This window comes from Georgenia halophila (assembly GCF_039541595.1).
Genome location: NZ_BAABGN010000007.1, coordinates 114,538 through 170,686 on the forward strand (window position 1 = coordinate 114,538; position 56,149 = coordinate 170,686).

Consider the following 56,149-nt stretch of genomic DNA (forward strand, 5'->3'; position numbering starts at 1 on the left):
GAGTCGAACGTACGTACGATGCTATGGGTGGGTACTGACACGAGAGGTCGATTGGGAGGCGGTCGCCCTACCGCGGCGGCCGGGCACGATGGTCGGGCACGCTTCCGCTGAAGCGCGTTCCGGACTCGTTCAGCCGAGCATCCGCGACAGGACAAGTCGTGCGCGTCGCACAGCGGTCAGGGGCCGGCCGTCCAGCTCGGCGAGCAGGGCCTCGATGACGTCCACGGAGGCCGCCGCCACTCTCCCGGGCAGCGGCGCGCGATCCAGTCCTCGTCCGGAGGTGCCGGCAAGAGGTCGTCCAGGTCGCCGTGGACCTGGACCCCGCGGGTGCGCAACCAGCGGATCCAGCTCTCGGTGCGTTCGACGACCCACGGATGGTCTTCCGGTCCGAGCGTGATCCGGGGTGACTTCCGTAGCTCGAGCGCACGGCTCACCACGATGTCGTTCACCAGCGTGGAGTACCTGCCGCCACGTCGAACGTCCTCACCGAGCCGACGATTGAGCCGACGTAAGAGCTGTGCCTCCGGGATGGATGCCCACCGACGCGTTCACGCGCACGGCCTCGTGCGGGGCCCACGAGGGCGGGACGTCGACAGCCCCCAGGAAGCGGTACCACAACTGCTCCGGTGAGCCGCCGGCCGCCGGGGCAGTCACGACGTGGATCTGCTCGGCGGGCAGATCGGCACCCCACACGCTGAGCACCCGGACCGGGTCGAAGCCCTTCATCAAGGACGAGTGACCTCGCGAACGCTTTCCAGGAATGCCGCGAAGGAACGCCTGGCGCCGAACTTCAGGGTCTCCTGCCACCCGCTCGTCAGCTCGCGCGCCAGGTCGCGTGCCGTCAGGATCAGGTGGACCTCCGCACCCGTGGACGCGAGATCCGCGAGCGCGCGCTCGGCCTGCTGGGGAGTCGCGGTGGCGAGCACCTCGTGGCTGAGGACGACCTCGCCGGTCGCCTTGCGGGTCTGAGCAGGAGCCGCGGCCAGGCTCCACGCACCCGCCGCGGGTCCACCCCGTGGTCGGTGTCGGTGAGGCTGAGCGCCGCCCAGTAGTGCAGATGGGGCTCCGCGAGCCGCCCGTACGGGTAGCTGATCCCGTGGCTGCGCAGCTCGCGCCGGTTCGCGTGCAGCCGCGACTGGACGTACGTCGTGCCGGACTTCGGGGCTCCGACGTGCAGGTGAACGCGCCTCGGCATGGCGCACACCATGGCACAGGCCGCTGTGACCGTCGCGGCACCGCAGGTCAGCCCTCCGGAGCCTCGATGCCCATCTCTCGCAGGTTCTCGGCCTCGGTGCTGCTCGCGTCGTACGGTTTCGCCGCCGTCATGGTCACCCGGGCGTTCTCCGGTGTGACGATCTCCAGCTCCACCGTGTTCCACGGCATGTGCTGAGGTCCGGTCGTGGAACCGGGCAGCAGCTCCTCGCACGCGGCCGCGGTCTCGTCGACCTGGCTCAGCACGCACGAGAAGTACACGTTCAGCGCCGGCGCCTCGACAGCACGGTCCCCGGTCACGAGGAGGACGTCCTGGAACGTCCAACGGCGCAGGTGCGTGATCTGACCGGGGATGGAGAAGATCTCGAAGAATCCGAGCCCCCGGATCCAGAAGTCGACCGACGCCGCCAGGTCCGCCGTCGGGATCCTGACGAACGTCGGCATCCCGTAGATGCCGCGGAACGGCTCCGGCGGCTCGGCGTGGGGTCCGGGGATCGGCACGGGGCCTGTGTCGAAGGCAGGGAAGGTGTCGGTCATGGTGTCATCGTGGCGGCCGGCGCCACGTCAGCCGCAACCTTTTTCGGTCCTCAGGCACGCTCCCTGCCTCGGGTCCGCCACAGCAGATACACGAAGTACGGCGCACCGACGAGCGCCGTGATGATGCCGGCCGGGATCTGCCCCGGGGAGATGACGGTGCGGCCGACGGTGTCGGCGACGCTGACGAGCAGGGCACCGAGCACGGGAGCCACGAGCAGGACGTGCGTGTGGCGGCCGCCGACCAGCGCCCGCGCGGCGTGCGGGGCGACGAGACCGACGAACCCGACGACGCCTACCGCACCGACCGCCGTCGACGTCAGCAGCGCCGCCGCGACGAGAAGCAACATCCGCGTGCGCTCGAGATGTACCCCGAGCACGCGCGGGACGTCGTCGTCCAGGGACAGCACGTCGAGGTCGCGGGTACGGCGGGCCACGAACGGGATCATGACGGTCAGCGCGACGACGACCGGGATCATCTGGGACCAGATCCGCCCGTAGGTCGAGCCCGAGAGCCAGGTCAGCGCGAACGCGACGTTCCAGGGGTCGGCGACGATGACGATCGCGGTGGTCAGGGCGCCGGCACCGGCCGCGAACCCGATGCCGACGAGGACCAGTCGGTCCGAGTTCAGGCCACGCCGGTACGAGGCGAGGTAGACGATGGCGAACGCGATCAGTGCGCCCGCCGCCCCGGCCAGGGTGACGCCCCACACGCCCGCGCCGGGCAGCAGGGTGAGGGTGCCGACGGCGCCGACCCCGGCGCCGGCCGTGATACCGAGAGTGCTCGGCTCGGCGAGCGGGTTGCGCGCGACCCCCTGGATGACCGTGCCCGCGAGGCCGAACGCAGCCCCGGCCAGGACCGCGCCGAAGACCCTGGGCGAACGCTCCGTGACGGACGCGGTCACGATCCTTCCGGCGTCGCCCATGACGTAGTTGACGAGGTCGCCGGTGAGCATCAGCCGGTCGCCGAGCAGCATCCCGGCCAGCGCGGCACCGGCGAGCAGCACCAGCAGCACGGTGGCGAGGACGACGGTCCAGCGCGTGGTGCGTGGCCGGCCGGACGCGGCGGCACCGGTGCGACGGGTCGCGCCCGAGTCACGCAGGCGACGGGCCAGCACGATGAGCACCACGGCCCCGAAGATCGAGGTGACCACGCCGGTGGGAACCTCGACACCGGCGGCGCCGCCGAGCACGGCTCGCAGCAGCACGTCGGCCCCGAGAACGACGATCACCCCGGCGAGGCCGGCGAGCGGCAGGAGGGCGCGGTGACGCTGCAGGCCAGGGACGAGCGGCGTGAGCAGGCGGACGATCGCCGGGGCGCACAGGCCGACGAAGCCCACCGGACCGGCGACCGTGACGGCCGCCGCCGACAGGAACACCGAGACCAGGACGGCGGCGACGCGGGTCTGCAGGACCGGTATGCCGAGCACCGACGCGGCGTCGTCGCCGAGGGCGAGCAGGTCGAGCCGGTGCGCGATGAGCAACGCGGCTATCAGGCCGAGCACGACGGCGGGCGTCACGCGAGCCACCGACTCCATGCCGGACTGGACGATGGAGCCGCTCCCCCACGCGTACAGCCCCGTGGTCTCCTCCTCCTTGAGGACGAGCAGCAGCATCGTCATGGCCTGTATCGCCAGGGAGATCGTCGCGCCGGCCAGGATCAGGCGGGTCGGTCCCGTGGCGCCGCCGCGGGCCAGCAGGAGCACCAGCGCGGCACCGCCGAGGCCGCCGACGAAGGCGAGCACGCCGCTGAGGGCCAGCGGGAGGGCGAGACCGGCGGCGGCCACGACGGTGATGGCGAAGTGGGCGCCGGCGTTGACGCCCATGGTGTCCGGCGACGCGAGGGGATTGCGCGCCACGGACTGCAGCACGGCGCCGGCGACGCCGAGGGCGAGCCCGACGAGGATGCCGGCCAGCAGCCGCGGGAGCCGTGAGGCGACCAGGATGGCGACCGCCTCGTCCTCGCCCTGGCCGAGCAGTGCTCGGGCGACCTCGCCGGCCGCCAGGCCCGCCGTGCCCTGGGACAGGTGGACGGCCCCGAGCACGAGGATGAGCACGCAGGCGGCCCCCGCGACGGCCAGCACGCCCACGCCGCGCACAGCCCGGCCCTGCGCGGCCGGCGGCGCCGGGGCCACCTCGGTGGTCACGCGGTGAGGGCCTCCACGACGGCGGTGACGTACTGCTCGGCGGACCGCGGGCCGCCGAACATCCAGATGCCGTCGGGCAGCCGGTGCACGTTCCCCGCCTCGACGAACGGCAGCCCGTTCCACACGGCGTTGCCGGCCAGCCCTTCGGTGAACGGGTCCGGCTGGGCAGAGTCGTTTGCGATGTAGAGGAAGTGCACGTCGCCGAGCTGGGTCAGCCCCTCGACGTCGGTGCTCTGCAGTCCGTAGACGGCGTCACCCTCACCCTCCCAGGCGTTGACGAGACCGAGCTCGCCGGCAAGCGCGCCGAGCAGCGAGCCCTGCGTGAACATGCGGATGCTGACCGCGCCGCCGTCCTGCCAGCCGTCGGCCATGGCGAACTTCGCGTCCTCGAGGCCGGCCTCGGCCAGCGCGGCGCGCCCGTCCTGGATGGTGGCGTCCAGATCTGCGAGCAGCTGCTCGCCCTTGTCCACGGTGCCGGTCGCCTCCGCGAGGACGTCGACGGTGCGCTCGAGGTGGCCGAGCGGGTCGTCCGCGTTGGAGCCCTTGAGCGCCACGACCGGCAGGCCGACGTCCTCGAGCTGGTTGATGATCGTCTCGGGCAGGTCCGTGGTGGTCACGACGAGCTCGGGGTCCAGGCCGATGATCGCGTCGACCGACGGCTCGCCGCGGGTGCCGACGTCGACGACGCCCTCGTCGAGCTCGACGGCGTCGTTCCACGTGCCGAAGCCCTCGACGTCGGCGACACCGACCGGCATGACACCGAGTGCGACGAGGTTCTCGGCCAGGCCCCACTCGAGCGCCACGACCTCCTCGGCCGGGGCGTCGAGCTCGACGGTCTCGCCGCGGTCGTCGACCACGCTGACGGCTTCACCCCCGCCGCTGCCGGCCTCCTCGCTCGCCGGGTCCGTGGCGGCGGGAGCGGTGGTTCCGCACGCGCCGGTGAGGCCCAGCAGGAGGGCCGCGGGCACAGCGAGAAGAGAGCGTCGCATGGGGGTCCTGTCGATCGTGGGCGGTTCAGGCGGTGGCGAGCGCCGGGTGCGTGGCGCGGGTGTGGTGGCGGCTGACCGGCCGGGTCATGAGCTTGCCGGTGACCGGGTCCTCGGCGACGGCGATGGCGATGCCGTAGGCGTCGGTGAGCAGGTCGGCGGTGAGCACTTCCTCCGGCGTGCCGACGGCGCGGATCCGGCCGTTGGCCAGCAGGGCGACGTGGTCCGCGACGGCGGCGGCGTGGTCGAGGTCGTGCAGGACGACGCCGATGGCGACACCCTCGTCCTCGGCCAGGTCCCGCAGGAGGTCCAGCAGCTCCCACTGGTAGCGCAGGTCGAGGTAGGTGGTCGGCTCGTCGAGGAGCAGGACTCCGGTGCGTTGCGCCAGGCAGGTGGCGAGCCAGACGCGCTGGAGCTCACCGCCGGAGAGCTCGTCGACGTTGCGGCCTGCCATCGAGGCGACGCCGGTGACGTCCATGGCCCAGTCGATGGTGGCCGGCCCGTCGGGGTCCGTCCGGCGCCAGCGGCTGGCGTACGGATGCCTCCCGTACCCGACGACGTCACGCACCCGCACGCCGCTGGGCGTGGGGTGGGACTGAGAGAGCAGGGTGACCCGGCGAGCGAAGGCCGTGGGGGTCATGGCGAGGGCGTCGTCGTGACCGTCGAGGACGACGGCGCCCGCGTCCGGCCGGTGGAGCCGGGCGAGCGAGCGCAGCAGCGTGGACTTGCCGCTCCCGTTCGGTCCGACGAGGGCGGTGATCGCGCCCGCGCCGAGGGTGATCCCGGCGTCGTGGACGACGGGCTCACCGTGGTAACCGAGGGTGAGACCGGCTCCTTCGAGCGGCGGTCCACCAGCCTGCTGATTCGTCACGAAGGTGAGGCTAGCCTTACCTCTGCCCCGATGGGAAGTTTTACGTCACAATCCCGTGCCGGAATTCTGCTGGGTGAGACGGCTGAAGCACAACTTCAGTCGTAGACTCCCTCGACGCACCAGGCGCCGCGCTCGAGGGCGAGCAGCAGGGCCGGCACCCCCTCGGGGACCACCTGGACGTAGGCACGCCGTCGGCCCTGCTCGGACCACCACCGCTCGGTGCCGTGCCACGGACCGGCCCAGGCCAGCAGCGGGTACTCCCCCGCCCGCACGACCGGAGCACTCTTCCCTGGCGGCGGCACGAGCACCCGGGTCGGTGTGGAGCTGGCCGTCCCGCGCGCGTCCACTCGCACGTCCCCGCCGCCGGCGTCGAGCAGCCGGACGGGCACCGGCTCGGTGGGCACGGTCGCCGGCCACGGGGCCGGCAGCTGCCCAGGCCACGGGGCGTCGGTGCGTCGCAGGGGTGCGGCGTCGTCGCCCCAGGCCACCATCCGGGCCGCACCGCGGGGGTCACGTCCGCCCTGCAGCACCGGCACGAGGATCCCGTCGGCCCCGAGCAGGCCCTGCACGCGCAGGGCGGCCCGGCCGGCCTGGGCCTCGCCGCGTCGGGCGCGTCCCCACAGCCCGTCCTGCACGACCCCGGCGGGACTGACCTCCTGGGCGAGGAGCTCGAGGCGGGTCAGCGGCGCGGAGGGTGGGCGGCCGCTGCGGCCGGACAGCCATCCCTCGAGCTGCCAGCGCACCCGGTCGGTCAGCTCGGCGGCGGTCGGCGTGCCGTCGATGCTCCAGGTGCGGACCAGCTCCGTGCCGTCCTCGGTGCGGGCCGCCACCCGCAGGCGGGCGCAGACGACGCCGCGTCGCAGCATCCGCTCGGCGAGCTGCTCGGCGAGCGAACGTGCCACGAAGGCGGCGACGTCGGAGCGCTCGGCGGGCGGGTCGAGCTCGGTGGCTGCCAGGACGTCGTCCTCCGGGCGGTGGGTGGAGGGCGGGAAGGTGTCCAGGCCCCGGGCGAGCCGGTGCGCGGCCAGCCCGTGGGCGCCGAACCGGGCTGCGACGTCGCCCGCCTCCAGGGCGGCGAACTCGCCCAGGGTCCGCAGACCCAGGCGGCGCAGCAGGTCCACCAGCTCGGCCGTCCGGGCAGCCGCCTGCCGGGTGCTGAAGGCGAGGGTGAGCGTGCCGACGTCCTGCCCGGCCAGGAACTCCGCGGAAGCCTCGGACGGCACGAGGACGCCGGCGCGGGCGGCGAGCATGGCGGTGAGCAGCCCGTCACCGATGCCGACCTGGCACTCGGCGCCGGTCTCGGTGGCCACCGTCCCGACCAGTGCCTCGGCCAGGGCGTCCTCGGACCCGACGTGCCGGGCGGGCCCGTGCGCGAGGAAGACCACCATGCCGGGGCGGACCACCGCCACCTCGGCGACGACGGTCTCCGCCGCCTGCACGAGCGGCTCGAAGGCGCGTGCGTCACGCACCTCGTCGGTGGGCAGCAGCACCAGCTCGGGGCAGATCTGCTGGGCGCTGCGCCGGCGCATGCCGCGGCGGACCCCGGCGGCGCGGGCGGGCGCCGAGGCGACGAGGACGCCCCGGGCGTCGTGCACGGCGACCGGCACCTGCGGATCGACGAGCCCCTCGGCGACGGCCGCGGTCACCGGCCAGTCGGGCATCCACAGGACGGCGCGTCGTGCGGCGGGGCCGGTCACCTCACACCGCCCTCAGCAGCGGCGGAGCCTCCGGATGGCTGGGGTGACTGGGGTGGCTGCCGGGCTCGCCGCGCAGGCCGTCCGCCCCCACGCGGACGCGGACCTCACGCAGGCCGGACGCCGCGGCCCGGCCGGTGGAGCGCACGGTGAGCCCTTGGTCGACGAGGTGCCCCCACCCCTGGCCGAGACCCTCCCACCCGGTCCTGGTGGCCCGGAGCACCAGGTGCGCGCCGGGCCACTCGTGGGTGCTCAGCAGCACGGCGCCCCGGGTCCGCACGCGGGTGGCGAGCGAGCGGCGGCCCCGTTCCCCCAGCGCCGGGCACCGCCCGACGACGAGCACGTCGAACCCGTCGGCGAGCGCCCCGGCCACCGCGGCGGCGTCCGGTCCGGGGTCGGGCACGACGGCGACCCGGTCCAGGGCGAGCCCGGCCCCGTGGGCGGCCCGCCAGCCGATGTGGGGCATGGCGGCGAGCGCGCACCAGCCACCGTCCGTGGCGGCGGCCGCGGCCAGGGAGAGCAGCACCGAGGTGGATCCCGACACCTGGACCACGGACCCGCCGGCCAGCGCACCGCCGGGGAACAGGGACGTCAGGACCGGCGGGACGGGCAGGCTCCGGTCGTCGGCGCCGGGAGCGGGATCGACCTGCCCGGGCGGAGCCTGATCGCCCGGGGACGTGAGTGTGGGGCTCGTGCTCAGCCCTGGCCCGCCCAGCCGGGTGCGCAGGCCGGTGGCGGCCTCTGCCTTGGCCAGGGCGGCGCGCGCGGCGGCCAGCCTGGCGTCGGGCCCCGGATCCGAGACGGCGGTGAGAGCGGTACCCAAGGCTCCTCCTCCCAAGCTGCATCGAACGCACGTTCGAGTTCGTCCAGTGAACGTCCGCCGGGACCCGATGTCAACCGGGCTGATCACCACCCTGAGTCTGCTGGCACCCGCCCACATCCGGGGGCCAGGACATGGGCTCATGCGTGCCTGCGAGCGTCACGGGTCGTAGGTTGGGACCCGCCACCAATCCACGACGGAAGGACCGCTGTGAACCTCGAGCGCCCACTCGCCCAGGACCCGTACGAGAAGCTCCCGACCGTGCCGTCGTTCACGCTCACGTCCACGGACCTGACGGATGGCGAACCACTGCCCGCCGTGCACGCGAAGGACGGCGGGAACGTGTCCCCGCAGCTGTCGTGGTCCGGCTTCCCGGAGGAGACCAAGGGCTTCGTCGTCACCTGCTTCGACCCGGACGCGCCCACGCCGTCGGGCTTCTGGCACTGGACCGTGGTCGACATCGCCCCCGACACCACCTCGATCGAGCAGGGCGAGGGCGAGTCTGACCTCATGCTCCCCGGCGCCGCCTTCCACCTGCGCAACGACGGCGGCACCCACGCCTACACCGGCGCCGCCCCGCCCCCCGGGGACCGGGCGCACCGGTACTACTTCGCGGTGCACGCCATCGACACCGAGACTCTCGAGCTGGGAGAGGACGACACCCCCACCAAGGCGGCCTTCCAGACCGTGTTCCACACCCTGGCCCGGGCGACCCTGACGGCCACCTACCAGCAGTGAGCACCGAGGTCGACGAGCCGCTGCCGGAGCCCACGCCCCTCGGCGAGGGCGGTGACGTCTCCTACGGCAGCCTCGTGTGGAGTCCCGTCCCGGCCCGCCGGGACCTCCTGGCCGAGTCCGTGCTCGCCGCCGTCGACGCCCTGCCGCCGGACGTCGCGAAGTGGATCCGCGTCGCCGAGATCGATCCCGACCTGGCGGACACGGCCGCGATGACGCAGGAGTACAACGTGCCGCTCGCGGCGTCGTCGAACTGCGTCGTCGTGGCCGGCAAGCGGGCCGGGGAGGAACGCGTCGCGGCGTGCGTGGTCCGTGCGACCACCCGCGCGGACGTCAACACGTCGGTCCGCAAGCTCCTCGACGTGCGCAAGGCCTCGTTCTGGCCCACCGACCGGGCGGTCGAGGCCTCCGGGATGGAGTACGGCGGCATCACGCCGATCGGCCTGCCGTCCGAGTGGCGGCTGCTGCTGGACGAGCGGGTGGTGAGCGGGCCGTCGATCATCGGCTCGGGCGTGCGGCGCTCGAAGCTGCTGCTGCCCGGCGGGGTGCTCACCGCGCTGCCCGGCGCCGAGGTCGTCGAGGGCCTGGGGCGCCCCGTCGGCTGACGCTCTGAGGCTCAGCGGCGGACGCGGCAGCGCAGGTGCAGCACCCGGTCGCCCTGGACCACCTGGTCCGGGTCCTCGAGGAGCACCGTGCCAGGGTGGCTGCCGAAGAACCGCTTGCCCTCGCCGAGGATCACCGGGGCGACGTCCATCGACACCTCGTCCACCAGACCGGCCGCGAACGCCTGCCCGCCGACGTCGCCCGCGGACACGCACACCAGGCCGTCACCGGCGCGCTCTCTGGCGACCGCGATGGCGGACTCGACGGAGTCGGCCGTGCAAAACGGCGCGTCCGGGTGCTGCTCGAGCCACTCGTCCGGCAGCGGCCGGTGCGTGACGACGACGAGCTCCTCACCGGCGGCGGGCACACCGTTCCACCCGTTCGTGAGGTCGAACAGGTGGCGGCCGACCACCTGGACCCTGACCGCGTCCCAGAACGGCTGGACGTAGTCCGCGGATGCGCGGCTGACGTGGAACGTCCAGCCCTCGGTCTCGTTGACGCTGACCGCCACGTCGCCGTTGCCGTACCAGTCGAAGAGCGGTCCGACCGTGTCGTCGGGGTAGGCGATGTAGCCGTCCATCGAGACGACTGCCTGCATGACGACTCGGGACATGCGACCTCCTTTGTAAACCGGTTGGTTGACTACCAGTATCCGCCGGTACGGCGCGTTGCCAACCAATCGGTTGACTGTCGTCGTGTCTGTGGCGTGCCCTACCGTCCATGACGTGCTCTCCACCGTCGCCGTCCGCGGCTACCGCTCGCTGCGGGACGTCGTGATCCCGCTCGGGGCGCTGACCGTGGTGACCGGCTCGAACGGGTCCGGGAAGTCGAACCTCTACCGCGCGCTGCGGCTGCTCGCGGCCACGGCCCGGGAAGGCGCCCCGGCGGCCCTGGCGTTGGAGGGCGGACTGTCCTCGGCGCTGTGGGCGGGCCCGGAGCAGGGCGGTGGCGGCGAGGGCACGGTGCGCAGGCGGCCGGTGCGGGTCGAGCTCGGCTTCACCGGAGAGGACACCGGCTATGCCGTGGCGCTCGGCCTCCCGCAGCGGCCGGACCCGACGGACCGGATCGCGATGCTCTTCGCCCGCGACCCGGAGGTGAAGGAGGAGTCGGTCTGGGCCGGGCAACTGCCTCGACCGGCATCGATGCTCACCGAGCGTCGCGGCCCGCACGTGCGCACCCGCGGGGACGGCTGGGAGACGTTGACCGCCTCGGCCCGCCCGCACGAGTCCATGCTCGAGGCCGGCGCCGATCCCGAACGCGCGCCGGAGCTGGTCCGCCTGCGGGAGGAGCTGCGCTCCTGGCGGCTCTACGACCACCTGCGCACCGACCCCGGCGCGCCCGCGCGGGCACCGCGTCCGGGTTCGCGCACATCCGCGCTGGCCGACGACGGAGCGGACCTGGCCGCTGCCCTCGCCACGATCATGGACATGGGCAGGTCGGCCGAGCTTCAGGACGCCGTCGAGCACGCTTTTCCCGGCTCCCGGCTCGACGTCGCCGCCGGCGACGGCCTCTTCGAGGTGCTGCTGCACCAGCCCGGGCTGCTCCGGCCGCTGCGTGCGGCCGAGCTCTCCGACGGGACGTTGCGCTACCTCATGGTCACGGCCGCTCTGCTCACCCCGCGGCCGCCCCAGCTCATCGTGCTCAACGAGCCGGAGCAGTCGATGCACGTCTCGTTGCTGCCCGCCCTGGCCCGGATGACCGCACGGGCGGCGCGCGGCGCGCAGGTGATGGTCGTGACCCACTCGACCGAGCTGTCCGAGGAGCTCGAGCGGGCGGCCGCCGACGAGGACGGTGACGGTGACGGTGACGGTGACGGTGAAGGCGACGACGACCGCCGAGTGGTCACGATCGAGCTGACGAAGGAGCACGGCGAGACGGTCGTCGTCGGGCGGGAGGGGCCGCTCGACGGACCGGCGTGGCGCTGGCCGTAGCCCCGGCAGTGAGACGATAGCCGGCGTGTTCCACGTCGTCTTCTACGAGCCCCGGATCCCACCGAACTCCGGCAACGCCATTCGCATGACGGCGTGCACCGGTACGTCCCTGCACCTGGTCGAGCCGCTGGGCTTCGAGATGACGGACGCCCATCTGCGGCGGGCCGGCCTCGACTACCACGACCTGGCCCACGTCGTCGTGCACCCGGACCTCGACGCCGCCCTCGCCGCGCTGCCCGGACGAGTGTTCGCGTTCACCGGGAAGGCGTCCCGCAGCTTCGCGGACGTGGCCTACGAGGAGGGTGACGTCCTGCTCTTCGGCCCGGAACCGTCGGGCCTGCCGGATGAGGTGCTCGCCGACGAGCGTCTGACGGACCGCCTGCGCATCCCGATGGTGGCGGGAGTCCGTTCCCTCAACCTGGCGAACGCCGCCGCCGTCGCCGTCTTCGAGGCGTGGCGGCAGCACGACTACGCCGGCTCGGCGTAGCGCTTGCGGGCCCGCTCGCGTGCCTTCTCGGCCTCGGTCTCGCGGTCCTTGGGCGGCGCGTTCGTCACCAGGGAGTCCAGCAGGTGCTCGGTGATGTGGGCGACCTCGTGGACGGCCTTGTCGAAGGCCTCCTGGTTGGCCTGCGACGGCTTGGTCATCCCGGAGACCTTGCGGACGTACTGCAGGGCGGCCGCCTGCACCTCGTCGGAGGTGGCCGCGGGCGCGAAGTTGTGCAGGGTTCGGATGTTTCGGCACATGGCGACAGGATCCCACGCAGCGTGACGCCGGGAAAGGGCCCCGTATCGGCTCCCGGTGTATTGACCTCACGGACGGCCGCCGGTAGTGTCTACCTCCCCCTAGAGACGACCTCGGTCGAGCTAGTGGGTGGGGAAACCCATCCAGGCTCGAAAGGTCGTCATGTCGCACGAACCACTCCTCGCACACCGCGACTTCCGCTTGCTGCTGCTCGGGCAGACGACGGCACAGCTCGGCACGCAGGTCAGCGCCGTCGCGATCCCGCTGCTCGCAGTCGTCACGCTGCACGCGTCCAGCCTCGAGGTCGGCATCATCAACGCCGCCTCCACGGTCGCGTTCGCCCTCATCGGCTTGCAGGCTGGTGCCTGGCTCGACCGGGTCCCGCGCCGCGGCGTCCTCATCGTGAGCGACGTACTTCGCGCAGTGCTGCTCGCTACGATCCCGGTCGCCTGGTGGCTCGACATGCTCACGATCGCCCAGCTGGTGATCGTGTCCTTCCTGGTCGGGTTCGCCCGCGTCTTCTTCGACGTCGGATACCAGAGCTACATCCCCTCGGTGATCGGCAAGGACCGCGTGCTCGCCGGCAACTCGGCCATGGAGTTCCTCCGCGCCTCCGGACAAGTCGCAGGCCCCGGGCTCGGCGGTGCCCTCGTATCCGTGTTCGGCGCGGCGCTCGTGGTGCTCGTGCAGGCCGTGACGTTCGCCGTCTCCGCGGTCACGTTGCTCGCGATCCGCACGCGTGAGTCCTCCGACCCGGCGCCCGGGCCGCGGCCGAGGATGCGATCCCGGATCGCAGAGGGACTGCGGTTCGTCCTGCGCAACCGTGTCCTTCGTGCCACGGCGATCGTGAGCGCCACCGGCAACTTCTCGTTCGCCATGGCCTCCGCGGTGACCATGATCTTCATGGCGCGCGAGCTCGGCCTGTCGGCGACCGTGATCGGCCTCGTCATCGCAGGCGGTTCACTCGCCGTGATGCTTGGCTCGGCGCTTACGCCACGGTTGGCCAAGGCCATCGGCTCGGCTCGCGTCATCTGGGTCGCGCTCGCTCTGACCGCGCCGCTCACGCTGCTCACACCGCTGGCTCGGCCCGGGTGGGGCGTGATCTTGGTCGTGCTCGGCATGGCCGCCGGTGAGCTCGGGCAGATCGTCTACGCGATCACGAACATCAGTCTGCGCCAACGGCTCACACCGGACCGGCTGCTCGGCCGGGTCAATGCCACGATGCGGTTCCTCATCATGGGGCTCTTCCCGCTCGGAGCGATCATCGGCGGGACACTTGGCCAGCTGATCGGCGCGCGCGCCACCCTCGTCGTCGTCGGCGTGCTCGTCGTGCTGAGCCCCATCCCGCTCTGGCTTGCGCTGCGCGGCATGCGCGACGTCGAGGAGCTGCCGGCGTGGGACTCATGATCCGCTCAGGGTCGAGGTTCGCCAGAGTGCGCGGACCATCCAGCCAGCCGGCGCATTAGATTGCTCTCCCCGGCGTGGCCACCCACATCGCTTCGTCATACCTCACCGTGCCTCAGTTGCAGACGGGTCTGCCCTGCCACCCCTGGGGGTCGGTGGCAGGGCAGCCCGCTATTGCCTCACCTGGTCTGCCGTCGGCGGATGGCGAGGATCACTGTGCCGGCGATGATCAGCAGGACAGCGGCGCTGGCGTAGATCCAGGCGTCGGTTCCTGTTTCCGGGAGCGACGGTGGTGGCGGCGGGTCGTCCGGGTCGTCCGGGTCGGCGGGCGGGTCCTCGGCCACGGGTGGGGCGCAGGCCTCATCGGTGGCGGTGAGGCCGTTGTGCCCGATCCCGGCGGTGTTGGCGAACCCGCCCGGCTGGTCGGTGCCCGGCTCCGGGCAGGTGAACGTCGAGGCGTCCGTGTCGTCGGTGTCGACGGTGGCGGTGACCTGGACCCGGTAGGTGTGGGTCTCACCCGCGGGCAGGGCCACGTCTTCGGCGACCACGTTGGCGGCATCGCTCTCGGCGCCCTGCCCGGTCCAGTCCTCGAGGGCGCTCACCCCGCCGGGGGTGGCGACCACCTGGGCGTCGGTGACGGTGATGCCGGTGCCGTACCGCAGCCGGTCGGTCAGGTCGTACACGCCCTCGACCGCGCCGGTGTTGACGGCGTCGATCTCGTAGGTGATCGACCAAGCCCCGTCACCGTCCTGGGTGGGCTCATCGACGATGGACTTGTCGATCTCGATCGAGGGGATCTCGGCGCAGGCCTGGTCCTCCTCGACCTCACCGGTCGCCTCCGTCATCACCGAGGTGTTGTTGAACGCCGTGTCACTGTCGCCACCGTCGGGGCACCGGGTCGGGTCGGAGTCATCGCCCGAGCCCGCGCCGGTCAGCTGCAGCGGCACGTCCGCGACCACGGTCAGTTCATACACGTGCGGCGCGTAGCCCTGGTCGTCGCTGCCGGGCAGCGGTACACCCGTCGCGATGGTCGGGTTGTCCTGGCCGTCCCATTCCGGGTCCTCCAGCGTCACTGCGTCCGGTGCGTCTGTCACCGTGGCCGAGTCGATCGTGGCCTGGTCGGTGAAGTGCAGGGTGTCGTCCAGGCTGTAGGACGTCGGGTGCGTGGAGGTGTTGGTCACCTCGATGCCGTACACGACCTCCCACTGCCCGCCACCAACCGGAGTAGCCGAGACCAGGGTCTTGTCGTGGGTGGGGTCCCCGTCGACCTCGAACCCGGCCGGGTCGCAGTTGATCTGGACCGGCGTCTCGACGTCATTGGGCTGGTTCTCCGGCGCGATGGTGGCGCACGCCTCGTTGATGACCGTCTCCGGACCGTCCTGACCCAGGACGATCTCAAACTCGCGGAACTCGGTCTCGCCGACGGCAAGCTCATCGATGACGAACGAGCCGAGCTGTGGCTGCTGGTCGTCCGAGACCTCGACATCGGTCAACACGCCCTGCCCGGTGTTCTCCACCCCGATCCGGTACCGGACCGTGTCCCCGTCCCGGAACAGCGGATAGTCCGCGACGTCGTTCGCGTCGCGCCACACACCCTCGGCGTCCTGCACATACTTCTTCAGCGACGCCGAATAGTAGGTGCCCATCGTCAACGGCTCGGACGTGCGCATCACCAGCTCGGTGTGCTCCGCGATCGCCTGCGCCCGGTTGACCCACACATCACCCGGCGCCGCGCCGTCCGGCTGGATGTTCACCTGGAAAGTAGACGTCGCGCCCGGGGCGAGCTCGCCACCGATCACCCGGATGGCCGTCGGGTTGGCCACGGGCGTGGTCGACCAGCCGACCGTGTTACCGGTCGGGTCTCCGGCCGCACCGTTGGAGGCGTCGGCCGGGTCGTCCGAGAGGTCCGCCACCGCGGCGGTCGTGTAGTACACCGTCGCACCGGCCGGCGCGTCGACACTCGTCACGTCGTAGCTGCCCGAGTAGTCCGTCCCGCGGCCGTCACCGTTGTACGGGAGGATGTCGATCGTGTCCGTGAACGCCTGCGGCAACGGATCCTGCGACCGCAGCGTCACCGTCCATGACCCGGCTTCATCGCTCCCGTCACCGTCCGGGTTCGCGATGAACCACTGATCCGTCGTCTTCGCGATCAGCGTCGACCCCGTCGTCGAGACCGTCACCTGGGCGTCGTCGCTGCGTGCCAGTCCGCCGTAGGACGCCTCGGCCGTGTTGGTCAGGACGTCGCCCGGTGTGACGGAATCGTCCGCCTCGGCCTGGTACGTCAACGTGTTCTCGGTGTTGGTGGGCACACCGTCGATGGTCCAGGTGAGGACCTCGCGGCCCTGGTTATCGGTCGAAACCGTCGGGGCCGGATCCGCGGAGCCGTCCACGTAGCTCATTCCCAGCGGGAGGGTGTCCACGAGCTCGTAGCCGTCCACGGTCGGCGGGACGCCGCCGGCACCGTTGGCCGAGTACGTCAGCGTGTACGTCGCAGGCACTCCGGGCCGGACGACGGACCGGTCCACTGCCTTGTCGACCGCCGGGGTCGCCGACACCACGTGCAGGACGTCACGCGACACGTGGGTGTGCGGGTAGCGGGCATCCGGGATGGTCTGGCGCGGCCTGTGTACCTGCGAGACCCAGACGCCGTCGCCGCGCAACGGCGTGCCCCAGGACCAGATGTCCTGACCGATCGGCGCGGTGTCCTTGATTGTGACGACCGCGTTCATCCGCTCCCGGCCAGGGCTCGCGATGACTTGGGAGGCCGGGTACACCGCACGGACTGCCTTCACGGTCGACAGATCGTCCGGCGGGCTTGTCACCCAGCCACCACCGCCGGTCGTGCTGTTGCCGCCGATCCCGCAGTCGAACGCGTTCGGGTCGTAGGCCGTGTTGCCCGGCGCCGGGTCGACCGTCGGGTCAGTTCCGACGTAGTACTGCACCGGGTAGGAACCGAATCCGGACCCGTACGCATCGACGAGGGTCACGTACCGCGAATCGAGGATCTCGCACACGCCGAAGAGGCCGTCGGGAGCGGCGTCCGCGTAAGCCCGAGCGTCGACGCTCATGCCCTGGCGCACCTCGGTGCCCCGGGAAACCTGGTAGCTGTTGTCCCAGGACGTTCCCCCTGCCCCGGTGTACGCGCGATCCCAGGCGCTGCTGAACCCACCGGGAAAGCTGATGTGCTTGCTGGAGACGTTGTTGGACCCGTCGTCGGTGTCGGTCGCATCGCTGCCGGGTGCGTCGTAGTCGGGTGCGTCGGTGGTCAGGGTGGTCCCGGTCTGCGTCGTGGTGGCGATGCGGAAGGTCACCGAGCCGCTGGCCACCGCCAGCCGGTCGGCCGGCAGCACCGCATTGGTCGAGTCTCGGGTGGGTACATCGGTCAGGGAGTAGTCGATGTCGGTCAGCGTCAGCGTGAACTGCCCCGCCGTTCCGGTGGATGTCAGCGAGCACGTGCCGACAAACGGCGCCGTGTTCTCGTCCGGGTGAGCACCACCGGACCACGGGTGACCGGGAGCGTTGCCCTCGCTGAACGCCGAGCAGGCGTCCGGCGCGACGGTCACCGCGGAGTCGTTCTCCGTGTCCACGTCGACGATGTACGAGACCGAGTTCGGACCGGCCTCCGAGCCACTGTCCAGGAACAGCGTCCACTGGTAGTCCACGTCGACGTACCCGTCGCCGAAGACCAGATTCGACGTCGGTGTCTCCCACGCCATGTCCATACCGAACTCGTTGACGATCTCGATCGGGTCCAGGTCCGCGGTCGCACCGTCGATCGTCCCGGTCCCGGTGATGGAGGACCCGGTCGGACCCTCGGCGAGTATCGGGGTCTGCAGCACGTGGGCGCTTCCCTGGTCCTGCGTGCCGAGGTTGCAGACCAGCGTCCTGCCGTCGTCGGAGATGCTCGACGGCGGTGTGACGTCTGAGGTCAGGCAGCTGTCGGGCAAGGCCTGGAAGGTGCCGTTGTCGATCGTCAGGGTGAAGTTGACGTTGTCGACCGGGTCGTTCGACGGCGCCTCCGCGTCATCGTTGACGTTGACCCGCCACTCGGCGTTGACCACGTCACCGGAGGCGACAGTGGCGGGTGTGTCGTCCACCCACCGCGCCGTGATCTCGTACACCGGCGCGGCGACGGCTGGCGCGGCCAGGGCTGCTCCTGCGCCGAGCACACCGACCAGCAAGGCCGTCACCATGCTGACCCACCGGCGCAGCGCAGTTGAACTGGTAGGGCGCCGCCGCGCAGATGCGCTCACAGTCGACCGCTCAGGTGTTTTAGCCACGACGCCCCCCATGCGGACTGCGCCACCGCAGTCCGAAAGATTTCACTCGACCGTGTACCGGTTTAGCGCAAAGAGCATCTGGCTGGCCGCGCATGACCTGGTGGGCGGTGAATTTCACCCTCCGTTTCACCCTCGACATGGTGCGATATCGAGGCTGCCGGCTCATGGGTAACGAAACGCGGCATAAAGGATCGGTTCGTCGCGGTCGTTGGTGTCCTTGACGCCGTGGAAGATGCCGTCGGGCTCCATCAGGGCGGGCATGTGGTGGTCGGCGTGGTCTCGCCACCACACGCTGGCGCCGGTGGCCAGGTCGAGAGGTCAGGCAGGGCTGAGCCCACGGGCCGCGGGACCGCCGTCGGCGTCGAGGCGGGCGACCCGGCTTCGGCCGGCGACCTGCCGGTAGGAGGCGTCGAGCAGCTCGGCGATCTCCTGCCAGTCCACGTCCTCCGGCGCCGTCCCGCCGTCGGCGAGGTCGATGCCGATCCAGCCGGACGGCACGTAGTACGCGGGCACGAACACGCGCGGGTCCGCGGCGAGGGCCAAGCGGTCGTCCTCGTCGGGCAGCAGGACCAGCCCGTGCGGGTACATCACGCGGGTGGCGGCCGGGCCCTTCGTGCCCGAGCCGTACACCGCGAAGACCTTGCCGGAAGCACCGGCCCGGAACTGCGGGCGCCCGTGCCCGACCTGCTCCTCGGCGTCCGGGAACTCCAGCGCCACCCGGCGTAGCCGGACCAGGTACGGATCGTCGTCGTCGAACATGATCGGGTGTGGCATGGATGTCAGCGTAGAGGCGAGCGAGTAGCGCGTCTCAGAAGATGCGGAAATGGACGCCGGGGAGCTGGTCGGCGCCTTCGCTGAGCAGTAGGAAGCCCAGGATGCCGACGATCCACGGCATCCAGTCCCCGGCCGATCTGGTCAGCCAGTCGTTGATCCGCACCAGCAGCGGCTGCACGACCCGGTGGGCGACGAGGCGTAGCGCCAGCAGCATCAGGGCGGGCACGATCATCACCAGGCAGTACGCGGCCAGCACGCCGAGGTGCGCGGCGGGCGGCAGGTCGGCGTCGGTCATGACCCCGATGGCGACGAGGTAGGGCAGCATCGACGCGACCTCGGCCGCTGTTGCCGTCAGCGCCAGGGCCATCAGCGGCCGCGCCGAACCCGACTCGGCGCTCATCACCCGGTCGCGCCAGCGCAGCAGTCGTCCGCCGCCCTCCTTGTTCCTTCCCACCTTGCGGCGCCGGTCGATCAGGAACGCCGCCACGATGAGCGCGGCACCCGTCACCACGAGCACTGCGGCGCCGGCGTCGGTCTCCGTCCACGCCTGGATGTCGGTCAGGAACAGGCCGGCGCCCACCGAGAGCAGCAGGCCCACCACGAAGTAGAAGCCAGCGACGGTGCCGAGGTAGACGAGCAGCCGTCCCGGTCGTGGCCGACCGCTGACCAGGAGCAGCCAGATGGGGATGAGCAGGGTGCCGAAGCTGGTCGAGTCCGCCAGGGCGAGCAGACCCAGCAGGCCCACGGTAGAGAGGTCCATAGCGTGACCCTCTCGCGTCCTGCCACGTCCGTGTGTCCGGCCGACGATGCAGGTCGCGGGCGAATCCGTACATCGTTCGGACTACTCGCCGGCACGCCGGGTGTGCTGGGATCTCGTCATGACCCCGAGCCGGAATGCGGATAGACCGGACGCCGAGCACGTCCCGTCCGCGATCGACGACTGGGTCCTCCCCCGCCTGCCGTACCGGTCCTTCCGGGGCGACGTGGCGATGAGCGTCGGCATCGTGCTGCTCGGTGTCCTGGTGGCGTTCACTGTGTTCGGCCGTTGGGCTCCGGAGGACGACCGCTCGGTCATCGTAATGGTGGCGGCACTGGTCTCTGCCGGTGCGCTGCTGCTCAAGCGGCGCCTGCCGGTCCTCGCGGTGGGCGTGATCGCAGGCATGCTGATCGGAGAGGCGGCGCTGACCGGCCGAGGCACGAACCTGGCCGTGCTCATCGCACTCTTCGACGCGCTCTACGCGACGGCACTGGTGGGGTCTCGGCGCGAGCGGACGATTGTGACCCTGGCATGTGCCGTCGCCTCCGTGGCGGTGCTGGTGCTCAGCACCGGTTCGGTGGCGGAACGGGTCCAGTACGCGCTCTCCGCGGTGGCCCTCCTCGGCACTCCGCTGTTCATCGCTACGGCGAGCCGGCAGCGGGACGCGCTGGTGCAGGCGGAGAAGGCTCGCGCCGGGGCCGAGGCCGCCCGGGCGGACGCCGTGGTCCGGGCCGCCGTGGCGGAACGTGAGCAGGCGGTGCGCGCCGAGCGCGCGACCCTGGCCCGGGACCTGCACGACGCCGTGGCGGCGCACCTGTCCGCCATCGCGCTGCAGTCGGGCGCAGCGGTCGCGCAGGCCGGTGCGGGCGGCAGCTCCATGCGGGCGGTGCGCGAGTCCAGCCTCGAGGCGCTCAGCGAGCTGCGTCAGCTCATCGACGTGCTCAGCGCCGACGATCCCGGTGAGCTGCCGCTGAGGGTGCCGCCCGGGCTCGGGGAGACGGAGATCCTGCGGGCCGATGCGCAGCGGCTCGGCATCGACCTCGTCCTCGACGTCGACGTGCCGCGCGAGGCGCTGACGACAGCGACCTCCCGCGTCCTCATGCGGATCGCCAAGGAAGCGCTGGTCAACGCCGCTCGTCACGCTCCCGGGAGCGCGGTGACGGTGACGGCCCGGGCGGGTCTACGCGAGGTCGTCCTGAGGGCCGTCAACCGCCTGACCGACCCAGGTACGGGCGGAGGCGCCGGGCTCGGCACCGGGTTGGGGACCGTGATCATGGCCGAGCAGGCCTCCGCCGTCGGCGGCGTCTGCCGTGCCGGGCCCGGCGACGACGGCACGTGGGTCGTGCGGGCCGAGGTGCCCAGGCACGTCCCGGCCCAGGCGGTGGTCTCGTGAACGAGGACGAGAACGGCGTTAGGGTCGTGCTGGCCGACGACCACGCGGCGGTGCGGGCCGGCCTCGGCGCGGTGCTGGCGGCCGATCCCGGCATCAGCGTGGTCGGCGAGGCCGCCGACGGCCGCGCCGCCGTCATCCAAGCCCGGGCACTGCGGCCGGACGTGGTGCTGATGGACCTGCGCATGCCGGGTGTCTCCGGGGTGGAGGCGACGGCGGAGATCGTCGGTGCGGGCCTCGCCACCGTCCTGGTGCTGACGACGTTCGACATCGAGGAGTACGTCGACGGTGCCCTGGAGGCGGGCGCCGCCGGCTATCTGCTCAAGACCGTCGAGCCGGCCGACCTCGTGTCGGCCGTCCGGCGGGTCGCCGCGGGCGACGGCGTCCTCGCCCCGGAGGTGACGCGCCGCGTGCTGCAGCGGTTCCGCGAGCGCCGGGCGGCGCCGCCGCCCGTCCCGCCCGCGGCCCTGGAGGAACTGACGGCGCGCGAGCGCGAGGTCCTGGCGGGGCTCGGCCATGGGCTCTCGAACGCCCAGCTCGCCGACCAGCTGGGCATCTCGGAGGCCACCGCCAAGACGCACGTCTCCCGGGTCCTGACCAAGCTGGACCTGCCCACCCGGATGCGTGCCGCCGTCGTCGCGCGGGACGCGGGGCTGTGAGCAGGTCCAGCGACTGTTGTGTTTTTGGTGTTTGCGCCTATCATGGAGTCCATGCACGACGACTGGCTCAGCACCGGAGACGTGGCCGCGATTCTCGGAGTCTCGCGTCAGCACGTCGTCGATCTCTGCGACCGTGGTGAACTGATCTGCACCAAGGTTGGGGCTCACCGCCGGATCCGCCGTCGTGATGTTGCGCGCATGACGAAGCCGAGCGTCACGCGTGAGCAGGAGAAGTCGCTCTGGCTCCACCGCGCGCTCCTCGGCGCGCTCATGGTCGACCCCCGTGGCGTGCTGCAGGCGGCGAAGGACAACATCGCCACTTGGAAGACCATGCATCGTCCGGACGGCATGACCGTGCGCTATCTCGACCAGTGGCAGGGCGTGATCGAGGATGGCGTTCACGAGGTCGTCGAGGTCCTGACGGGTATGGACGAGCAGTCGTCGGAGCTGCGGCAGAACAGCCCATTTGCGGGCGTTCTTCCGGATGAGGAGCGCCGACAGGTCCTGCGCGCCTTTCGCGAGCACTGGGAGAGGGAACACGGCCCGGTCGGTACGGCGGCATGAATCGCCAGCAACTCGCGCACATCCTCAGAGCATCGTGCGATATCACGGGCGACAAAGATGTCCTCGTCATCGGTTCGCAGTCGATCCTGGGCTCGCACGACGAGGATGAGCTCCCTGTCGAGGCGACGGCCTCGATAGAGGCCGACATCGCCTTCCTCGACGATCTCGATCGGGGTAAGGCCGACGACGTCGAAGGTGCGATCGGCGAGTTCTCTACATTTCAGGCAACCCACGGCATCTACGCTGAGGGCGTTCACCTCGAGACCGCTGTTCTCCCGGACGGCTGGCGGAACCGACTGGTCAGCTGGGACCTCGTCTCCTCGGCTCCTGCAGAGCCGCACTTCCTCGAGGCGCACGATCTCGCCGTTTCTAAACTGGCGGCAGGCCGCGATAAGGACAAGGCGTTCGTCGATGCTCTGATCAGGCACGCCCTGCTCGATGTGCAAACGCTGCGCGAACGCAACGATTTGCTGGCTGGCGATCATCAGGTCCATAAAAACCGGATACGCACCTTCCTCGACCTCTACAGCGACTCCGTCGGATGAGTTCATCCAATTCCCGGAGAGAGGCCTCCATGCGGCAGGTACAGCGGCTGGCCAGCCGCGGAGCCGACGACAGCCGCTATCGCGTGGCCCAAAACGCGACGGCAGAAGCAGCTGCGACGTTGAGCGAGTCCACTGCGCCCGAGCGCACGACGACGTCGGCGGCCTCGACCGTGGCCCGACCCAGGCCGTCGCCGTCGGCGCCGAGCACCGTCGCGATCCTCGAGCCCGGCGGCGGAGCGGATCATGGCACCGACATTGGAGAGTCGAAGGGCCGCGCTGGATTCCGTAGCAGGGACTGGTCAGTGCAACAGCCCGGCTTCTCCACGCATCCGGTTCACAGCTTCCAGCGCTCGGTCGAGCGGGATCCGCTCCTGCTCGATGCGTCGATGCCCGATGTGCTCCTCGTCGAGGATGCGCAGGTACATGGACCGCTCGTCGTCACGGAGGCGTTCGACCGGCCTCGGGTCACCAACCGAGAGCGGGCGTCCGTGCTGATCGAGGTCGGTGCCGAACTCCTCATAGGCCTCGTACGTCATCGGATCCATGAGGACCGAGTCGATGTCGCGGTCGAAATCGTTGCGATAGCCGTCCAGGATCTCGTAGCCGTCGCGGTCGATGTCGCCCCAGTACACGAGGATCGGGGCGTCGCGGATCCACGGGAAAGCCGCGGGCGTCTTGCCGCCCTTGCCGACGCCTTCGACGCAGATGCCACCGGCCAGCGGCGGGAAGTGGATCGCCGTGTCCTTGTTCTCCGAGATGGCGACCACGCCTGGAAGGTAAGCGGGCTCGAACGCGTCGCCGACGGTGGCCGAGTCGTGGACACGCTCTCCCGAGGCCCGGTGACCGGGGTCGAGGTAGGTGAAGTGGATGCGCGGCGGGTGCGCGGGCAGGAGGCCCAGGTCGTCGAGGCCGGTGAGCGCCTGCACGCCGGCGCGATGGCTCTGCAGCCATTTCGCGTGGACGCCGGGGACGGGGACCTGGCGGGGCGTGATGCCGAGCGTGGCGCGGGAGGAATCCTCCAGGAACCAGTCGGCGACGTCGACGAGCAGCTCGAAGTCGACCATCGAGTACATGTCGACCAGTCGCAGGACTCGGTCGACGTCGGCGACGTGCGGATACCGCTCGCGCATCACGGCGAGCCGCTCGCGGCTGCGCGCCAGACGCTCCGGCCACTCCCCCGCGACGATCGCGGCCGCGTGGTCGATGCTCTCGACCTTGACGTGAGTGGGCAGCACCTGAGTGCTCCCTCCCTTGGCGACGCGGTTCACGTAGACCAGTTCGACCTCCCGGCTGCGAGCCCAGTCCTGCCACTCGATCGTGCGGGCGTGGACGGCGGCGTAGTCGGCTTTCAGCTCGGCCGCCGTGGGACGTCCGAGCGGGAAGGCGTGCGGGAAGGATTCGTCCGTGTCGGCCAGGTGGCTGTGCCAGCGGCCCTGCAGTCGGCGCTGGATGTCCGCGGTCACCTCGCTCGGCGTCTTCATGCGATGACCCGATCAGGATCAAGGATGTCGGTGACGTAGGAGTAGCCGTGAGAGCTCTTTGTGACGAGCAGATGCAGGTCCATGGGCTCCTCCAGCGAAGTCACCTTGTCCAGCGGCGCGCCGACGATCAGCTGGAACCCGAGGCTCTGCCAGGCCCTGACCGCTCGACCCGCGAACTCGCTGTCGGCCTTGATGAACGCCTCGTCGAGGAACACCGGTGCGAACCGGGGCCTGGACCGGTCCTCGTCCCCGAGCTGGTACCGCAGGGCCGACCCGACGATGAAAGCGACGAGCTCCTGCATCTCACCACCAGACTTGCCCGCGATGTGGTCGTAGGTCGCGATCTCGCTGCCGTGCTCGTCGAGGCACCGAGCGGTGATGACGACGTGCTGGCGGACATCGAGGTAGCGATCGCGCTCGGCCGTGGATCCCTCCCGGACGCTGATCTGGTCCATGAACTCGCTGAGCCGCTGGAACCGTGTCTCGATCTGCTGCTCGGTGAGGTCGAGGGCGAGCCCCGAGGACAGCTGGCGCAGACTCCGCCGGAACCTGGTGAGGTTCTCCTTGGGGAGCCGCCGCAGATCGATCTGGAGGTACCCCTTGCCGCCGAACGGGAGGCCGGCGAGGATCCGGTTGACCGGCCGGAGCCGCTCTTCGATGTCTTCCAGGGCGATGCCGAAGGCCTCGTTGAGCCGGAGCAGATCGTCGCTCGACCACGCGGTGAACTCGCGACGCCACTGGTCGCGTCGCTCGTGGAGGCCCTCGGACTGGATCCGGTCGAGGATCTCGCGGTACTCGTCGGCGGACTCGACGGACGTGCCGAGATTGTTCTCGGTCCAGCGGGCCTTGTACTGCTCGAACATGGCTTCCATCGCCTGCTGGGTGCTGCGGATGGTCCGCTGGGCCGAAGAGGCCTCCTCGCGCAGCTTCTTCTTCATCGCCGTCATGTTGTGGTTGAACGTGCGCAGGTCCGAGGAGTCCCAGTTGCTCGTGTAGAGCTCGTCGAGGTAGGTCTGCTGGTCCTCGGTCACCGCCGCCGTCTGCCGGGTATCGATCTCGTCGATCGCGTCCTGCACGGAGTCCTGCCAGTCGACGAGCTTCACGTGCGCCTTCTCCAGCTCCTCCAGGCGATTCTCGGCCAAGACCCGGGCGCTGTTCGCCTTCTTGAGGAGCGGCCTGATGTCCGCCTCCTCCTGCTCGAGCACGTCGAGGATCTCGTTCGCCTCGCGGAGCTGGCGGATCTCGTCCTCGAGCTCGCCGATGCGCCGGTCGATGCCGAGATGGTCGATGGAGGCCCACTCGGTGTCCTGGACGTAGACATGGGCGTCCCTCTGCCTACGCAGGCCGGAGAGGCGCTGCTGGACCTCGGAGATCCGCTTTCGAACCGCCTCGATCTGGGGGTCCAAGTCGGCCAGCTGCTCTTCGATGTCGGCGAGACGTCTCCCGTTGGTGAAGCCAACGATGTCGCCGTCGCCCGACTCCCCGTGCGCACCGCGGTCGCCGTCGCGGGTCTGACCTGCCGGGGTGACACGCGGTCCCCTGCCGTTCAGTGATGCCGCGTCGGGCACGCAGAGATGGTCGGTGCCGTCGTCGCTCACGCGATCCTGGACCCACCGGGAGAAGGGAGAATCCTTGAACGCCACCTTGCCGGAGACGTAGTCCGGATCGCCCCGCCAGTCCTCGTGCTCGGCGAGAGTGACCGCCTGGAACCGTATGCGCGGCTTGATCACCACACCGTCGATCGCCGCCGAGAGCCGATCGCGCGTGCGGCGGTCGACCAGGACGGTCCGGGCGATGCCTCCCAGCGTGTTCTCGACGGCCTTGCGCCAGTGACCCTCGTCGGGCAGGACGTCGATGAGCTCGGCCACGAACGGGAGGTCCTCCGTCGGATCGAGACCGGCGGCCTCGCCCATCCGCACCCGCGCCTCATGCAGCCGCCTCGGGACAGCACCGGTACGGCCCTGCAGGGAGCGCTTCTCGTCGAGCAGGTCGCGCTGCTTGGTGGTCAGCGGAGACAGCTGTTCTTCCCGGATCGACTCCTCCTCGACCTGGAGCATCTGCTCGCGCTCGTCGAAGCCTGCCAGGAAGTCTGCCGCCTGGGCCCGCGCCTCGGCGAACTGCTCAGTGGTCTCGGGGACGACGAGATTGATGGCCTCGGTCCGTGCCTGGAACTTGAGGTTGGCGGCATAGACGCCGTCACGGCTCCGCTGGAGCTCGGCGATCCTCCGTCGGCGCTCGTCGATCACGTCGCCGCCGTGGGCGCGCTTCTCCTCGGCGATCTCGCCGAGACGAAGCTCATAGTCTGCCTCGGCCTTCCGGGCCTGATCATGCGTCGACGTCGTCTCCGCGTGCTCGCGTCGATTGACCGTCACGGTCTCGTCGAGCAGAGCGCGCTCGGTCCGGAGCCGCCACAGCTGAAAGGGCGTCGGACCCTCCTGGTCGGCACCGAAGCGGCTGATGAGCTCCGCTCGCGCTAGCGCATCGGCGAGCTCCTGCTGCAGGTCGGGCAGACGCCGCAGGGCCTTCTCCTTGTCCGCCTCGTCGACCATCTTCAGGTACGCGGCCTTTAGGTCGGCGAAGTGCGCCAGGGCGTCGTCGGCGGCCTGATAGGTGATCGGCTTCTCGAGCACCATGGTCTTGTAGAGGTCGTCGACACGGTTGATCTGCATCCCGGCCTGCACCCTGGCCAGGAGCCGCATCGCCTTCCGACCGCCGTCGCCGCCCCCGATGCCCAGTCGGGCATGCAGGTTCTCCTCGAACTCCCGGAAGGTGTTGAAGACGACGAGTCCGGGCAGGGCGTTCCTCAGAGCGCGCTTGTCGAACCGGGTCGCCGCCAGCGGCTCGAGCCGGTTCAGGTCGACGAAGCCATCCGTCGTGGCGAACGTCGTGGTGACGTCGCTGTTGACGGTACCCCCGGCCCGGACGAAGAAGGCTCGCAGCACGGTGTACTTACGACCGTTGTCGTTGGCGAAGGTGCACGCCAGTGCGCCCCAGACGGGCTCGCCTTCCTTGCCGCGCAGGACCAGCTCCTGAGTCCAACCGGACCCGTCGCCCTTCTTGTCCTGCTTGCCCCGCAAGTAGCTGAGCAGGTTGCGCTTCTCTGCGGACCGCGCACGTCCGCTGCCGGTGTCGTTCGAGGCCCCGTTGAAGTCGACGTTGGACGGCATCGTCAGGGCGATCCAAGCGTCGAGCAGGGTGGACTTGCCGGTGCCCGACGCGCCGGTCAGCAGAGTGGAGCCGGGCGAGACGGTGATGCTCTTGTACCCGTGGAAGCCGCCCCAGTTCACCAGCTGCATCGTCTCCAGACGCCACTGCGCGTGATCGGGTTCGGTGGTCTCGACCGGGAAGGTCATCTGGTCCAAAGTCATGCGTCGTCCCCCTGTTCGACCGCGAGCCCGTCGAGCTCGAGCTCGTCGTCGGCCTCTTCGTCAGCTGGTGCCGTCCCGTTCTGCGTCATGAGCCAGGTCAACAGCTCATGTAGCTTCTCCACCGGCAGCAGGACCTCGATGATCGGCGAAATCTGGAACCGGTCCGGGTCGACGGTCTTGAGCAGCACGCCCGCCCTTGCCAGACCCTCGATGCCCGTCTCGGCCTTCTTGGCCGCCGCGGATCGATTCGTCAGGTGCTCGGGCCAGCGCTCGGAGATCTCCTCGAGCATCGCCTGACGGTCGATGAACACCGCCTCGTCGCCCTCCTGACGCTGCGCGAAATACCGCTGCCGCAGTGCCAGCATCACGATCGTCTCCTCCTTGGTGTGGGAGACGTCGCGCAGCAGCGAGGGCAGGGGCTCGCCGGTCTCGCTGATCGCCCGCCGCTTGAACGCGATCCGCTGCTCCCACTCCACCTGCAGGTCCAGGAATATGTCGTGGAGACGGCTCTTGATCACGCCCTCGTCGTCCTTGAGCAGGACCTCCCAATGGTCGGGGTGACGGTCGGCGGAGATGTAGCGGTGCTTCAGCAGCGCGTGCAGGCACCGTCGCTGCTCGGGGTAGAGGGTGCCCTCGTCGCCCTCGAACAGCCCCGAACGGAGGTCGTCCTCGGGCACCGGGGCATCGGTCTCGTCAGCGCGGTCCTCGTCGTGGAAGAAATCAGTCATGCCCATCCCCTGTTTTCTCGGAGGCATCGTCCAGCGTCACGGTCGGCAGGAGCAGTCGGCGGGTGCTGCCGTCGGCCCGGATCGCGGAGACCAGTTCGCGGACGTCCAGGTCCACTGGGGCGTCGATCCGCGCGAGCAGGTGCAGAAGGCCGAGGACCTCCACCGGCCGACGGAGGTCGTCGGGCAGCTCGTTGAACAGCGCAGCCGCTGTGGCGATGTCACCGGCGACCAGCCGAGCGTCGATCTCCTCCTGGAGCTGGCGCAGCGACGGGCCGCCCATTTTGCGGATCTCATCGAGCGACAGCGCGGGCGGGGCCTCGGTCGACACGTCCTCGAGCGACTCGGGCACACGCTCGCTGTCCGGGTCGAAGACGCGCAGCTTCAGACCCGCGATGTCAAGCTCCGGCGGCATCAGCTCGACGTCGACGTGGTCGCGTGGACGCGCCGACTGCATCCACGTCCGCATCTCGCGGTCGATGTCCTTGAGGGCCCGGTCGAGCTCGCGGTTCTTGATGTGGTCGTAGTTCTCGATGTGCTCACGCAGAGTCGCCGAAAGGCGCTGCCGCCGATCGAGCACGCTGTCACGGCCGCGACGGATCACGTCGACCGCCGAGCGGAGCTGGCGCTGCTCTTCCGGAAGGAGGCCATCGGCCCACTGATTTGCAAGGATGCTCTCCAGATCGGCCCGCAGCCGAGAGAGCAGGTCCCGATCGCGCAGCAGCTCCTGAGCACCCGCGAACGCGCGGCCCTCCGGCGTGGTCGTGAGCAGGGTCTTCGCCTGGCTGAGGTAGTCGTCCAGCACCTGGCCCACCGGATGCGCCTCCTCGCGGAACCGCCGGGTGATGACCTTGTGCATGTCCCGGACGGCTTCCTCGACACGGCGGAAGTCCGACGGCAGTCCCTCGATCTCCCGCAGCACGTTCGCGAACTGCTCGACCAGCTCGGCCTCGGAGGCCTGCGGCATCTCGCCGCCCGCCTCGAGGTGCTCCAGATCGGCCTGCAGCGCCGCGATCTCCTCGACCAGCCGGCGCTTTCGCTCGTCCCGGTCGGGGTTCGCGGCCAGGGCAGTCTCGGAGATGACCCGCCGCATCGTCTCGATGCGGGAGGCGGAGACGTTCAGCTGCGTCCTGGTCGTCCGCGCCACGTACTCCATGGCCGCTCTCGCGTCGCCGGTGAGCTGATAGGTCTCCTCACCGCGGCCGGGGTCGCGGTACAGCCACCGCTCACGCACCCACTGCATCGCAAGCGACTTCCCGTCGCCGGACGGCACCGGGTAGCCCGCGATGCTGAGCTCGGCCAGGAGCGCCTCGACCCTGGTGTGGAACCGCTCGACGGGCACCGGCTGTGCGTCATCGGGGAACACCGCCGCGAAGACGGGCATGGCGACGGCGGCCGACTTGCGGTCGAGCAGCCGCAGAGTCGGAGAGTCCAGTGCCGCCTCGATGCGGACGTATTCGTTCTCGATGTCGCTCGCCATGTTCATCTCGCCCCGGACCCGGCCGAACCGTTAGCTGCTCGCCGTCTTGCGTGCCGACTCCAGCTCGGTCAGCAGGCGATCGCGCTCGGCGGTCACGGCCTCGAGAGTGCCCTCAGCCTTCGCGGCACGGGCCTGGGCCTCGGCCAGCTCGCCCGCCGCGGTCCTCTGCGCCTGATGCGCCTCCTCACGCTCCTGCGCGAGCTGCTCTTCGAGCTCGGCGACGGCCTTGGTCAGCGCAGCGGCGTCCTTCTGAGCAGTCTCGACCCGGCTGACCCAGCCCGCACGCACCTCGTCGAACTCCTGACGGGCAGCCACGTAGGCCGCGCGCCAGATCCCGTCGAAACGTGCGCGCACGTCGTCCGGGAAGTCGGGCACGCTCTCCTGCTCGGCCGCTAGCTCGTTCCACACGCGCGCCGCTTCGGCGGCCACCGCCATGGACACTCGGGCGCGCTCACGCACAGCTCGGTTGGTGACCGGGTTGCCTTCGGCGGCGAGCTCCTCGGCCGCGCGAGCAGCCTTCCCTTCCGGACTCGAGGCCGTGGTGGGCTCGGGCATGCTGCTCCCTTCAGGATCTTGAGTATCGCTGATACTGGCTACTATTGATACTCGAATGTCCAATGCACCTGGACGGCATTCCAGCAGCCACCACCGACATTTCATACGCGAACCCGGCGACGACGAGGTTTCCAAGCAGCGCGATCGGTCTACCGCAAGCAGTCGAAGGCTGACAGGCGTTAGTGAGGCCGTACCCGCCCACCCCTGGCGACGTGCCTGGGTGAGCCTTGCTGGCGCAGGAGCGAAAGCAGAACCGCCCGACGGCGCGCGCTTCGATGAGGGACCGCGGCACCGCACCAATTGCAGACCCCAACGGTGTCGAGTCGGGCCAGGCCTGGTCGCGACAGGCTGGCCACCAGACGCTCTGGTGAGAAGGAGGCACCGCGCTCGAGCCGCGCGGCGCTGGCGGCGGCAGGGTGGCGCGCTCTTGCGGAAGCCCGCTTGGCGTCGAAGTGCTGGCTCGCGCTATCGGCGATCCTCTCGCGGGTGTCGCTGGCGACGAGTCCGTGGCTGTGAGTAAGGCCGTGCGCCTCTCTGCAGTCGGCGGCGGTCAGGCCGTTCCGTTTCCAGACGTGCAACCCGAGGTGAGTGACGGGGTGGCCGCGCTTTAGATTTAGGGCAGGCCGACGCCCGAGGACGCCCGGTCACACGGGTTAGGCGGTCAAGGGCAGTGCCTTGGGTTGTTCAGAGAGGAAAGGCGCACGGGTGATGTTCTCTGCGGCTTGCGGAAGTCAACCCTGCCTCTTCGTGGATCCGGGATCCATAGCACCCAACAGCGGACTCGTCAGCCAGCGACCGAAGTTGGACCCATCAGTTCCCTTCAACTTCAGACAGCATCCTGCTCGACGTCACCGGCATCGATCGGCAGAATCCGCGGCCAAGAGTTCAACCTCCCGACCTGGGGCGACACAACCCCGTGCGTTACCTCGTGGCATAGAACGTCACCGCCGACGCCGCCGCCACGTTGAGGGAGTCCACCCCGTGCATCATCGGGATCGTCACGCGCCGATCCAGCACCTGATCCGTCTGGTCCGAGAGGCCGTGGCCCTCACTGCCGAGCACAAGAGCGAGGTTCCGGTGGTCCTCCGCGACGAGCTCGTCGAGCGTGACCGCGCCCTCCCCGAGGGTCATCCCGGCCACCACGTAGCCGGCGTCCTTGAGTTCCTGGACACTCGCGGGCCAGCTCTCGATGCGGGTCCACGGCACTTGGAAGACGGCGCCCATGGAGACGCGCACGCTGCGTCGGTAAAATGGGTCGGCACACGTCGGGGTTACGAGGATCGCGTCGACGCCCATCGCCGCGGCTGACCTGAAGCAGGCTCCGACATTCGTATGGTCGACCAAGCCTTCGAGGATCGCGATCCTGGAGCGTCGCTTGGGCTCATCGCTCACCTGCGGAATGTTGCGACCTCCGACGTTCGTGTGATCGACGATGTCCTCGAGGATCGCGACGCGGCGCGCGCCCTGGCCCCCACGGGCGGCGGCCAGCAGCTCGTCCACGGGCAGCAGCGGCGGCCGGTGCATCGCGGCCAGGGCACCGCGGTGCAGGTGGAAGCCCGTGATTTCCCGCAGCAGCGGCTCCTCGGCCACGAAGACGGGCACGTCCCCGCCGTCGGGCTGCCCGCACGCCTCGGCGATGACGGGCTCCATGGACGGCAGCCATTTCTCGGCCATGAGGAACGAGCGTGGCCGGTGGCCGGCGGCGACTGCCCGGCGGATCACCTGCGAGCTTTCGGCGATGTACAGCCCCTTCTCGGGCTCCTGCTTGGACCGCAGCTTGACGTCGGTGAGGTTGGTGTAGTCGGTGAGCCGCTCGTCGTCGGCGTCCGTGATGGTGATCAGCATCGTGTCCCTCGAGCTCAGGCTTCCGCGGTCATGGGGGCCGCGAACTGGGCCTGGTACAGCCGCGCGTAGGCGCCGTCGGCCTCGAGCAGGGACGCGTGGTCACCCTGCTCGACGATCTGCCCGTGCTCCATGACGAGGATGACGTCCGCGTCCCGGATCGTGGAGAGCCGGTGGGCGATGACGAAGCTCGTGCGTCCCTGGCGCAGGGTCGACATGGCCTGCTGGACGAGGAGCTCGGTGCGGGTGTCCACCGAGCTGGTCGCCTCGTCGAGGATGAGGATCTGCGGGTCGGACAGGAACGCGCGCGCGATGGTGATGAGCTGCTTCTCGCCGGCGGAGACGCCGCCACCCTCGTCGTCGATGACCGTGTCGTAGCCGTCGGGCAGGGAGTGGACGAACCGCTCCACGCTGGTGGCGCGGGCCGCCTCGTGGACCTCCTCGTCGGTGGCGCCGTCACGCCCGAAGGCGATGTTCTCGGCGATGGTGCCCCGGAAGAGCCAGGTGTCCTGCAGGACCATGCCGATCGGCTCACGCAGGTCGGCCCTGGTCATGGCGGAGGTGTCGGCCCCGTCGAGGAGGATGCGGCCGCCGTCGATCTCGTAGAACCGCATGATGAGGTTGACCAGCGTGGTCTTCCCAGCGCCCGTCGGCCCGACGACCGCGACGGTCTGGCCGGGTTCGACGACGAGGGAGAGGTCCTCGATGAGCGGCGCGGCCTCGGTGTAGCTGAAGCTGACGCCGTCGAACTCCACCCGGCCGCGCGGGGCCAGGTCGTCGGGGTCACGGCCGGCGGCGGGCTCGGGGTCCGGGCTCTCCTCGTCGGCGTCCATGAGCTCGAAGATCCGCTCGGCCGACGCGACGCCCGACTGGACCAGGTTGGCCATCGAGGCGAGCTGAGCCAGCGGCTGGGTGAACTGCCGCGAGTACTGGATGAAGGCCTGCACCTCGCCCAGGGTCAGGGCGCCGGAGGCCACCCGGAGCCCGCCGACGACGGCGATGAGCACGTAGTTGAGGTTCGCGACGAAGCCCATCGAGGGCATGATGGTCCCGGAGATGAACTGGGCCTTGAAGCTCGCTTGGTAGAGCCGCTCGTTCTCCTCGGTGAAGCTCGACGTGAAGATGTCCTGGCTGTTGAACGCCGTGACGACCTCGTGCCCGGTGAACGCCTCCTCGACCTGGCCGCCAAGCGCACCGGTGGAGCGCCACTGGGCCACGAACTGCGGCTGCGACCGCTTGGCGATGGACATCGTCAGCAGGGCCGACAGCGGGACGGTCACCACCGCGATGAGCGCCAGCTGCCAGGACAGGTAGAACATCATCCCGAGCACGCCGAGGACCGTCAGCAGCGAGGTGATCACCTGGGAAAGGGTCTGCTGCAGCGTCTGCGTCACGTTGTCGATGTCATTGGTGACCCGCGAGAGGGTGTCGCCGCGGGCCTTGCTGTCCAGGTGCGACAGCGGCAACCGGTCGATCTTGGCCTGGACGTCGCGGCGCAGCCGGTAGCCCGCGCGCTGGACCACGTGGGCGAGGATCAGGCCCTGCAGCCACAGCAGGACCGCGGCGCCGAGGTAGACCGCGAGCACGGTCAGCAGCGTCCGGCCCAGGGCCGTGAAGTCGATGCCCTCGCCGGGCGTGACCGCCATCCCGGAGACCATGTCGGCGACCTGGCCCTGGCCGGACTCCCGGAGGCCTTCGACGGCCTGCTCCTTCGTGGCGCCGGCCGGGAGCATCCGGCCGACGACGCCGTTGAAGACCACGTTGGTGGCGTCACCGAGCAGCTTGGGCCCCAGCACCTGCAGGAGGACGGAGCCCGCACCGAGGGGCGACGGTGAGCGTCAGCAGGGCGCGCTCCGGCCGGAGGTGGCGGAGCAGGCGGCGCAGCGAGGCGCCGAAGTTCGCCGAGCGCTGGACGGGAGGCAGGCCGGGACCGCGAGGCGCGCTCATGCCGCCTCCTCGACGCTCAGCTGGGACAGCACGATCTCCCGGTAGGTCTCCGAGCTTTCCATCAGCTCGGTGTGGGTGCCGAGGCCGACCACCGCGCCGTCCTCGAGGACGACGATCTGGTCGGCGTCCTTGATGGAGGCGACCCGCTGACCGACCACGAGCACGCTCGCCGCACCGACGGCCTGCGGCAGCGCCGCCCGCAGCCGGGCGTCGGTGGTGAAGTCCAAGGCCGAGAAGGAGTCGTCGAAGAGATACACGTCCGCGCGCCGCAGCAGTGCCCGGGCGATGGCGAGGCGCTGGCGCTGGCCGCCGGAGAGGTTCCCGCCGGCCTGCTCGATCGGCGCCTCGAGACCGTCCGGCAGGGCCTCGACGAAGTCGCGGGCCTGCGCCACCTCGAGCGCCTCCCACAGCTGCGCGTCCGTGGCGTCGCGCTTCCCGTGCCGCAGCGTCGAGGCGACGGTCCCGGAGAACAGGTACGCCTTCTGCGGCACCAGGGCGACCCGCTCCCGCAGCTCTCCCGGGTCGAGGTCGCGCACGTCGTGCCCGGCGACGCGGACGACGCCCGCGGTGACGTCGACGAGCCGCGGGACCAGGTTGACCAACGCGGTCTTGCCGGAACCGGTCGAGCCGATGACCGCCGTCGTCCTGCCGGGCTCCAGACGGATGGTGACGTCCCGCAGGACCGGCTCGTCGGCGCCCGGGTAACCGAAGGTGGCGCCGTCGAGCTCGACGGGGAGGCCGCCGCCCGGCCGTCGTGGCGGCAGGCGCACCGGCCGGGCCGGCGCGACGATCTCCGGCTCGACGGCGAGGACCTCCGAGACGCGCTCGGCGCTGACCTCGGCGCGCGGCACCATCATGAAGATCATGACCGCCATCAGCACCGCCATCAGGATCTGCATGAGGTAGTTCAGGAACGCCACTAGCGCGCCGACCTGCATCTCTCCGGCGTCGATACGGCCTGCGCCGAACCAGATCACGCCGACGGACGAGACGCCGATGATGAGCTGGACGAGCGGGAACACGAGCGCCATGACCTTGCCGACCCCGAGGGCGGTGTCCCGCAGCTCGACGTTGGCCCGGTCGAAGCGATCCCGTTCGGTGGGCTGGCGGTTGAACGACCGCACCACCCGGACGCCGGTGATCTGCTCGCGCAGGACGAGGTTGATCCGGTCGATGCGCTGCTGCATCTGCTTGAAGAGCGGCCCCATCCGCCGCACCGCGAAGGCGAGCACGGCGCCCAGGGCGGGCACGGCGACCAGCAGCAGCGCGGAGAGCACGACGTCCTGCTGCAACGCCATGACGACGCCGCCGACCATGGTGATCGGTGCCATCACGATCACGGTCAGGCTCATCAGCGTGACCATCTGGATCTGCTGGACGTCGTTGGTGTTGCGCGTGATCAGCGTCGGTGCGCCGAACCTGCCCATCTCGGCGGCGGAGAAGCGCTGGACCCGATCGAAGACGGCGGCGCGGATGTCTCGTCCGGCCGACATGGCGGTTCGGGCACCGAGATAGACGGCGCCGACGGCGCAGGTCACCTGGACCGCCGAGACGGCGAGCATGACCCCACCGACGCGCACGATGTACGTCAGGTCGCCGACGACGACACCGTTGTCGATGATCGCGGCGTTGAGCGTGGGCAGGGCGAGCGCGGCGGCGGTCTGGACCAGCTGGAGCAGGACCACGGCGACGACGACACCCGCGTACGGGCGCAGGAAGCGCCGCAGCAGGGAGACGAGCATCAAACCTCTTCGCAGTGAGGCCGCGCAGCGCGGCCTCGCCACTCTAACGCCGGCATCGGCCCAGATGAACGCGTTTTTCCCCGTCCGCGGACGGGGAACATCCTCGGTGGACCGGCTGGCGTGCGGCTACTGGAGCGGGCGCCGGCCCTCACCTTCGTCGCCGTCGTCCGTGCGTGGCGGCGGGGCGAACCGGGACGTGTCGTCCGCCTCCGCGCCGGCCTCGGACCCGCCCTGGGCCTGGTCCGAACCGGTCGAGCGGGTGGGCGCCTGCCCCGCCTCTTCCCGCCGGGAGAACCGGCGGCCGGTCTGCTCGCCCGCGGTCGAGGCCTCCGACGTCGCCTGCTGGGCCTCGCCGCGGGCCTGGGCCAACGCCTCGTCGGGATCCTGCAGCACCGTCTCCTGAAGCGCGCTCGCGACGCCGTACTGGTCGTCACCGAAGTCGACCGTCGGGTGCTCGCCCTCCGGCTCGCTGCCCCAGTCACCGTCACCGGCGCCTCCGCCGCCACCGAAGCCGCGGGCGACGCCGTGCAACGCCGCGGTGAACTCGGTCGGCACGATCCACATCTTGGAAGAGGAGCCGTTGGCGATCTCGGGCAGCTTCTGCAGGTACTGGTACGCCAGCAGGCGGCTGTCGGGCTTCCCGCGGTGGATCGCGTCGAAGACCTGCAGGATCGCGCGGGACTCACCCTGCGCCTGGAGGATCGCCGACTGCGCCTGGCCCTCGGCACGCAGGATCGCCGACTGCTTCTCGCCCTCGGCCGTGAGGATCGCCGACTGCTTGACACCCTCGGCGGTGAGGATCGCCGCGCGGCGGTCACGCTCGGCGCGCATCTGCTGCTCCATCGCGCCCTGCACGGACTGCGGCGGGTCGATGGCCTTGAGCTCGACCCGGTTGACCCGGATGCCCCAGCGGCCGGTCGCCTCGTCGAGCACGCCACGGAGCTGTCCGTTGATCTGGTCGCGACTCGTCAGCGTCTGCTCGAGGTCCATCGAACCGATGACGTTACGCAGCGTGGTGACGGTCAGCTGCTCGATGCCGGTGACGTAGTTCGCGATCTCGTAGGTCGCGGCCTTGGGGTCGGTGACCTGGAAGTAGATCACCGTGTCGATGTTGACCGTCAAGTTATCGGAGGTGATCACCGGCTGCGGCGGGAAGGAGACGACCTGCTCGCGAAGGTCCACGCCCGCGCGCACCTTGTCCACGAACGGGATGAGCAGGTGCAGCCCGGCGTACATCGTGGACTGGTACTTGCCCAGCCTCTCGACGATCAGCCCCACGGCCTGCGGCACGATCCGCACGGCGCGCCAGACGGCGACCACCGCGAAGATGACGACGACGATCGCGACGATCGTCCAGACGGTGCTGCCGAGGGTGTCTCCCATGGTGTTCCTGACTCTAGGCGGTTGCGGCTCAGCCGTCGTAACGGGGGTAGAAGCTCTGGTCGACGATCGGCTCGACGATGGCGGTCGCGCCCTCGATGCGTACGACCCGGACGGCGGCGTCGGTCGGCAGGACGTCACCGGGCCGCGCGGCACGCGCCGACCACACCTCGCCGGTCAGCTTGACCAGTCCCGCCCGCTCGGTGACGTCCGAGACGACGATCGCCTCACGACCGACGTGCGCGGCGACGTTCGTCTTCGTGTTCGGTGTCGACCGCTCGAGGAGATCCTTCGCCCACGGGCGGACCCCGAAGAGCAGGACGACGGAGACGATGCCGACGACGATCAGCTGCACCCAGAACGGGCCACCCAGCAGCGCGACGACGACTCCGGCCAGCGCCCCGCCGGCGAGCATGAGGAAGATCAGGTCAACCGTGAGCATCTCGATGACGCCGAGAACCAGTGCGGCGCCGAGCCACCAGAGCCAAGCCATGCTCATGCTCTCCTCTCGCACCGTTGCCCCGTCGCCAGTGCGACGACGACCTGTGTCGATCCTATCGAGCCGCCGGGCTACCGTAAGGGACGTCCGGCTCGTGGCTCGCTCGTGGCTCAGTGCGCGGCGCCGGCGGCGCGCGCGCTGTAGCGGTCGCGGTGCCGCTCCACCTCGAGCTCGAGACCGAAGGCGGCCGACAGGTGCTGCGGCGTCATGACGTCCTCGAGCGGGCCGGCGGCGACCACGCCGCCCTCACGCAGCAGGAGCGCATGGGTGAATCCCGCCGGGATCTCCTCGACGTGGTGGGTGACGAGCACCATGACGGGCGAACGGCCGTCCGCCGCGAGCTCGGACAGCGCGCTCATCAGCTCCTCGCGTCCGCCGAGGTCGAGGCCAGCGGCCGGCTCGTCCAGCAGCAGCACCTCCGGGTCCGGCATGAGCGCGCGGGCGATCTGGACGCGCTTGCGCTCGCCGGAGCTCAGCGTGCCGTAGGTCCGTCCGCCGAGGTGCCCGACACCGAAGACGTCGAGGAGCGACTGGGCCCGCTGGAGGTCGATGTCCTCGTACTCCTCGCGCCAGCGTCCGGTGATGCCGTACGAGGCGGTGACGACGACGTCGACCGCGCGCTCCCCGGCAGGGAGACGCTGGTCCAGCGCGGCCGAGCTGAGCCCGACGAGGGGGCGCAGCTCCGCGAGATCGGTGCGACCCACCTGCTCGCCGATGATGCTGACGCTGCCCGACGTGGGGTGGAGCCGGCCGGCGACCAGCTGGATGACGGTGGTCTTACCCGCACCGTTGGGGCCGAGCACCACCCACCGTTGGCCCTCGTCCACGGACCAGTCCACGTGGTCGAGGATCATCTTGGACCCCCGGCGGACGGCCACGTCGTTCAGCTCGAGCACATCACCCATGCCCCGACCTTATGGCAGATCGAGGGCACGCCGTACGGCCCGCGCCGGGCGCCGGACGGTTCGCTGCTAGGTCCCGGGCCCGGCGGTCTCTACGCTGGTCCTCGTGTCCGAACGACCGCTCCTGTCGCTGCCTGCTTCGGTGACGCTCGCCCTGTGGCTGCCCGCGGTCGACGGCCCACGGACGGCACGCCAGGCGGCGCGCGCGGTGGCGGGCGACGAGGTGCACCACGTCCACGAGCGGGGACCGCTGCCGGGCGGTTCCGAGACGCTCCACGACGTGCTGACCGAGCTGACGCCGGTCGAGGAGGTCGGCGCGATCCTCCCCCGGGCCGGCGACCCGATGGGGGCACCAGCCGTCCGGTCGGCCGACCTGCTGGACGCGGGCGAGGGCGTGCTCCTGCGCCGGCCGGGCAAACCGTCCCAGCGGTGCTCGGTCCTCGTGCCGGAGCGGGAGGTGTACGGCAGCGTGCTGGAGCCCGGCGAGATGGTGACCTGGCACGTCGACCACGACGTCAGCGAGCACCTCGCCGCACCGAGCCTGCTGCTCGCCGGGGTGGAGTCGCTCTCCCACGCCCGCCGGCAGATTCAGCTGGCGCTGTCGGACACCGTCGAGGCGTTGGAGGACCTCGACGTCGCCCGGGACCGGCCGGATCTCGCCGATCAGCTCCTCGACCTGTCGCTCGCGTCTCTGCCGGCGCACGTGCTGCCGCCGAACCTGGACCCGCGCCGCCTCGACGTGCTCGAACGGGCGGCCCGGGTGCTGGCGATCGTCGAGCTGGCCACGGGCGACGACGGCGCGGCGGTCACCGCCGCGCAGGCCGGCGCTCGTGCCGCCGCCCTTGCCCAGGTCTCCGCGGCGGCGCGGCACGCGCTGGCCGCCGCGAGCGCCACCCGCCAGGCCGTCTGAACGGCGAGCACCCTGCGGGCAGCGCCGGGCCCTCAGCCCAGGACCTGCCGGTAGACCGCGAGGGTGCGGTCGGCGACGGCGTCCCAGGAGAAGTAGTCCTCGACCCGCCGTCGGGCCGCGACGCCCATCCGCGACGCTCGGGCGTCGTCGCTGACGACGGCGGTCAGGGCCTCGGCCAGGTCGTGCTCGAAACGCTGGGGGTCCAGCGGCGTGCCGGTGCCGTCGTCGGCCTGCTCGAGGGGGACGAGGGTCCCGGTGAGGCCGTGGTCGATGACCTCGGGGATGCCTCCCGTTGCGGACCCGACGACGGGCAGGCCGACGGCCATGGCCTCGAGGTTGACGATGCCGAGCGGCTCGTAGACCGAGGGGCAGACGAAGACCGTGCCGGCGGCGAGCACGGCGATGAGCTCGGGCCGTGGCAGCATCTCGGAGATCCACACCACGCCGGCGCGCCGGGCCTGCAGGCCCTCGACGAGCTCGGTGACCTCGGCGGCGATCTCCGGTGTGTCCGGCGCGCCCGCGCACAGCACCAGCTGGACGTCGTCGGGGAGGTGCTCGGCGGCCCGCAGCAGGTGCGGCAGGCCCTTCTGCCTGGTGATCCGGCCGACGAAGACCACCGACGGCCGCTCGGGGTCGATGCCGAGGCGGGCGACGGTCGCGGCGGCTTGCTCGAGCTCCTCGGCGGTGGTGGGCCGGCGCCATCCGTCGAGATCGATCCCGTTGTGGACCACGTGGACCTTCGCGGGGTCGACCTGCGGGTAGGCCCGCAGGATGTCTTCCCGCATGCCGGCGGAGACGGCGATGACTGCGGCGGCGCCCTCGTAGGCGGTGCGCTCGGCCCAGCTCGAGAGCGCGTAGCCGCCGCCGAGCTGCTCGGCCTTCCACGGCCGCAGCGGCTCGAGCGAGTGGGCCGTGAGGACGTGCGGCGCCCCGTTGAGCAGGCCGCCGAGCGTGCCGGCCAGGTTGGCGTACCAGGTGTGGGAGTGCACCAGGTCGGTGCCGGCCAGGTCGGCGGCGATCGCGAGGTCGACGCCGAAGGTGCGCAGGGCGGCGTTCGCGCCCGCCAGCTCGGGAAGGCCCGCGTAGCCGCTGACGGGCACGTCACCGTCGACGTCGCCGCGTGGCCCGTCGAAGGCGTGCACGCGCACGTCGACCTGGCGGCTCAGCACCCGCGCCAGCTCGGTGACGTGCACCCCGGCACCGCCGTAGACGTGCGGCGGGTACTCGCGGGTGAGATGGTCGACCCTCATCGGTTTCCTGCTTCCGTCGTCGGGCACGAAGTGGGTGCAGCGAGGTCCAGCATGCCCGCTCTCCGCAAGACACGCGAAGAGGCTCTCGTGCCGCCGAGGCGCGCTCGGAGCCCGCTGAGGCCTAGGGTCTGGGGCATGGCAGCGCCACGGGTACTCGCGATCGTCCTGGCCGGCGGCGAGGGAAAACGGCTGATGCCGTTGACGGCGGACCGGGCGAAGCCCGCCGTGCCCTTCGGCGGCATCTACCGGCTGATCGACTTCGCCCTGTCGAACATCGTCAACTCGGGCTATCTGCGGGTCGTCGTGCTGACGCAGTACAAGTCGCACAGCCTGGACCGGCACATCTCGACCACCTGGCGCATGTCGACGTTGCTGGGCAACTACGTCACGCCGGTGCCGGCGCAGCAACGGGTGGGCAAGAACTGGTTCCTCGGCAGCGCCGACGCGATCTACCAGTCGCTGAACCTCCTCGACGACGAGCGGCCGGACATCGTCGTCATCGTGGGCGCCGACAACATCTACCGCATGGACTTCTCGCAGATGGTCGACCAGCACGTGGAGTCCGGGTTCCCCCTCACGGTGGCCGGCATCCGGCAGCCGATCTCGCTCGCGGACCAGTTCGGGGTCATCGAGGCCGACGCGGACAACCCGCGCAAGATCGGCCGGTTCCTCGAGAAGCCCAAGGACGCCGTCGGCCTGGCCGACTCTCCCGACGAGGTCCTCGCCTCGATGGGCAACTACGTCATCGACGCCGACGCGCTCGTCGAGGCGGTGACCCAGGACGCGAAGGACGAGTCCTCCGCGCACGACATGGGCGGCTCGATCGTGCCGAGGTTCGTCGACGACGGCTCGGCCGGCCTGTACGACTTCACGTTCAACGACGTCCCCGGCTCGACCGACCGGGACCGCAGCTACTGGCGCGACGTCGGGACCGTGGACGCCTACTTCGACGCCAACCAGGACCTCATCTCGGTCTACCCGGTCTTCAACCTCTACAACGACGCCTGGCCGCTCTACACGGGCTACACGGGCCTGCCACCGGCCAAGTTCGTGTACGCCCACCGGGAGCGGCTGGGGCACGCCATGGACTCCCTCGTCTCCCCCGGAGTCATCGTCTCCGGCGGTGAGATCGTCGACTCGGTCGTCTCCCCGGGCACCCGGATCAACTCCTGGTCCTCGGTGCGTGACTCGGTGCTCTTCGACGGGGTCGACATCGGCCGGAACGCCGTCGTGAGCCGCGCCATCCTGGACAAGAACGTCCACGTGGAGGCGGGCGCGCGGGTCGGGGTCGACGAGGACCAGGACCGGGCACGTGGCTTCACCGTCACTCCCGGCGGCATCACCGTGGTGCCGAAGGGCTGGACGGTCACGCGCTGAACCACGGGGCGGCCGTACGCTGTGCGGCCGTGAGCACGAACATCAGAGTCGGCCTCGTCTCCCCACGTCCCGTCCCCGGGTCGCTCCTCCAGCACGCCGAGGTGCTGCTCGGTCGGCTCGCCGATGACGTCGCAGCCGCCGACACCTCGCGCGGCGGCTGGTACGGGGTGTCCCTGAGCGGGACGCTGCACGCCGGTTCGACGCCGGCCCGGCTGGCGGACGAGCTCCGCGGGCCGGCGACCGCGCTCGGCGTCGACGTCGCGGTGACCAGCGGGCCGCTGGCCGCCGACGGTCCCGGCCTGGTGGTCACGGACGTCGACTCCACGCTCATCACGGCGGAGGTCATCGAGCTGCTCGCCGAGCACGCCGGCACCCGGGAGCAGGTCGCCGCCGTCACGGAGCGGGCGATGCGCGGCGAGCTCGACTTCGCCGCCAGCCTCCGCGAGCGCGTCGCGACCCTCGCCGGGCTCGAGGCCGGCGTGCTCGACGACGTGCGTGCCGCCGTCCGGCTGACCCCCGGCGCCCGCGAGCTGGTCGCTGCGGTGCACGAGGCCGGCGCCGCCGTCGGGGTGGTCTCCGGTGGTTTCGCAGAGATCGTGGAGCCGCTGGCCGCGGAGCTCGGCATCGAGCACGTCGTCGCGAACCGTCTCGAGGTGATCGACGGCCGACTGACCGGTCGCACCTCCGGCGCGGTCGTCGACCGTGCCGTCAAGGCACGTCACATCGAGCGGTGGGCGGCAGCTGACGGGGTTCCGCTGGAGCGCGTCGTCGCGGTCGGCGACGGCGCCAACGACCTGGACATGCTCGGCGTCGCCGGGCTGGGGGTGGCGTTCTGCGCCAAACCGGTCGTCGTCGAGCAGGCCGACGCCGCCGTCAGCTTCCCCCGTCTCGACGCCGTGCTCGGCCTGCTGGGGCGGTGACGGCTCAGCGCGTCGGTTCGAGCTGTTCCAGGAACATCTGGGGCGGGACCTCGTCGGGCGCCTCGGTCGGGACCTCCGCGCGCGTGGCCGGCTTCTCCTTGCCGGTCTCGCGTGCGGCGTGCTCCCGCTCCCTGCGTACCCACAGCTCCATGTCGTACCGGTCGTAGCACATGACAGTCTCCTTCTTCGTCAAAGGCACTGTCGATTCTCCTCCGGCACCTGCCCACCGCCAAGGGCTGCGGCGCGCGCCGGATCACTCGCTGGGACGAAGAATCCTTGTCAGGTGCGCGCCGGCCCGGTCCAGGTCGGCCCACCCGTGCGGCACCTGAAGGATGCAGGCGGAGGCGGTGGGGATCCCCATGCTGACCTGCTTGGCCAGCTCGTCGCGCTCGTCGTGCAGCAGGTACGCCGTCCCGGACATCGTCGGCTCGTGCCCGATGACGAGCACCGACCCGACCTCGGGCGCGGTGCCGCGCAGCAGGTCGAGGACGTCTCGGGGCCCGCCCGCGTAGACCTCCTCGCGGACCTCGTGCGACCGGACCGCGAGCTGCTCACCGAGCAGCCGGTAGGTCTCCGTCGTGCGCAGGGCCGAGGAGACGATCGCCAGGTCGATCGGGCCTACCTCGGTGGCCAGCTGGGTTCCGACGGCCCCGGCCTGGCGCCGCCCCCGGGTGGACAGCGGGCGCTTGGCGTCCCCGAGGTCGCCCTCGGACTCGGCCTTCGCGTGACGCAGGAGGACGAGCGTCCTAGCCGCCACGGCGCATCACACGCCCATCGCGTGCACGCCGCCGTCGACGTGCACGATCTCGGCGGTCGTGCGCGGGAACCAGTCCGAGCACAGCGCGACGACGCCGCGTGCGGTGGGCTCGGCGTCGGCGACGTCCCAGCCGAGCGGTGCCCGCTCGTCCCAGCCGTTCTCGACCTGGTCGAAGCCGGGGATGGAGGTCGCGGCCGTGGTCTTGACCGGGCCGGCGGAGACGAGGTTGACCCGGATGCCGTCCGGTCCGAGGTCACGAGCGAGATACCGGGAGGTGGACTCGAAGGCGGCCTTGGCCACCCCCATCCAGTCGTAGACGGGCCAGGCGAAGCCGGCGTCGAAGGTCAGGCCGACCATCGCGGAGCCGGGGCCCATGAGCGGCTTGGCCGCGACGGCGAGCGCCTTGAGCGAGTACGCCGAGACCTGCAGCGCGGTGGCGACGTCGCCCCACTCCCCCGCGAGGAAGTTGCCGCCCATGACGGAGGTGGGTGCGAAGCCGATCGAGTGGACGACGGCGTCGAGGTGGTCGGCGTGCTCACCGACACGGCCGGCGAGATCGGCCAGGTCTTCGTCGTTCTGGACGTCGAGCTGCACGACCGGCGCCGGCTCCGGCAGCCGACGCGCGGTGACCTCGGTGAGCCGGAACTGACGCCCGAACGAGGTCAGCACGACCTTGGCGCCCTGCTCCTGCGCGAGCCGTGCCACGTGGAAGGCGATCGAGTTGTCCTTCAGGACACCCGTCACCAGGACCGTCTTGTCCTCCAGCAGTCCCATCGGTCTCCTTTCGGCGCCGCGGCGCCTGGCTGTTGCGGGTGGTGAGTGGTCGAGCGCCTGGTCAGTGGCCCATCCCGAGGCCACCGTCGACGGGGATGACGGCGCCCGAGATGTAGGCGGCGCCGGGCGAGGCGAGGAACTCCACGGCGGACGCGACGTCCTCGACGGCTCCGAACCGGCCGGCGGGGATCGCGGCGAGATAGGACTCCTGCTGCTTCTCCGGCAGCGCCTGCGTCATCGCCGTGTCGATGAAGCCGGGTGCCACGACGTTGGCGGTGATGCCCCGGCCCCCCAGCTCACGCGTGATCGAGCGGGCCATGCCGACGAGTCCCGCCTTCGAGGCGGAGTAGTTCACCTGGCCGGGACCGCCGTACAGGCCGACGACGGAGGAGATGAGGACGATGCGGCCGCGACGGGCACGGATCATGCTCTTCGAGGCGCGCCGGGCGACGCGGAACGAACCGGCGAGGTTGGTGTCGACGACCGTGTCGAAGTCCTCGTCGGACATCCGCATGAGGAGCTGGTCGCGGGTGACGCCGGCGTTGGCGACGACGACCTCGACGGGGCCGTGGGCCTCCTCGATCTCGGTGAACGCGGCGTCGACAGCGGCACTGTCACGCACGTCCGCCACGACGCCGAGCACGCCGCTGGGCACATCACCGGAACGGTAGGTGGTGGCGACCCTGTCGCCGGCGGCGACGAACCGTTCGGCGATGGCGCGGCCGATCCCGCGGTTCCCACCAGTCACCAGCACGCTGCGCGCGCTCCCGGTCTCGTCGCTCACGGACATCTCCCCTAGGTCGTCTGGTCACTGCCCGGAAACCGTAGCCGACCGCCGCGGCGGGGTCGAAGACTGTCCGCTGCGAACGCCGATCGGCCGCCGTCGGCGTAGCCTGGGAGATGTGAGGATCCCCGGCCGCCGGGGCGGGAGGCAGATGCGCAAGCCAGCGAGAGACCGGCGGGGCCACGAGACCCAGCAGGTCCACGCGATCACGTCCGCGCCGCGCCCCCTGTCCGAGGACGTGCACGACCGCACCGTGCGGTACCTGGTCTCGATGGGTGTGCGGACCGGGTGCTTCCTCCTGCTGTTCGTGGTCCCCGGCTGGTGGAAGCTGGTGTGCGTCGCGGCGGCGATCATTCTGCCGGCCGTCGCGGTGATCCTGGCGAACGCCGGTCGCGAGCGCACCGAGCCGCCCCCGACCCTGCTGGCGGACCAGCCCGGCGCACCGCCGGAGCGCCAGCTGCCCTACGACCCGACGACGGAGTACCTGCGGTGAGCCTGACCGACGCCGAGCGCGAGGAGACCCTGCGCTGCAGCGCGAAGGGCTGCGGCGCCGTGGCCGAGCACGCCCTGCTGTGGAACAACCCCAAGCTGCACACCACGGGGCGCCGCAAGGTGTGGCTGGCGTGCGACGACCACCGCGAGCACCTGTCCCGGTTCCTCGGCGACCGGTCGTTCCTGCACGACGTCGTCGGGGTGGACGAGCTGGACGAGACGCACGGGTGACCTCCCGGTACGACTTCCTGAGATCTGGGCGGTGGGTCGGGCTGGCTGCTGCCGTGCTGGCGTTCGCCGTGCTGTGCGTGTCGCTCGGGTTCTGGCAGTGGGGCCGCTACGAGGACCGGCTGGCGCAGTTCCGCCAGGTCGACGCCGCCTACGACGCCGACCCGGTGCCGCTCGGCGAGATGCTCGACGGGCTCGAGGATGCAACGGTGTTCGGGGACCAGGAGTGGCGTCCGGTGGAGCTGACGGGCCACTACGTCGACGGCAGCACGGTCCTGGTGCGCAACCGTCCGGTGGACGGCACGCCCGCGATGCACGTGGTCGCACCGTTCGTGGCCCGGACGAGTGACGGCGAGGTCCTGGTGCTCGTGGACCGGGGCTGGGTACCCACGTCGGACGTCGACAGCGGCGACGTGCCGGAAGCGCCGTCGGGCTCGATGACGATCACCGCACGGCTCCGGGTGGCCGAGCCACCCAGCGACCGCGAACCGCCGAGGGGGCAGGTGTACCGGATCGACCCCGACGGCGTGCTGACTGCCGTCGCGGAGATCACCGACCTGGGTGAGGCGGCGGCCCTGCCCGTCCTGGACGGCTACGTCACGACGAGCACCGACGAGCTGGGTCGGTACGGTCCGCCCGAGTCGCGCTGGGGCGTGAACCTGTCCTACGCGATCCAGTGGTGGATCTTCGCCGCCGGGGCGCTCGCGGCGCTGGTGTTCCTGGCTCGGCGCGAGGCCGCCGATCACGCCGGCGAGGAACCGGAGCGCGGCCGGCCGAGCGCGGAGGAGGAAGAGGACGCGCTCGTCGACGCACAGATGGAAGGCACATCGCCGAAGAAGCGCGACCGCGACCGCGCTGACCGAATGATCAGGCGAGGGTGACGAGCTCCAGGTAGTTCTCGTTCCACAGGTCCTCGTCCGCGTCCGGCAGGAGCAGCACGCGCTCGGGCTCGAGCGCCGCGACGGCGCCCTCGTCGTGCGTGACGAGGACGACGGCGCCACTGAAGGAACGCAGCGCGCCCAGGATCTCCTCGCGGCTGGCCGGGTCGAGGTTGTTCGTCGGCTCGTCGAGCAGCAGCACGTTGGCCGAGGACACCACGAGCGCGGCGAGGGCGAGCCGGGTCTTCTCGCCACCGGAGAGCACGGAGGCGGGCTTGTCGGCGTCCTCGCCGGAGAACAGGAACGAGCCGAGCACGGAGCGCACCCGGGTGTCGTCGAGGTCGGGAGCCGCGAGGCGCAGGTTCTCCACCACCGTGCGGTCGAGGTCGAGGGTGTCGTGCTCCTGGGCGTAGTAGCCGACCTTGAGCCCGTGACCCGGCACGACCTCGCCGGTGTCCGGCGCCTCGACGCCGCCGAGGAGCTTGAGCAGCGTGGTCTTGCCGGCGCCGTTGAGCCCGAGCACGACGACGCGGGATCCGCGATCGATGGCCAGGTCGACGTCGGTGAAGATCTCCAGCGAGCCGTACGACTTGCTCAGGCCGCGGGCCGTCAGCGGGGTCTTGCCGCACGGCGCCGGGTCGGGGAACCGCAGGCGCGCGACCTTGTCCGAGCGGCGCTCGTCCTCGAGGCCGGAGAGCAGCCGCTCGGCGCGGCGCGCCATGTTCTGGGCCGCGACCGCCTTGGTCGCCTTGGCACGCATCTTGTCCGACTGGGCCATGAGCGCGCCGGCCTTCTTCTCGGCGTTGGCCCGCTCCCGGCGCCGGCGCCGCTCATCGGTCTCCCGCTGCTTGACGTAGGTGTCCCAGCCCATGCTGTACACGTCGAGCACCGAGCGGTTGGCGTCGAGGTACCAGACGTTGTTGACGGTCTCGCGGAGCAGCTCGACGTCGTGGGAGATGACGATGAACCCGCCCGGGTAGGCGCGCAGGTACTCGCGCAGCCACACGATCGAGTCGTGGTCGAGGTGGTTGGTGGGCTCGTCGAGCAGCAGCGTGTCACACCCCGAGTAGAGGATGCGGGCAAGCTCGACGCGGCGACGCTGACCGCCCGAGAGCGTCTCCAGCGGCTGGTCGAGCACTCGCGTCGGCAGGCCGAGGTGGGAGGTGATGCTGGCGGCCTCCGCCTCGGCCGCCCAGCCGCCCTGGGCACCGAACTCGGCGTCCAGACGCACGTAGCGCTCCATGGCCTTCTGCTGCTTCTCGCCCTCGGACGTCGACATGGTCTGCTCCGCCTTGCGGATCCTGCGGAGGATGTCGTCGAGGCCCCGCGCCGAGAGGACGCGGTCACGGGCGCTGACCTGCAGGTCGCCGGTGCGCGGGTCCTGCGGCAGGTAGCCGATCTCACCGTTGCGAGTGATCGTGCCGGTGTGCTGGATGACCGACGAGGTCTCCTCCTGCCCGGACAGCAGTTTCGTCAACGTGGTCTTGCCGGCGCCGTTGCGTCCCACGAGACCGATCCGCATGCCGGCATCGACACGGAAGCTCGCCTCGTGGAGGAGCTCACGGGCGCCGATGCGCACGGAGACGTCTTGGGCGCTGATCATCAATGTCCTCGAGCAGGGAGAAGTCGTGCTGGTGCCGCGAAGCTCCAGGGGCGAGGCCCACCGGAGCAGCCTCAAGTCTACGGTCCCTGCCCTGCGACGTCGCGGAGACCTTGCTCACCGGAGTGACGACGCCGGACGAGCAACCTCTCGCAGCCCGGACCTCAGATGTTGAAGCCGATGGCGCGCAGCTGCTCGCGTCCGACGTCGGTGATCTTGTCCGGGCCCCACGGCGGCATCCAGACCCAGTTGATGCGCTGGCCCTCGACGAGGCCCTCGAGGGCCTGGCCGGTCTGGTCCTCGATGACGTCCGTCAGCGGGCAGGCCGCGGACGTCAGCGTCATGTCGATGACGGCCTCGTTGTTCTGGTCCACGGTGATGCCGTAGACGAGGCCGAGGTCGACGACGTTGATGCCCAGCTCCGGGTCGATGACGTCCCGCATGGCCTCCTCGACGTCGGCGGCGGTCGTCGGTGAGGGGTTGGTGGTCTCGGTCATGTGGCCTCCTCCTTGTGCTGCAGCGGCTCGGCGGTCAGTGCGTGTGCGAGAGCGTCACGCAGGGCCATCCAGCCGAGCAGGGCGCACTTGATACGGGCAGGATACCGAGCGACGCCGACGAATGCCGCGGCGTCCTCCAGGGAGTCCTGCTTGTCGGGCGAGAGCTCCTGCCCGCGGCTGCGCATCAGCTCGCGGAAGGTCTCGCCCAGGTTCTCGGCGTCCGTGACGTTCTTGTCGACGACGAGGTCGTTCAGGATGGACAGCGAGGCCTGGGAGATGGAGCATCCCTGGCCGACCCAGCCGACCCCGGTGATGCGCGGTACCCCCGCCGAATGGTCCAGCCGCACTCGCAGCCGGACCTCGTCGCCGCAGGTGGGATTGACCTGGAAGGACTCCCCGTCGCACGGGTCGAGCTCGCCCGCCCCGTGGCGCTCGCGGGAGTGGTCGAGAATGACCTGCTGGTAGAGCTGTTCGAGACCCTCAGCCATGATGCGCTCCGAAGAAGGCGCGGACGCGACCGAGAGCATCGACGAAGGCTTCGATCTCGTCCGTCGTGGTGTAGACGCCGGCCGAGGCGCGCGCAGAGGCGTGGACGCCGAGGCGGCGGTGGACCGGCTGGGCGCAGTGGTGCCCCACCCGGACGGCGATGCCGGCGTCGTCGAGCAGCTGCCCGACGTCGTGCGGGTGGACGCCGTCGACGGCGAACGCGACGACGGCGAGGCGGTCGCTGCTGTCCGCCGGGCCCAGGACCCGCACGCCCGGCACCGACGCGACGCCGTCGAGCAGCTGCGTCGTCAGCGCGGCCTCGTGGACCGCCAGGGCGTCCATGCCGAGCTCGTCGAGGTAGTTCACGGCCGCGTGCAGACCCACCGTCTGGGCCACCATCTGGGTGCCGGCCTCGAACCGGTTGGGCGGCGCGGCGTAGGTGGTGGTCTCCATGGTGACGGTCTCGACCATGGAGCCGCCGGTCAGGAACGGCGGAAGCGCGTCCAGCAGGTCCCGCTTGCCGTAGAGCACGCCGACTCCGGTGGGACCGAGCATCTTGTGCCCGGAGAAGGCGGCGAAATCGACGTCGAGGGCCCGCAGGTCCAGCGGCAGGTGCGCGGCGGACTGGCAGGCGTCCAGCACCACCAGGGCGCCGGCCCACCGGGCCAGGGCCACCACGTCGGCCACCGGGCTGATCGCGCCGGTGACGTTCGACGCATGGGTCAGGGCCACGACGCGGGTGCGCTCGTTGATCACCGAGTACGTCTCAGGGTCGAGCCGCCCGTCGTCGTCCGTGCCGATCCAGCGCAGCGTGGCGCCGGTGCGGGCGCACAGCTCCTGCCACGGCACCAGGTTGGCGTGGTGCTCGGCCTCGGTGACGACGATCTCGTCGCCGGGGGCGAGGGCGAAGAGCTCGCGGGCGGCGTCCCCGCCGCGGCCGAGCGAGGCGTTGGAGAACGCGTAGGTGACCAGGTTGAGCGCCTCGGTGGCGTTCTTCGTCCAGACGATCTCGTCCTCGGCGGCTCCCACGAACGCGGCGACGGCGGCCCGCGCGGCCTCGTAGGCCTCGGTCGCCTCCTCCGCGAGCTGGTGGGCGCCGCGGTGCACCGCCGCGTTGGTGCGCTCGTAGAACTCCTGCTCGGCCTCGAGGACGCACCGCGGCTTCTGCGCGGTCGCCGCGGTGTCGAGGTAGACCAGCGGGCGGCCGCCGCGCACCGTCCGCTCGAGGATCGGGAAGTCCGCACGCACGGCCGCCAGCTCCGCGGTCGTGGTGAGGAGCTGCCCTCCGGCAGCGTTCATCCGGTCGTCGCCTCTCAGACCTTGGCGCTCGCGTACTTGTCGTAGCCCTCGGCCTCGAGCTGGTCCGCGAGCTCGGGACCGCCCTGGGCCGCGACGCGGCCCTCGACGAAGACGTGCACGTGGTCGGGCTTGATGTAGTTGAGGATCCGCGTGTAGTGCGTGATCAGCATGACGCCGAGGCCGGTCTCCGCGTGGACGCGGTTCACGCCGTCGGAGACGACGCGCAGGGCGTCGACGTCGAGACCGGAGTCGGTCTCGTCCAGGACGGCGAACTTCGGCTTCAGGAGCTCCATCTGCAGGATCTCGTGACGCTTCTTCTCACCGCCGGAGAACCCGTGGTTGACGTCGCGCTGGGCGAAGTCGGGGTCCATGCGCAGCTTGCCCATGGCGTCCTTGACGTCGCCGACCCAGTGGCGCAGCGCGGGCGCCTCACCGGTCAGGGCAGTCTTGGCGGTGCGCAGGAAGTTGGAGACGGTGACGCCGGGGACCTCGACCGGGTACTGCATGGCGAGGAAGAGGCCGGCGCGGGCGCGCTCGTCCGCCGTCATGTCCACGATGTTCTCGCCGTCGAGGAGGACCTCGCCGTCGGTGATCGTGTACTTCGGGTGGCCCGCGACGGCGTACGCCAGGGTGGACTTGCCGGAGCCGTTCGGGCCCATGATCGCGTGGATCTCGCCGCTGCCGATGGTCAGGTCGGCGCCCTTCAGGATGGGCTTGGGGCCCTCGTTCGTCTCGACCGAGACGTGGAGGTTCTTGATCTCAAGGGTGGACATCTGTGGCTTCTTCTCTTTTCGGCTGTTACAGGTGTGTGGTTCCGGGGTTCACGGGGGCGGAGCCCCTGTGCGATCAGGCGTTCAGGTTCGCCGTGACGTCGAGGTCGATGAGCACACGCTCGCCGTCGATGGTCACCGGGTACACCGGGACCGGCTGGGTGGCCGGCAGGCCCGTCGGGCGCCCGGTGCGCAGGTCGAAGGTCGAGCCGTGCAGCCAGCACTCGAGGGTCGAGCCCTCGACCTCGCCGTCGGAGAGGTTCACCTGCCCGTGCGAGCAGATGTCCGACAGCGCGTGGAACTCGCCGTCCTCGTCGCGCACCAGCGCCACGGGGACGAGCGAGCCGTCGGGTCCGTCGAGCTCGAGGGCCAGGGCCTCTCCGGGCTCGAGGTCTCCGACGTCGGCGACGTGCTCCTTCATCGGGCGGCGGCCTCCATGGTGTGGTCGAGCTCGACGTCGATCGCCGTCATGAGCCGCTCCTGCACCAGCGGCACGCCGATCTGGTTGATGAGCTCGGCGAAGAAGCCACGCACCACCAGGCGGCGGGCGTCTGCCTCGTCGATCCCGCGCGAACGCAGGTAGAACAGCTGCTCGTCGTCGAACCGGCCGGTGGCCGAGGCGTGCCCGGCCCCCGCGATCTCGCCGGTCTCGATCTCCAGGTTCGGCACGGAGTCGGCCCGGGCCCCCTCGGTCAGGACGAGGTTGCGGTTGAGCTCGTACGTGTCGGTGCCTTCGGCCGCCTTGCGGATCAGCACGTCGCCGATCCACACCGCGTGGGCGCTGGCGCCCTGCAGCGCGCCCTTGTACGTGACGCGGGACTTGCAGCTCTCCACGGCGTGGTCCACGAACAGCCGGTGCTCCTGGTGCTGGCCGGAGTCGGTGAAGTACAGCCCCAGCATCTCCACGTCGCCGCCCGGGGCGGCGAACGAGGACTCCGGCGTCAGGCGCACGACGTCGCCGCCGAGGGTGACGACGATGTGCTTGAGCCGGGCGTCGCGACCGAGCCTGGCGCGGTGGGAGGCGACGTGGATCGCGCCGTCGTCCCAGTCCTGGATGGAGATCAGCGTGAGGTGGGCGCCGTCGCGGACGTCGATCTCGACCGTCTGCGACAGGTGCGCGCCGCCCCGGTGGTCGAGGACCACCAGGGACTCGCTGAGCTCCTCGGCGACCACGAGGAGGTGCTGCGCCGCCGGCTCGTCCGGGGCGCCCCCGGGCTGCCCCGCGACCGTGATCGCCGTGTGCTCGCCCTCGGCGTGGCCCTTGGGCACCGTGATGACGACGGCCTCGCGGAAGGACTCCCACGCGGCGGCCGACGCCCGGTCACCGGGGGAACCGACGTTTCCCAGGCGGGCGTCGTCGCGCCCGACCCGCTCGACCTGCACGGCGTCGTCGTGCTCGACGCTCACCGTGGGCCCTTCGCCGGTCAGGTCGCCCGCGAAGATCTTCTGCAGGCGGTTGACCGGCGTGAAGCGCCAGTCCTCCTCGCGGCCGTTCGGCAGCGGGAAGTCCGCCAGGGCGAAGGAGGTGCCCCGGTCGCCGCGGGACGCCCCCGCGGCGGCGGCGCCCTGCCCGTGGGTGTGGGCCTCGTCCGCGGTGGCGCGGGAGTGGTCGGTCGTGAGGTTCTCGGGCGACTGGGTAGTCGTGTTGGTCGCAGTCATCAACCCACGGCCCCTTCCATCTGCAGCTCGATGAGGCGATTGAGCTCCAGGGCGTACTCCATGGGGAGCTCACGGGCGATGGGCTCGACGAAGCCGCGGACGATCATCGCCATGGCCTCGGTCTCCTCCATGCCGCGGGACATGAGGTAGAACAGCTGGTCCTCGCTGACCTTCGAGACCGTGGCCTCGTGGCCCATCTCGACGTCGTCGACGCGGACGTCGACGTACGGGTAGGTGTCGGAGCGCGAGACCTGGTCCACCAGCAGGGCGTCGCACAGCACGTTCGACTTGCTGTGCGAGGCACCCTCGAGGACCTGCACCAGTCCGCGGTAGGAGGCGCGGCCACCGCTGCGGGCGACCGACTTCGAGACGATGGAGGACGAGGTGTTCGGCGCCATGTGCACCATCTTCGAGCCGGTGTCCTGGTGCTGGCCCTCGCCGGCGAACGCGATCGAGAGCGTCTCGCCGCGGGCGTGCTCGCCCATGAGGTAGACGGCCGGGTACTTCATCGTCACCTTGGAGCCGATGTTCCCGTCGATCCACTCCATGTTGCCGCCGGCCTCGACCGTGGCGCGCTTGGTGACGAGGTTGTAGACGTTGTTCGACCAGTTCTGGATCGTCGTGTAGCGGACGCGGGCGTCCTTCTTGACGACGATCTCGACCACCGCGGAGTGCAGGGAGTCGGACTGGTAGATCGGTGCGGTGCAGCCCTCGACGTAGTGCACGTAGGAGCCCTCGTCCGCGATGATCAGCGTCCGCTCGAACTGGCCCATGTTCTCGGTGTTGATCCGGAAGTACGCCTGCAGCGGGATCTCCACGTGCACGCCCTTGGGGACGTAGACGAAGGAGCCGCCGGACCACACGGCGGTGTTCAGCGAGGCGAACTTGTTGTCCCCGGCAGGGATGACCGAGCCGAAGTACTCCTCGAAGATCTCCGGGTGCTCGCGCAGGCCGGTGTCGGTGTCCATGAAGATGACGCCCTGGCGCTCGAGGTCCTCACGGATCTGGTGGTAGACGACCTCGGACTCGTACTGGGCGGCGACCCCGGACACGAGGCGCTGCTTCTCCGCCTCGGGGATGCCGAGCCTGTCGTAGGTCTTCTTGATGTCCTCGGGCAGGTCCTCCCAGGACGTGGCCTGCTTCTCCGTGGACCGCACGAAGTACTTGATGTTGTCGAAGTGGATGCCCGACAGGTCGGCGCCCCAGGTCGGCATCGGCTTCTTCTCGAACAGACGCAGCCCCTTGAGGCGACGCTTCAGCATCCACTCCGGCTCGTCCTTCAGCTCGGAGATGTTCTGCACGACGTCGTTGTCGACGCCGCGACGGGCGTCGGCACCGGCGACGTCGCTGTCGTGCCAGCCGTAGTTGTAGCTGCCGATCGAGGCGATGGTCTCGTCCTGGGTCATGGGCTCACCCGGAGCCCTGACCTCCTGCTGGGTGGAACTTGTCATGAGTTTCCTTCCGTGCCGTCGCTCTGCTGCGACGTGGGGGTCCGGGGGGTCGTGGGGACCGCGAGCGGGATGTGCGTGGTGCACACGTGCCCGCCGGTCGCGAGCGTCGAGAGTCGCTGGACGTGGACGTCGAGGAGGCGGGAGAAGGCCTGCGTCTCCGCCTCGCACAGCTGCGGGTACTCAGCGGCGACATCCTGGACCGGGCAGTGCCCCTGGCACAGCTGGAGTGCGATGGCCTGGCCTCCGATGCCACGGGTCGTGGCCGCGTAGCCGTCCGCGGTGAGCGCCTCGGCGAGGGCCTGGACGCGGGCTGCCCGTGAGCTGCCGGCCTGCTCGATGACGGGCCGGTACCGACGCTCGAGCTCCCTGACGCGGTCGTCGGCGAACGCCTCGATGGCGTCCTTGCCGCCCACCTGCCGCAGGAAGTCGAGCACGTGGGTGGCGAGGTCGGAGTAGGCGTCGGCCAGACCCGACCGTCCGACGTCGGTGGCCACGTAGTGCCGTGCGGGCCGGCCGCGACGGCGCAGCCCTGGTCCGGCGGGCTCGTGGACGACGATCTGTCCGGCGTCCTGCAGGTGGGCGATGTGGCGTCGTACGGCGGCCGGGGTGAGATCGAGGGTGCGGGCGAGCGTGGCGGCGCTCACGGGGCCGTGCTCGACGACGAGCTCGAGGACCTTCTCGCGCGTGCTGGCCTCGGCGTCGTGACGCTGCTCGGCCTGTGGTGCGGCGGGTGTGCGCACGGCGTGATCCTCCCCTCGCGCGCTCGGTACGGACGGTGACGGGTCCTCGGAAGCAGCCCGCGGACGTTTTTGGAAACAGTGTCCTTGCTTAATTGTGGTGGGCGCGGGGTGCGTCCGCAAGCAAGGGAAGCCTCACCATGCCTGTGACGATCGGCACGGCCGGCGGCGGAATTCCGGGCCTGCCGCGACGGTGGCGGCGCCTACCCTTGGTGGGTGCCCAGCCCTGCCATTGCCGATGCTGCGCTGCGGGTGTCGGGCCTGCACAAGAACTACGGTACCCGTGAGGTGCTCCGCGGGCTGTCCTTCGCCGCGGGCCGGGCGCGCCTGACCGCGGTCCTGGGCCCGAACGGCGCGGGCAAGACCACGACGATCGAGTGCTGCGAGGGACTGCGCCATCCCGACGCCGGCACGGTCGAGGTCCTCGGCACCGCCCTGGGTGCCCGGAGCGCCTCCTCCCGGTCCCCCGGCTCCTACGACGCGGCCCTGCGCGCCCGCGTCGGCGTGATGCTGCAGGACGGCGGGCTGCCGCAGGCCCCGCGAGCGGGCGCCGTCCTGGCGCACCTCGCGAGGCTGCACGAGCGTCCGGTCGACCCCGCCGAGCTGATGCGGCGGCTCGGGCTGACCGACGTGGCCCGCACCCCGATCCGGCGTCTCTCCGGCGGGCAGCGTCAGCGTCTGGCGCTGGCCGCGGCCCTGGTGGGCCGTCCC

The 56,149-nt window shown here is 70.7% G+C and carries 55 protein-coding genes and 1 pseudogene (1 of these 56 cut by a window edge); 16 read left to right on the forward strand and 40 right to left on the reverse strand.

Annotated features, from left to right (window positions below; translation table 11 throughout):
• Positions 1 to 483 precede the first annotated feature (483 nt).
• The 8 genes from ABD907_RS08620 to ABD907_RS08655 form a co-directional block, all read right to left on the reverse strand.
• Positions 484 to 726, reverse strand: a complete 243-nt coding sequence (locus tag ABD907_RS08620) for a hypothetical protein (protein WP_345215838.1) — start codon at positions 724 to 726, stop codon at positions 484 to 486.
• On the reverse strand, positions 726 to 926 hold the full coding sequence (locus ABD907_RS08625; RefSeq protein ID WP_345215839.1) for a hypothetical protein: 201 nt from the start codon (positions 924 to 926) through the stop codon (positions 726 to 728). Before ABD907_RS08625 ends, ABD907_RS08620 begins: the two co-directional genes overlap by 1 nt.
• 316 nt (positions 927 to 1,242) lie before the next feature.
• Positions 1,243 to 1,749: a VOC family protein gene (locus ABD907_RS08630; RefSeq protein ID WP_345215840.1), complete on the reverse strand. Its 507-nt coding sequence runs from the start codon at positions 1,747 to 1,749 to the stop codon at positions 1,243 to 1,245.
• A gap of 50 nt (positions 1,750 to 1,799) precedes the next feature.
• The gene (locus ABD907_RS08635; protein WP_345215841.1) at positions 1,800 to 3,893 is read right to left on the reverse strand and encodes an iron ABC transporter permease; all 2,094 of its coding nucleotides are present in this window, start codon (positions 3,891 to 3,893) and stop codon (positions 1,800 to 1,802) included.
• Positions 3,890 to 4,882, reverse strand: a complete 993-nt coding sequence (locus ABD907_RS08640) for an ABC transporter substrate-binding protein (protein WP_345215842.1) — start codon at positions 4,880 to 4,882, stop codon at positions 3,890 to 3,892. Before ABD907_RS08640 ends, ABD907_RS08635 begins: the two co-directional genes overlap by 4 nt.
• A gap of 25 nt (positions 4,883 to 4,907) precedes the next feature.
• The gene (locus tag ABD907_RS08645; RefSeq protein ID WP_345215843.1) at positions 4,908 to 5,750 is read right to left on the reverse strand and encodes an ABC transporter ATP-binding protein; all 843 of its coding nucleotides are present in this window, start codon (positions 5,748 to 5,750) and stop codon (positions 4,908 to 4,910) included.
• A gap of 95 nt (positions 5,751 to 5,845) precedes the next feature.
• Positions 5,846 to 7,447: a DNA polymerase Y family protein gene (locus tag ABD907_RS08650; RefSeq protein WP_345215844.1), complete on the reverse strand. Its 1,602-nt coding sequence runs from the start codon at positions 7,445 to 7,447 to the stop codon at positions 5,846 to 5,848.
• Position 7,448: 1 nt separating this feature from the next.
• A complete protein-coding gene (locus ABD907_RS08655; protein WP_345215845.1) occupies positions 7,449 to 8,267 on the reverse strand; it encodes a hypothetical protein in 819 nt (272 codons plus the stop codon).
• Between the two features lie 207 nt (positions 8,268 to 8,474).
• On the opposite strand from ABD907_RS08655, the gene ABD907_RS08660 reads away from it, so the two are divergent.
• Positions 8,475 to 9,002: a YbhB/YbcL family Raf kinase inhibitor-like protein gene (locus ABD907_RS08660; protein ID WP_345215846.1), complete on the forward strand. Its 528-nt coding sequence runs from the start codon at positions 8,475 to 8,477 to the stop codon at positions 9,000 to 9,002.
• A gap of 74 nt (positions 9,003 to 9,076) precedes the next feature.
• Positions 9,077 to 9,604 carry a YbaK/EbsC family protein gene (locus ABD907_RS08665; RefSeq protein ID WP_486334064.1) on the forward strand — a complete coding sequence of 176 codons (528 nt, stop codon included), beginning with the start codon at positions 9,077 to 9,079 and terminating at the stop codon, positions 9,602 to 9,604.
• Between the two features lie 11 nt (positions 9,605 to 9,615).
• Here ABD907_RS08665 and ABD907_RS08670 read toward each other — a convergent pair whose 3' ends face one another.
• A complete protein-coding gene (locus ABD907_RS08670) occupies positions 9,616 to 10,215 on the reverse strand; it encodes a dihydrofolate reductase family protein (RefSeq protein ID WP_345215847.1) in 600 nt (199 codons plus the stop codon).
• A gap of 112 nt (positions 10,216 to 10,327) precedes the next feature.
• Between ABD907_RS08670 and ABD907_RS08675 the strand changes: the two genes are divergently transcribed.
• Both ABD907_RS08675 and ABD907_RS08680 read left to right on the forward strand, forming a co-directional pair.
• Positions 10,328 to 11,533 carry an AAA family ATPase gene (locus ABD907_RS08675; protein ID WP_345215848.1) on the forward strand — a complete coding sequence of 402 codons (1,206 nt, stop codon included), beginning with the start codon at positions 10,328 to 10,330 and terminating at the stop codon, positions 11,531 to 11,533.
• Positions 11,534 to 11,558: 25 nt separating this feature from the next.
• The gene (locus ABD907_RS08680) at positions 11,559 to 12,020 is read left to right on the forward strand and encodes a tRNA (cytidine(34)-2'-O)-methyltransferase (protein WP_345215849.1); all 462 of its coding nucleotides are present in this window, start codon (positions 11,559 to 11,561) and stop codon (positions 12,018 to 12,020) included.
• On the opposite strand, the gene ABD907_RS08685 is transcribed toward ABD907_RS08680, so the two are convergent.
• The gene (locus ABD907_RS08685) at positions 12,002 to 12,277 is read right to left on the reverse strand and encodes a DUF2277 domain-containing protein (RefSeq protein ID WP_345215850.1); all 276 of its coding nucleotides are present in this window, start codon (positions 12,275 to 12,277) and stop codon (positions 12,002 to 12,004) included. The two genes, ABD907_RS08680 and ABD907_RS08685, sit on opposite strands and share 19 nt — an antisense overlap.
• A gap of 160 nt (positions 12,278 to 12,437) precedes the next feature.
• Here ABD907_RS08685 and ABD907_RS08690 point away from each other — a divergent pair, with 160 nt between their 5' ends.
• The gene (locus ABD907_RS08690; RefSeq protein WP_345215851.1) at positions 12,438 to 13,682 is read left to right on the forward strand and encodes an MFS transporter; all 1,245 of its coding nucleotides are present in this window, start codon (positions 12,438 to 12,440) and stop codon (positions 13,680 to 13,682) included.
• A 176-nt stretch (positions 13,683 to 13,858) separates the two neighbouring features.
• Here the strand turns inward: ABD907_RS08690 and ABD907_RS08695 are convergent, their stop codons facing one another.
• The 4 genes from ABD907_RS08695 to ABD907_RS08710 form a co-directional block, all read right to left on the reverse strand.
• Entirely contained in the window at positions 13,859 to 17,872 is a 4,014-nt protein-coding gene (locus ABD907_RS08695) for an LPXTG cell wall anchor domain-containing protein (RefSeq protein WP_345215852.1), read from the reverse strand.
• A gap of 249 nt (positions 17,873 to 18,121) precedes the next feature.
• Positions 18,122 to 18,268, reverse strand: coding sequence for a DUF4913 domain-containing protein (locus ABD907_RS08700; protein WP_345215912.1), 147 nt, complete (start codon positions 18,266 to 18,268; stop codon positions 18,122 to 18,124).
• A gap of 9 nt (positions 18,269 to 18,277) precedes the next feature.
• Entirely contained in the window at positions 18,278 to 18,733 is a 456-nt protein-coding gene (locus tag ABD907_RS08705; protein ID WP_345215853.1) for an MmcQ/YjbR family DNA-binding protein, read from the reverse strand.
• Between the two features lie 34 nt (positions 18,734 to 18,767).
• A complete protein-coding gene (locus ABD907_RS08710) occupies positions 18,768 to 19,493 on the reverse strand; it encodes a GAP family protein (protein WP_345215854.1) in 726 nt (241 codons plus the stop codon).
• A gap of 118 nt (positions 19,494 to 19,611) precedes the next feature.
• Between ABD907_RS08710 and ABD907_RS08715 the strand changes: the two genes are divergently transcribed.
• Genes ABD907_RS08715 through ABD907_RS08730 form a run of 4 tightly spaced genes read left to right on the forward strand, consistent with a single transcriptional unit; the run spans position 19,612 to position 22,648 of the window.
• Complete coding sequence (locus ABD907_RS08715; RefSeq protein ID WP_345215855.1) at positions 19,612 to 20,883, forward strand: sensor histidine kinase; 1,272 nt, start codon at positions 19,612 to 19,614, stop codon at positions 20,881 to 20,883.
• Positions 20,880 to 21,539: a response regulator gene (locus tag ABD907_RS08720; RefSeq protein WP_345215856.1), complete on the forward strand. Its 660-nt coding sequence runs from the start codon at positions 20,880 to 20,882 to the stop codon at positions 21,537 to 21,539. Before ABD907_RS08715 ends, ABD907_RS08720 begins: the two co-directional genes overlap by 4 nt.
• A 51-nt stretch (positions 21,540 to 21,590) precedes the next feature.
• Positions 21,591 to 22,103, forward strand: a complete 513-nt coding sequence (locus tag ABD907_RS08725) for a helix-turn-helix domain-containing protein (protein ID WP_345215857.1) — start codon at positions 21,591 to 21,593, stop codon at positions 22,101 to 22,103.
• Positions 22,100 to 22,648 carry a DUF6036 family nucleotidyltransferase gene (locus ABD907_RS08730; RefSeq protein ID WP_345215858.1) on the forward strand — a complete coding sequence of 183 codons (549 nt, stop codon included), beginning with the start codon at positions 22,100 to 22,102 and terminating at the stop codon, positions 22,646 to 22,648. The genes ABD907_RS08725 and ABD907_RS08730 overlap by 4 nt, the downstream gene beginning before the upstream one ends.
• Positions 22,649 to 22,724: 76 nt before the next feature.
• Here the strand turns inward: ABD907_RS08730 and ABD907_RS08735 are convergent.
• From ABD907_RS08735 to ABD907_RS08790, 12 genes and pseudogenes are all read right to left on the reverse strand, one after another.
• A pseudogene (locus tag ABD907_RS08735) lies at positions 22,725 to 22,877 on the reverse strand (TrmH family RNA methyltransferase); the annotation flags it as partial.
• Positions 22,878 to 22,947: 70 nt separating this feature from the next.
• Positions 22,948 to 24,129 carry a Wadjet anti-phage system protein JetD domain-containing protein gene (locus ABD907_RS08740; RefSeq protein ID WP_345215859.1) on the reverse strand — a complete coding sequence of 394 codons (1,182 nt, stop codon included), beginning with the start codon at positions 24,127 to 24,129 and terminating at the stop codon, positions 22,948 to 22,950.
• Positions 24,126 to 27,497 (reverse strand): ATP-binding protein, encoded by a 3,372-nt coding sequence (locus ABD907_RS08745; RefSeq protein WP_345215860.1) that lies wholly within the window; start codon positions 27,495 to 27,497, stop codon positions 24,126 to 24,128. Before ABD907_RS08745 ends, ABD907_RS08740 begins: the two co-directional genes overlap by 4 nt.
• On the reverse strand, positions 27,494 to 28,225 hold the full coding sequence (locus ABD907_RS08750) for a DUF4194 domain-containing protein (protein ID WP_345215861.1): 732 nt from the start codon (positions 28,223 to 28,225) through the stop codon (positions 27,494 to 27,496). The genes ABD907_RS08745 and ABD907_RS08750 overlap by 4 nt, the downstream gene beginning before the upstream one ends.
• Complete coding sequence (locus tag ABD907_RS08755; RefSeq protein WP_345215862.1) at positions 28,218 to 29,702, reverse strand: DUF3375 family protein; 1,485 nt, start codon at positions 29,700 to 29,702, stop codon at positions 28,218 to 28,220. Before ABD907_RS08755 ends, ABD907_RS08750 begins: the two co-directional genes overlap by 8 nt.
• Before the next feature lie 30 nt (positions 29,703 to 29,732).
• The gene (locus tag ABD907_RS08760) at positions 29,733 to 30,257 is read right to left on the reverse strand and encodes a DNA-binding protein (RefSeq protein ID WP_345215863.1); all 525 of its coding nucleotides are present in this window, start codon (positions 30,255 to 30,257) and stop codon (positions 29,733 to 29,735) included.
• 921 nt (positions 30,258 to 31,178) lie between these two features.
• Entirely contained in the window at positions 31,179 to 32,102 is a 924-nt protein-coding gene (locus ABD907_RS08765; protein ID WP_345215864.1) for a TrmH family RNA methyltransferase, read from the reverse strand.
• A 14-nt stretch (positions 32,103 to 32,116) separates the two neighbouring features.
• Positions 32,117 to 33,895 carry an ABC transporter ATP-binding protein gene (locus tag ABD907_RS08770; protein WP_425555732.1) on the reverse strand — a complete coding sequence of 593 codons (1,779 nt, stop codon included), beginning with the start codon at positions 33,893 to 33,895 and terminating at the stop codon, positions 32,117 to 32,119.
• Positions 33,896 to 34,042: 147 nt separating this feature from the next.
• Positions 34,043 to 35,788, reverse strand: coding sequence for an ABC transporter ATP-binding protein (locus ABD907_RS08775; protein WP_345215865.1), 1,746 nt, complete (start codon positions 35,786 to 35,788; stop codon positions 34,043 to 34,045).
• Between the two features lie 126 nt (positions 35,789 to 35,914).
• The gene (locus tag ABD907_RS08780) at positions 35,915 to 37,171 is read right to left on the reverse strand and encodes an SPFH domain-containing protein (protein ID WP_345215866.1); all 1,257 of its coding nucleotides are present in this window, start codon (positions 37,169 to 37,171) and stop codon (positions 35,915 to 35,917) included.
• Positions 37,172 to 37,199: 28 nt separating this feature from the next.
• Entirely contained in the window at positions 37,200 to 37,667 is a 468-nt protein-coding gene (locus ABD907_RS08785; protein ID WP_345215867.1) for an NfeD family protein, read from the reverse strand.
• Positions 37,668 to 37,777: 110 nt separating this feature from the next.
• A complete protein-coding gene (locus ABD907_RS08790) occupies positions 37,778 to 38,572 on the reverse strand; it encodes an ABC transporter ATP-binding protein (RefSeq protein ID WP_345215868.1) in 795 nt (264 codons plus the stop codon).
• 103 nt (positions 38,573 to 38,675) lie between these two features.
• On the opposite strand from ABD907_RS08790, the gene ABD907_RS08795 reads away from it, so the two are divergent.
• Positions 38,676 to 39,479, forward strand: coding sequence for a hypothetical protein (locus ABD907_RS08795; protein ID WP_345215869.1), 804 nt, complete (start codon positions 38,676 to 38,678; stop codon positions 39,477 to 39,479).
• A gap of 32 nt (positions 39,480 to 39,511) precedes the next feature.
• On the opposite strand, the gene glgA is transcribed toward ABD907_RS08795, so the two are convergent.
• The gene (gene glgA / locus ABD907_RS08800) at positions 39,512 to 40,729 is read right to left on the reverse strand and encodes a glycogen synthase (protein WP_345215870.1); all 1,218 of its coding nucleotides are present in this window, start codon (positions 40,727 to 40,729) and stop codon (positions 39,512 to 39,514) included.
• A 135-nt stretch (positions 40,730 to 40,864) separates the two neighbouring features.
• On the opposite strand from glgA, the gene glgC reads away from it, so the two are divergent.
• Together glgC and serB are read left to right on the forward strand one after the other, a co-directional pair.
• Positions 40,865 to 42,106: a glucose-1-phosphate adenylyltransferase gene (gene glgC, locus ABD907_RS08805; protein ID WP_345215871.1), complete on the forward strand. Its 1,242-nt coding sequence runs from the start codon at positions 40,865 to 40,867 to the stop codon at positions 42,104 to 42,106.
• A gap of 212 nt (positions 42,107 to 42,318) precedes the next feature.
• On the forward strand, positions 42,319 to 43,026 hold the full coding sequence (gene serB / locus ABD907_RS08810; RefSeq protein ID WP_486334065.1) for a phosphoserine phosphatase SerB: 708 nt from the start codon (positions 42,319 to 42,321) through the stop codon (positions 43,024 to 43,026).
• A 4-nt stretch (positions 43,027 to 43,030) separates the two neighbouring features.
• On the opposite strand, the gene ABD907_RS08815 is transcribed toward serB, so the two are convergent.
• The 4 genes from ABD907_RS08815 to fabG all read right to left on the reverse strand — a co-directional run bounded on the left by ABD907_RS08815 (position 43,031) and on the right by fabG (position 45,341).
• On the reverse strand, positions 43,031 to 43,225 hold the full coding sequence (locus ABD907_RS08815; RefSeq protein WP_345215873.1) for a hypothetical protein: 195 nt from the start codon (positions 43,223 to 43,225) through the stop codon (positions 43,031 to 43,033).
• A 54-nt stretch (positions 43,226 to 43,279) separates the two neighbouring features.
• Positions 43,280 to 43,783 carry a SixA phosphatase family protein gene (locus ABD907_RS08820; protein ID WP_345215874.1) on the reverse strand — a complete coding sequence of 168 codons (504 nt, stop codon included), beginning with the start codon at positions 43,781 to 43,783 and terminating at the stop codon, positions 43,280 to 43,282.
• Positions 43,784 to 43,789: 6 nt separating this feature from the next.
• A complete protein-coding gene (fabI, locus tag ABD907_RS08825) occupies positions 43,790 to 44,557 on the reverse strand; it encodes an enoyl-ACP reductase FabI (RefSeq protein ID WP_345215875.1) in 768 nt (255 codons plus the stop codon).
• Between the two features lie 61 nt (positions 44,558 to 44,618).
• Positions 44,619 to 45,341: a beta-ketoacyl-ACP reductase gene (gene fabG, locus ABD907_RS08830; protein ID WP_425555733.1), complete on the reverse strand. Its 723-nt coding sequence runs from the start codon at positions 45,339 to 45,341 to the stop codon at positions 44,619 to 44,621.
• A 151-nt stretch (positions 45,342 to 45,492) separates the two neighbouring features.
• On the opposite strand from fabG, the gene ABD907_RS08835 reads away from it, so the two are divergent.
• Genes ABD907_RS08835 through ABD907_RS08845 form a run of 3 tightly spaced genes read left to right on the forward strand, consistent with a single transcriptional unit; the run spans position 45,493 to position 46,942 of the window.
• On the forward strand, positions 45,493 to 45,834 hold the full coding sequence (locus ABD907_RS08835) for a DUF3099 domain-containing protein (RefSeq protein WP_345215877.1): 342 nt from the start codon (positions 45,493 to 45,495) through the stop codon (positions 45,832 to 45,834).
• Positions 45,831 to 46,064 carry a hypothetical protein gene (locus ABD907_RS08840; RefSeq protein WP_345215878.1) on the forward strand — a complete coding sequence of 78 codons (234 nt, stop codon included), beginning with the start codon at positions 45,831 to 45,833 and terminating at the stop codon, positions 46,062 to 46,064. Before ABD907_RS08835 ends, ABD907_RS08840 begins: the two co-directional genes overlap by 4 nt.
• Positions 46,061 to 46,942: an SURF1 family cytochrome oxidase biogenesis protein gene (locus ABD907_RS08845; RefSeq protein ID WP_345215879.1), complete on the forward strand. Its 882-nt coding sequence runs from the start codon at positions 46,061 to 46,063 to the stop codon at positions 46,940 to 46,942. Before ABD907_RS08840 ends, ABD907_RS08845 begins: the two co-directional genes overlap by 4 nt.
• On the opposite strand, the gene ABD907_RS08850 is transcribed toward ABD907_RS08845, so the two are convergent.
• The 9 genes from ABD907_RS08850 to ABD907_RS08890 all read right to left on the reverse strand — a co-directional run bounded on the left by ABD907_RS08850 (position 46,929) and on the right by ABD907_RS08890 (position 55,441).
• Positions 46,929 to 48,542, reverse strand: a complete 1,614-nt coding sequence (locus tag ABD907_RS08850; protein ID WP_345215880.1) for an ABC-F family ATP-binding cassette domain-containing protein — start codon at positions 48,540 to 48,542, stop codon at positions 46,929 to 46,931. The genes ABD907_RS08845 and ABD907_RS08850 overlap by 14 nt on opposite strands.
• A gap of 161 nt (positions 48,543 to 48,703) precedes the next feature.
• A complete protein-coding gene (locus ABD907_RS08855; protein WP_345215881.1) occupies positions 48,704 to 49,036 on the reverse strand; it encodes a metal-sulfur cluster assembly factor in 333 nt (110 codons plus the stop codon).
• Positions 49,033 to 49,524, reverse strand: coding sequence for a Fe-S cluster assembly sulfur transfer protein SufU (gene sufU, locus ABD907_RS08860; RefSeq protein WP_345215882.1), 492 nt, complete (start codon positions 49,522 to 49,524; stop codon positions 49,033 to 49,035). The genes ABD907_RS08855 and sufU overlap by 4 nt, the downstream gene beginning before the upstream one ends.
• Positions 49,517 to 50,821, reverse strand: coding sequence for a SufS family cysteine desulfurase (locus ABD907_RS08865; RefSeq protein WP_345215883.1), 1,305 nt, complete (start codon positions 50,819 to 50,821; stop codon positions 49,517 to 49,519). The genes sufU and ABD907_RS08865 overlap by 8 nt, the downstream gene beginning before the upstream one ends.
• Positions 50,822 to 50,835: 14 nt before the next feature.
• Positions 50,836 to 51,594: a Fe-S cluster assembly ATPase SufC gene (gene sufC / locus ABD907_RS08870; protein WP_345215884.1), complete on the reverse strand. Its 759-nt coding sequence runs from the start codon at positions 51,592 to 51,594 to the stop codon at positions 50,836 to 50,838.
• A gap of 73 nt (positions 51,595 to 51,667) precedes the next feature.
• Positions 51,668 to 52,012, reverse strand: a complete 345-nt coding sequence (locus ABD907_RS08875; protein WP_345215885.1) for a non-heme iron oxygenase ferredoxin subunit — start codon at positions 52,010 to 52,012, stop codon at positions 51,668 to 51,670.
• The gene (gene sufD, locus ABD907_RS08880) at positions 52,009 to 53,250 is read right to left on the reverse strand and encodes a Fe-S cluster assembly protein SufD (RefSeq protein ID WP_345215886.1); all 1,242 of its coding nucleotides are present in this window, start codon (positions 53,248 to 53,250) and stop codon (positions 52,009 to 52,011) included. The genes ABD907_RS08875 and sufD overlap by 4 nt, the downstream gene beginning before the upstream one ends.
• Entirely contained in the window at positions 53,250 to 54,701 is a 1,452-nt protein-coding gene (sufB, locus tag ABD907_RS08885; protein WP_345215887.1) for a Fe-S cluster assembly protein SufB, read from the reverse strand. The genes sufD and sufB overlap by 1 nt, the downstream gene beginning before the upstream one ends.
• A complete protein-coding gene (locus ABD907_RS08890; protein ID WP_345215888.1) occupies positions 54,698 to 55,441 on the reverse strand; it encodes a helix-turn-helix transcriptional regulator in 744 nt (247 codons plus the stop codon). Before ABD907_RS08890 ends, sufB begins: the two co-directional genes overlap by 4 nt.
• A 285-nt stretch (positions 55,442 to 55,726) precedes the next feature.
• On the opposite strand from ABD907_RS08890, the gene ABD907_RS08895 reads away from it, so the two are divergent.
• Positions 55,727 to 56,149: the beginning of an ABC transporter ATP-binding protein gene (locus ABD907_RS08895; RefSeq protein ID WP_425555737.1), read on the forward strand. It continues 522 nt past the right edge of the window; only the first 423 of its 945 coding nucleotides appear in the window; the start codon lies at positions 55,727 to 55,729; its stop codon lies beyond the right edge, outside the window.

Coding starts and splice junctions, on each gene's coding strand:
- ABD907_RS08685 (WP_345215850.1), bottom strand. CDS start 12,277: ATGTGCCGAAACATCCGAACCCTGCACAACTTCGCGCCCGCGGCCACC.
- ABD907_RS08790 (WP_345215868.1), bottom strand. CDS start 38,572: ATGGGTGATGTGCTCGAGCTGAACGACGTGGCCGTCCGCCGGGGGTCC.
- ABD907_RS08670 (WP_345215847.1), bottom strand. CDS start 10,215: ATGTCCCGAGTCGTCATGCAGGCAGTCGTCTCGATGGACGGCTACATC.
- ABD907_RS08695 (WP_345215852.1), bottom strand. CDS start 17,872: ATGGTGACGGCCTTGCTGGTCGGTGTGCTCGGCGCAGGAGCAGCCCTG.
- ABD907_RS08780 (WP_345215866.1), bottom strand. CDS start 37,171: ATGGGAGACACCCTCGGCAGCACCGTCTGGACGATCGTCGCGATCGTC.
- ABD907_RS08850 (WP_345215880.1), bottom strand. CDS start 48,542: ATGATCAGCGCCCAAGACGTCTCCGTGCGCATCGGCGCCCGTGAGCTC.
- ABD907_RS08755 (WP_345215862.1), bottom strand. CDS start 29,702: ATGGCGAGCGACATCGAGAACGAATACGTCCGCATCGAGGCGGCACTG.
- glgC (WP_345215871.1), top strand. CDS start 40,865: ATGGCAGCGCCACGGGTACTCGCGATCGTCCTGGCCGGCGGCGAGGGA.
- ABD907_RS08855 (WP_345215881.1), bottom strand. CDS start 49,036: ATGACCGAGACCACCAACCCCTCACCGACGACCGCCGCCGACGTCGAG.
- ABD907_RS08715 (WP_345215855.1), top strand. CDS start 19,612: ATGACCCCGAGCCGGAATGCGGATAGACCGGACGCCGAGCACGTCCCG.
- sufB (WP_345215887.1), bottom strand. CDS start 54,701: ATGACAAGTTCCACCCAGCAGGAGGTCAGGGCTCCGGGTGAGCCCATG.
- ABD907_RS08640 (WP_345215842.1), bottom strand. CDS start 4,882: ATGCGACGCTCTCTTCTCGCTGTGCCCGCGGCCCTCCTGCTGGGCCTC.
- ABD907_RS08760 (WP_345215863.1), bottom strand. CDS start 30,257: ATGCCCGAGCCCACCACGGCCTCGAGTCCGGAAGGGAAGGCTGCTCGC.
- ABD907_RS08835 (WP_345215877.1), top strand. CDS start 45,493: ATGCGCAAGCCAGCGAGAGACCGGCGGGGCCACGAGACCCAGCAGGTC.
- ABD907_RS08750 (WP_345215861.1), bottom strand. CDS start 28,225: ATGACTGATTTCTTCCACGACGAGGACCGCGCTGACGAGACCGATGCC.
- sufU (WP_345215882.1), bottom strand. CDS start 49,524: ATGGCTGAGGGTCTCGAACAGCTCTACCAGCAGGTCATTCTCGACCAC.
- fabI (WP_345215875.1), bottom strand. CDS start 44,557: ATGGGACTGCTGGAGGACAAGACGGTCCTGGTGACGGGTGTCCTGAAG.
- sufD (WP_345215886.1), bottom strand. CDS start 53,250: ATGACTGCGACCAACACGACTACCCAGTCGCCCGAGAACCTCACGACC.
- ABD907_RS08785 (WP_345215867.1), bottom strand. CDS start 37,667: ATGAGCATGGCTTGGCTCTGGTGGCTCGGCGCCGCACTGGTTCTCGGC.
- ABD907_RS08710 (WP_345215854.1), bottom strand. CDS start 19,493: ATGGACCTCTCTACCGTGGGCCTGCTGGGTCTGCTCGCCCTGGCGGAC.
- ABD907_RS08730 (WP_345215858.1), top strand. CDS start 22,100: ATGAATCGCCAGCAACTCGCGCACATCCTCAGAGCATCGTGCGATATC.
- ABD907_RS08630 (WP_345215840.1), bottom strand. CDS start 1,749: ATGACCGACACCTTCCCTGCCTTCGACACAGGCCCCGTGCCGATCCCC.
- ABD907_RS08865 (WP_345215883.1), bottom strand. CDS start 50,821: ATGAACGCTGCCGGAGGGCAGCTCCTCACCACGACCGCGGAGCTGGCG.
- ABD907_RS08705 (WP_345215853.1), bottom strand. CDS start 18,733: ATGCCACACCCGATCATGTTCGACGACGACGATCCGTACCTGGTCCGG.
- sufC (WP_345215884.1), bottom strand. CDS start 51,594: ATGTCCACCCTTGAGATCAAGAACCTCCACGTCTCGGTCGAGACGAAC.
- ABD907_RS08745 (WP_345215860.1), bottom strand. CDS start 27,497: ATGACTTTGGACCAGATGACCTTCCCGGTCGAGACCACCGAACCCGAT.
- glgA (WP_345215870.1), bottom strand. CDS start 40,729: ATGAGGGTCGACCATCTCACCCGCGAGTACCCGCCGCACGTCTACGGC.
- ABD907_RS08875 (WP_345215885.1), bottom strand. CDS start 52,012: ATGAAGGAGCACGTCGCCGACGTCGGAGACCTCGAGCCCGGAGAGGCC.
- ABD907_RS08725 (WP_345215857.1), top strand. CDS start 21,591: ATGCACGACGACTGGCTCAGCACCGGAGACGTGGCCGCGATTCTCGGA.
- ABD907_RS08740 (WP_345215859.1), bottom strand. CDS start 24,129: ATGAAGACGCCGAGCGAGGTGACCGCGGACATCCAGCGCCGACTGCAG.
- ABD907_RS08775 (WP_345215865.1), bottom strand. CDS start 35,788: ATGCTCGTCTCCCTGCTGCGGCGCTTCCTGCGCCCGTACGCGGGTGTC.
- ABD907_RS08620 (WP_345215838.1), bottom strand. CDS start 726: ATGAAGGGCTTCGACCCGGTCCGGGTGCTCAGCGTGTGGGGTGCCGAT.
- ABD907_RS08765 (WP_345215864.1), bottom strand. CDS start 32,102: ATGCTGATCACCATCACGGACGCCGACGACGAGCGGCTCACCGACTAC.
- ABD907_RS08690 (WP_345215851.1), top strand. CDS start 12,438: ATGTCGCACGAACCACTCCTCGCACACCGCGACTTCCGCTTGCTGCTG.